This is a genomic window from Streptomyces mayteni, assembly GCF_054783955.1.
Window position 1 is genome coordinate 1 of record NZ_BAAGPR010000064.1, and the last position, 45,631, is coordinate 45,631.

The 45,631-nt window shown below is 74.4% G+C and carries 40 protein-coding genes and 1 riboswitch; of the genes, 29 read left to right on the forward strand and 11 right to left on the reverse strand.

Annotated elements, in window-relative coordinates; translation table 11 throughout:
• Positions 1 to 406 (reverse strand): hypothetical protein (locus ACYVPE_RS25070; RefSeq protein ID WP_461035966.1); only part of this gene is annotated, 406 nt, incomplete at its 3' end.
• A gap of 252 nt (positions 407 to 658) precedes the next feature.
• Between ACYVPE_RS25070 and fmt the strand changes: the two genes are divergently transcribed.
• From fmt to ACYVPE_RS25105, 7 genes are all read left to right on the forward strand, one after another.
• Positions 659 to 1,609, forward strand: a complete 951-nt coding sequence (gene fmt / locus ACYVPE_RS25075; RefSeq protein WP_461035967.1) for a methionyl-tRNA formyltransferase — start codon at positions 659 to 661, stop codon at positions 1,607 to 1,609.
• 68 nt (positions 1,610 to 1,677) lie between these two features.
• Positions 1,678 to 3,102 (forward strand): RsmB/NOP family class I SAM-dependent RNA methyltransferase, encoded by a 1,425-nt coding sequence (locus tag ACYVPE_RS25080; RefSeq protein ID WP_461035968.1) that lies wholly within the window; start codon positions 1,678 to 1,680, stop codon positions 3,100 to 3,102.
• A gap of 56 nt (positions 3,103 to 3,158) precedes the next feature.
• Positions 3,159 to 3,842: a ribulose-phosphate 3-epimerase gene (gene rpe, locus ACYVPE_RS25085; protein WP_461035969.1), complete on the forward strand. Its 684-nt coding sequence runs from the start codon at positions 3,159 to 3,161 to the stop codon at positions 3,840 to 3,842.
• Between the two features lie 163 nt (positions 3,843 to 4,005).
• Positions 4,006 to 4,995 carry a sugar-binding transcriptional regulator gene (locus tag ACYVPE_RS25090; protein ID WP_461035970.1) on the forward strand — a complete coding sequence of 330 codons (990 nt, stop codon included), beginning with the start codon at positions 4,006 to 4,008 and terminating at the stop codon, positions 4,993 to 4,995.
• 202 nt (positions 4,996 to 5,197) lie between these two features.
• Entirely contained in the window at positions 5,198 to 6,637 is a 1,440-nt protein-coding gene (locus ACYVPE_RS25095) for a GuaB1 family IMP dehydrogenase-related protein (RefSeq protein WP_461035971.1), read from the forward strand.
• 72 nt (positions 6,638 to 6,709) lie between these two features.
• A complete protein-coding gene (locus tag ACYVPE_RS25100) occupies positions 6,710 to 7,414 on the forward strand; it encodes a class I SAM-dependent methyltransferase (RefSeq protein ID WP_461035972.1) in 705 nt (234 codons plus the stop codon).
• Between the two features lie 151 nt (positions 7,415 to 7,565).
• Positions 7,566 to 8,021 (forward strand): phospholipase, encoded by a 456-nt coding sequence (locus tag ACYVPE_RS25105; RefSeq protein WP_461035973.1) that lies wholly within the window; start codon positions 7,566 to 7,568, stop codon positions 8,019 to 8,021.
• A 72-nt stretch (positions 8,022 to 8,093) separates the two neighbouring features.
• On the opposite strand, the gene ACYVPE_RS25110 is transcribed toward ACYVPE_RS25105, so the two are convergent.
• On the reverse strand, positions 8,094 to 9,332 hold the full coding sequence (locus ACYVPE_RS25110; protein ID WP_461036001.1) for an MFS transporter: 1,239 nt from the start codon (positions 9,330 to 9,332) through the stop codon (positions 8,094 to 8,096).
• A gap of 156 nt (positions 9,333 to 9,488) precedes the next feature.
• On the opposite strand from ACYVPE_RS25110, the gene ACYVPE_RS25115 reads away from it, so the two are divergent.
• From ACYVPE_RS25115 to ACYVPE_RS25155, 9 genes are all read left to right on the forward strand, one after another.
• Positions 9,489 to 10,679 carry an ROK family transcriptional regulator gene (locus ACYVPE_RS25115; protein WP_461035974.1) on the forward strand — a complete coding sequence of 397 codons (1,191 nt, stop codon included), beginning with the start codon at positions 9,489 to 9,491 and terminating at the stop codon, positions 10,677 to 10,679.
• Positions 10,680 to 10,763: 84 nt separating this feature from the next.
• Positions 10,764 to 10,894, forward strand: a riboswitch (FMN riboswitch).
• A gap of 174 nt (positions 10,895 to 11,068) precedes the next feature.
• A complete protein-coding gene (gene ribD, locus ACYVPE_RS25120; protein WP_461036002.1) occupies positions 11,069 to 12,166 on the forward strand; it encodes a bifunctional diaminohydroxyphosphoribosylaminopyrimidine deaminase/5-amino-6-(5-phosphoribosylamino)uracil reductase RibD in 1,098 nt (365 codons plus the stop codon).
• Entirely contained in the window at positions 12,167 to 12,772 is a 606-nt protein-coding gene (locus ACYVPE_RS25125; protein ID WP_461035975.1) for a riboflavin synthase, read from the forward strand.
• A complete protein-coding gene (locus ACYVPE_RS25130; RefSeq protein WP_461035976.1) occupies positions 12,769 to 13,434 on the forward strand; it encodes a nicotinamide mononucleotide transporter family protein in 666 nt (221 codons plus the stop codon). The genes ACYVPE_RS25125 and ACYVPE_RS25130 overlap by 4 nt, the downstream gene beginning before the upstream one ends.
• 2 nt (positions 13,435 to 13,436) lie before the next feature.
• On the forward strand, positions 13,437 to 14,735 hold the full coding sequence (locus ACYVPE_RS25135) for a bifunctional 3,4-dihydroxy-2-butanone-4-phosphate synthase/GTP cyclohydrolase II (protein WP_461036003.1): 1,299 nt from the start codon (positions 13,437 to 13,439) through the stop codon (positions 14,733 to 14,735).
• Positions 14,736 to 14,763: 28 nt separating this feature from the next.
• The gene (gene ribH, locus ACYVPE_RS25140) at positions 14,764 to 15,252 is read left to right on the forward strand and encodes a 6,7-dimethyl-8-ribityllumazine synthase (RefSeq protein ID WP_461035977.1); all 489 of its coding nucleotides are present in this window, start codon (positions 14,764 to 14,766) and stop codon (positions 15,250 to 15,252) included.
• A 30-nt stretch (positions 15,253 to 15,282) separates the two neighbouring features.
• Entirely contained in the window at positions 15,283 to 15,555 is a 273-nt protein-coding gene (locus tag ACYVPE_RS25145; RefSeq protein ID WP_461035978.1) for a phosphoribosyl-ATP diphosphatase, read from the forward strand.
• An 87-nt stretch (positions 15,556 to 15,642) separates the two neighbouring features.
• Positions 15,643 to 16,494 carry an ATP phosphoribosyltransferase gene (gene hisG / locus ACYVPE_RS25150; RefSeq protein WP_461035979.1) on the forward strand — a complete coding sequence of 284 codons (852 nt, stop codon included), beginning with the start codon at positions 15,643 to 15,645 and terminating at the stop codon, positions 16,492 to 16,494.
• A 13-nt stretch (positions 16,495 to 16,507) separates the two neighbouring features.
• Positions 16,508 to 16,999, forward strand: a complete 492-nt coding sequence (locus tag ACYVPE_RS25155) for a PH domain-containing protein (RefSeq protein ID WP_461035980.1) — start codon at positions 16,508 to 16,510, stop codon at positions 16,997 to 16,999.
• Positions 17,000 to 17,033: 34 nt separating this feature from the next.
• Here the strand turns inward: ACYVPE_RS25155 and ACYVPE_RS25160 are convergent, their stop codons facing one another.
• The gene (locus ACYVPE_RS25160; RefSeq protein ID WP_461035981.1) at positions 17,034 to 18,911 is read right to left on the reverse strand and encodes an AAA family ATPase; all 1,878 of its coding nucleotides are present in this window, start codon (positions 18,909 to 18,911) and stop codon (positions 17,034 to 17,036) included.
• A gap of 51 nt (positions 18,912 to 18,962) precedes the next feature.
• Positions 18,963 to 19,559, reverse strand: coding sequence for a uridine kinase family protein (locus tag ACYVPE_RS25165; RefSeq protein ID WP_461035982.1), 597 nt, complete (start codon positions 19,557 to 19,559; stop codon positions 18,963 to 18,965).
• 192 nt (positions 19,560 to 19,751) lie between these two features.
• On the opposite strand from ACYVPE_RS25165, the gene ACYVPE_RS25170 reads away from it, so the two are divergent.
• The 3 genes from ACYVPE_RS25170 to ACYVPE_RS25180 all read left to right on the forward strand — a co-directional run bounded on the left by ACYVPE_RS25170 (position 19,752) and on the right by ACYVPE_RS25180 (position 22,892).
• Entirely contained in the window at positions 19,752 to 21,128 is a 1,377-nt protein-coding gene (locus tag ACYVPE_RS25170; protein WP_461035983.1) for a peptidase C39 family protein, read from the forward strand.
• Complete coding sequence (locus ACYVPE_RS25175) at positions 21,125 to 21,601, forward strand: cupin domain-containing protein (protein WP_461035984.1); 477 nt, start codon at positions 21,125 to 21,127, stop codon at positions 21,599 to 21,601. The genes ACYVPE_RS25170 and ACYVPE_RS25175 overlap by 4 nt, the downstream gene beginning before the upstream one ends.
• Positions 21,602 to 21,707: 106 nt before the next feature.
• Positions 21,708 to 22,892 (forward strand): acyl-CoA dehydrogenase family protein, encoded by a 1,185-nt coding sequence (locus ACYVPE_RS25180; protein WP_461035985.1) that lies wholly within the window; start codon positions 21,708 to 21,710, stop codon positions 22,890 to 22,892.
• 6 nt (positions 22,893 to 22,898) lie between these two features.
• Here ACYVPE_RS25180 and ACYVPE_RS25185 read toward each other — a convergent pair whose 3' ends face one another.
• Positions 22,899 to 23,261 carry a hypothetical protein gene (locus ACYVPE_RS25185; protein WP_461035986.1) on the reverse strand — a complete coding sequence of 121 codons (363 nt, stop codon included), beginning with the start codon at positions 23,259 to 23,261 and terminating at the stop codon, positions 22,899 to 22,901.
• A 242-nt stretch (positions 23,262 to 23,503) separates the two neighbouring features.
• On the opposite strand from ACYVPE_RS25185, the gene ACYVPE_RS25190 reads away from it, so the two are divergent.
• From ACYVPE_RS25190 to fxsA, 5 genes are all read left to right on the forward strand, one after another.
• Positions 23,504 to 23,944: an Lrp/AsnC family transcriptional regulator gene (locus tag ACYVPE_RS25190; protein WP_461035987.1), complete on the forward strand. Its 441-nt coding sequence runs from the start codon at positions 23,504 to 23,506 to the stop codon at positions 23,942 to 23,944.
• A gap of 56 nt (positions 23,945 to 24,000) precedes the next feature.
• Positions 24,001 to 25,641, forward strand: a complete 1,641-nt coding sequence (locus ACYVPE_RS25195; RefSeq protein WP_461035988.1) for an amidohydrolase — start codon at positions 24,001 to 24,003, stop codon at positions 25,639 to 25,641.
• A 465-nt stretch (positions 25,642 to 26,106) separates the two neighbouring features.
• Positions 26,107 to 27,810 carry an apolipoprotein N-acyltransferase gene (gene lnt / locus ACYVPE_RS25200; RefSeq protein ID WP_461035989.1) on the forward strand — a complete coding sequence of 568 codons (1,704 nt, stop codon included), beginning with the start codon at positions 26,107 to 26,109 and terminating at the stop codon, positions 27,808 to 27,810.
• On the forward strand, positions 27,807 to 28,688 hold the full coding sequence (locus ACYVPE_RS25205) for a polyprenol monophosphomannose synthase (protein WP_461035990.1): 882 nt from the start codon (positions 27,807 to 27,809) through the stop codon (positions 28,686 to 28,688). Before lnt ends, ACYVPE_RS25205 begins: the two co-directional genes overlap by 4 nt.
• A 47-nt stretch (positions 28,689 to 28,735) precedes the next feature.
• Positions 28,736 to 29,323 carry an FxsA family membrane protein gene (gene fxsA, locus ACYVPE_RS25210; RefSeq protein WP_461035991.1) on the forward strand — a complete coding sequence of 196 codons (588 nt, stop codon included), beginning with the start codon at positions 28,736 to 28,738 and terminating at the stop codon, positions 29,321 to 29,323.
• 146 nt (positions 29,324 to 29,469) lie between these two features.
• On the opposite strand, the gene ACYVPE_RS25215 is transcribed toward fxsA, so the two are convergent.
• Positions 29,470 to 29,844, reverse strand: coding sequence for an RNA polymerase-binding protein RbpA (locus tag ACYVPE_RS25215; RefSeq protein ID WP_132818429.1), 375 nt, complete (start codon positions 29,842 to 29,844; stop codon positions 29,470 to 29,472).
• A gap of 169 nt (positions 29,845 to 30,013) precedes the next feature.
• Positions 30,014 to 30,640, reverse strand: a complete 627-nt coding sequence (yczE, locus tag ACYVPE_RS25220; protein WP_461036004.1) for a membrane protein YczE — start codon at positions 30,638 to 30,640, stop codon at positions 30,014 to 30,016.
• A 178-nt stretch (positions 30,641 to 30,818) separates the two neighbouring features.
• Here yczE and yczR point away from each other — a divergent pair, with 178 nt between their 5' ends.
• Positions 30,819 to 32,327, forward strand: a complete 1,509-nt coding sequence (gene yczR, locus ACYVPE_RS25225; RefSeq protein WP_461035992.1) for a MocR-like transcription factor YczR — start codon at positions 30,819 to 30,821, stop codon at positions 32,325 to 32,327.
• 928 nt (positions 32,328 to 33,255) lie between these two features.
• Here yczR and ACYVPE_RS25230 read toward each other — a convergent pair.
• Both ACYVPE_RS25230 and ACYVPE_RS25235 read right to left on the reverse strand, forming a co-directional pair.
• A complete protein-coding gene (locus tag ACYVPE_RS25230; protein ID WP_461035993.1) occupies positions 33,256 to 34,944 on the reverse strand; it encodes a bifunctional 3'-5' exonuclease/DNA polymerase in 1,689 nt (562 codons plus the stop codon).
• 57 nt (positions 34,945 to 35,001) lie between these two features.
• A complete protein-coding gene (locus ACYVPE_RS25235; protein WP_461035994.1) occupies positions 35,002 to 35,832 on the reverse strand; it encodes a DeoR/GlpR family DNA-binding transcription regulator in 831 nt (276 codons plus the stop codon).
• A 123-nt stretch (positions 35,833 to 35,955) separates the two neighbouring features.
• Between ACYVPE_RS25235 and ACYVPE_RS25240 the strand changes: the two genes are divergently transcribed.
• Positions 35,956 to 38,280 (forward strand): hypothetical protein, encoded by a 2,325-nt coding sequence (locus ACYVPE_RS25240; protein WP_461035995.1) that lies wholly within the window; start codon positions 35,956 to 35,958, stop codon positions 38,278 to 38,280.
• A gap of 187 nt (positions 38,281 to 38,467) precedes the next feature.
• Here the strand turns inward: ACYVPE_RS25240 and ACYVPE_RS25245 are convergent, their stop codons facing one another.
• On the reverse strand, positions 38,468 to 40,885 hold the full coding sequence (locus ACYVPE_RS25245) for a right-handed parallel beta-helix repeat-containing protein (RefSeq protein WP_461035996.1): 2,418 nt from the start codon (positions 40,883 to 40,885) through the stop codon (positions 38,468 to 38,470).
• Between the two features lie 385 nt (positions 40,886 to 41,270).
• On the opposite strand from ACYVPE_RS25245, the gene ACYVPE_RS25250 reads away from it, so the two are divergent.
• Entirely contained in the window at positions 41,271 to 42,698 is a 1,428-nt protein-coding gene (locus ACYVPE_RS25250) for a family 2B encapsulin nanocompartment shell protein (protein ID WP_461035997.1), read from the forward strand.
• A gap of 105 nt (positions 42,699 to 42,803) precedes the next feature.
• On the forward strand, positions 42,804 to 44,180 hold the full coding sequence (locus ACYVPE_RS25255; protein ID WP_461035998.1) for a family 2B encapsulin nanocompartment shell protein: 1,377 nt from the start codon (positions 42,804 to 42,806) through the stop codon (positions 44,178 to 44,180).
• Positions 44,181 to 44,192: 12 nt separating this feature from the next.
• Here ACYVPE_RS25255 and ACYVPE_RS25260 read toward each other — a convergent pair whose 3' ends face one another.
• Complete coding sequence (locus ACYVPE_RS25260; protein WP_461035999.1) at positions 44,193 to 44,771, reverse strand: DUF6643 family protein; 579 nt, start codon at positions 44,769 to 44,771, stop codon at positions 44,193 to 44,195.
• 236 nt (positions 44,772 to 45,007) lie between these two features.
• On the opposite strand from ACYVPE_RS25260, the gene ACYVPE_RS25265 reads away from it, so the two are divergent.
• The coding region (locus ACYVPE_RS25265; RefSeq protein ID WP_461036000.1) for a TerD family protein at positions 45,008 to 45,631 on the forward strand (624 nt) is incomplete at its 3' end.

Consider the following 45,631-nt stretch of genomic DNA (forward strand, 5'->3'; position numbering starts at 1 on the left):
GCACCGGCTCGCGGGCCGGCGGCGGCTGCGCGCCGGCGCCCGCGGCGCCGCCCGTGCCGGCCCGCCGGGCGCCGTAACGGCGGTGCACCGCCTGCTTGGTGACGCCGAGGGCCGACCCCACGGCGTCCCAGGAGAAACCGAGCGAACGATCGAAGTCCACCGCGGCCGTCACCAGGGCCTCCACGCTGTCCCGGAGCTCCTGGGCCAGCCGTACCGTGGGGGCGGGCGCGCGACCATAGACCACGAACCCGGCGGAGGGGCCAGATCGTCTCGGTCGGTATACGTTGCCCAGCTGGGCGGTGAGCGTGCGCAGCGCGTCCACCTGGCGGCGGACGCGCTCGATGTCCCGCACCAGTAGATGCAGGCTGGCCCGCGCCTGAGCGTCAGGGGTGGCGTGGTCGGCCATGAACAAGCCTCTCGAACCGGCGTCAAGGGAACGGACCAGAACAGCGGCCCGTTGCGGTCAATCTCCCTTGACAACGCGCCACCCCGCGCCGGAGTCACGCTGCCGGCGCGCATCGTCAACCCCGTGCAGCGCACACCCACTTCCGAGCCCCGGAAAATCCGTGCCGACGGGGAACATAGACTCGTGCGGTCCGGTCGCCGCACGGTGGCCGACCACCGCAGCGGACATCGACGGAGAGGTCGTACACGCACGATGAGGCTCGTCTTCGCCGGCACTCCCGAGGTCGCCGTCCCCGCCCTCGACGCCCTGCTCGCGTCGGACCGCCACCAGGTGGTGGCCGTGGTGACCCGACCCGACGCCCCGGCCGGCCGGGGCCGGCGGCTGGTGCCGAGCCCGGTCGCCGAGCGCGCCGCCGAGGCCGGCGTCGAGATCCTCCGCCCGCGCCGCCCCCGGGACCCCGACTTCCTCGACCGGCTCCGCGAGATCGCCCCCGACTGCTGCCCCGTCGTCGCGTACGGCGCGCTGCTGCCCAGAGCCGCCCTCGACATCCCGCGGCACGGCTGGGTGAACCTGCACTTCTCGCTGCTGCCCGCCTGGCGCGGCGCGGCCCCCGTCCAGCACGCGGTGCTCGCCGGCGACGAGATCACCGGCGCCTGCACCTTCCAGATCGAGGAGGGCCTGGACTCCGGGCCCGTCTACGGGGTGCTCACCGAGGAGATCCGCCCCGAGGACACCAGCGGCGACCTGCTCACCCGGCTGGCCCTCGCCGGTTCAGGGCTGCTCGCCCACACCATGGACGGCATCGAGGACGGCGCCCTGGTGGCCGAACCGCAGCCGGCCGAGGGCGTCAGCCTGGCTCCCAAGCTCACCGTCGAGGACGCGGCGGTCGACTGGGCGGCCCCCGCGCTTCGGGTGCACCGGCAGGTGCGCGCCTGCACCCCGGCGCCCGGCGCCTGGACGGTCTTCCGCGGCGAGCGGCTGAAGCTGCGCCAGGTCACCATGACGCCCGACCGGGGCGACCTGGCACCAGGCGAGCTGGCCGCCGAGAAGCACGCGGTGCACGTCGGCACCGGCTCGCACGCCGTCGAGCTGGCCTGGGTACAGCCACAGGGCAAGAAGCCGATGCGCGCCGCCGACTGGGCCAGGGGCGTCCGCGTCGCCCCCGGCGAGCGGCTCGGCCCGGCCGCGCCGCCGCGGCCGTAGCCTGGAGACACGGCCACTCTCCCGTCCCCATCCCTTTCCCGCCCCCTACACCCGGAGCACCCCTTCCCGTGAGCACCCGGCAGCGCCGACCGTCAAGGACCTACCGCCGACCCCAGCGGGATCCGGTGCGGATCCTCGCCTTCGACGCGCTGCGCGCCGTCGGCGAGCGCGGCGCCTACGCCAACCTGGTGCTCCCGCCGCTGATCGCCAGGGCCAAGGAGGCCGGCGAGTTCGACGCCAGGGACGCCGCCCTGGCCACCGAACTCGTCTACGGCACGCTGCGCCGCCAGGGCACCTACGACGCGGTGCTCGCCGCCTGCGTGGACCGGCCGCTCGGCGAGGTGGACCCGCCGGTGATCGACGTGCTCTCGCTCGGCGTCCACCAGCTGCTCGGCACCCGGATCCCCAGCCACGCCGCCGTCAGCTCCAGCGTCGAGCTGGCCCGCTGCGTGCTCGGCGACGGCCGCGCCAAGTTCGTCAACGCCGTGCTGCGCAGGGTCGCCGCCCACGACCTCGACGGCTGGCTGGAGCGGGTCGCGCCGCCCTACGACGAGGACCCCGAGCGGCACCTGGCCCTCACGCACGCCCACCCCCGCTGGGTGGTCTCCGCCCTCTGGGACTCGCTCGGCGGCGACCGGGCGGGGATCGAACAGCTGCTGGCCGCCGACAACGAGCGCCCGCTGGTCACGCTGGCCGCCCGCCCCGGCCGCTCCACGGTGGAGGAACTGGGGGCCGAGCCAGGCGCCGAGCCTGGCCGCTGGTCTCCCTACGCGGTGACGCTGACCGAGGGCGGCGAGCCGGGGGCGCTGGCCGCCGTCCAGGAGGGGCGGGCCGGAGTCCAGGACGAGGGCAGCCAGCTGGTCGCCCTGGCACTGGCCAACGCCCCGCTGACCGGCCCCGACCGGCGCTGGCTCGACGGCTGCGCCGGGCCTGGCGGCAAGGCGGCGCTGCTCGGCGCGCTGGCCGCCGAGGTGGCCGCGGCCCTGGGCGCCGCCGAGCGGCAGCCGCACCGGGCCCGCCTGGTGGCGGACGTGCTCGACGGCAGTCCCGGTACCTACCAGGTGGTCGTCGCGGACGGCACGAGACCCGCCTGGCGGCCCGGCTCCTTCGACCGGGTCCTGGTCGACGTGCCCTGCACCGGGCTCGGCGCCCTGCGCCGCCGCCCCGAGGCCCGCTGGCGCCGCCGCCCCGAGGACCTGGACGGCCTCGTCGCGCTCCAACGCGAGCTGCTGCGCGGCGCGTTGGCCGCCGTCCGGCCGGGCGGCGTGGTCGGCTACGCCACCTGCTCGCCACATCTGGCCGAAACCCGCCTGGTCGTCGCCGACGCCCTCGAGGGCCTGGCGGGGGAGGGCGGGATCGCGGTGGAGCGGATCGACGCCCGCCCGCTGCTGCCCGGCGTCCCCGAACTCGGCCCGGGCCCCGACATCCAGCTCTGGCCGCACCGGCACGGCACCGACGCGATGTACCTGGCGCTGCTGCGCCGCACGGCGTAGCGGCCCTCGGCCGACCGGGCCACGGGGGCCGGATGGCGATGCTGAATACTGGGCCCATGGCACAGATCAATCCGAGCATCCTGTCCGCCGACTTCGCCCGGTTGGCCGAGGAGGCCAAGGCCGTCGAGGGCGCCGACTGGCTCCATGTCGACGTGATGGACAACCACTTCGTGCCGAACCTGACGCTCGGTGTGCCGGTCGTCGAGTCGCTGCGCAAGGCGACCGACATCCCGCTCGACTGCCACCTGATGATCGAGGACCCGGACCGCTGGGCCCCGGCCTACGTGGAGGCGGGGGCCGGCTCCGTCACCTTCCACGCCGAGGCGGCGGCCGCGCCCGTCAGGCTCGCCAGGGAGATCAGGGCCCTGGGCGCCCGCGCCTCGATGGCGCTGAAGCCGGCCACCCCGATCGAGCCCTACGAGGACCTGCTGCCCGAGCTCGACATGCTGCTGGTCATGACGGTGGAGCCGGGCTTCGGCGGCCAGGCGTTCCTCGACATCATGCTGCCCAAGATCCGCCGCACCAGGAAGCTGATCGAGTGCCACGGCCTCTCGCTCTGGCTCCAGGTCGACGGCGGCGTCTCGGCCGCCACCATCGAGCGCTGCGCCGAGGCCGGCGCCGACGTCTTCGTCGCCGGTTCGGCCGTGTACAGCGCGGACGACCCGGCCGCGGCGGTCGCGGCGCTGCGGGAGCAGGCGGAGCGGTCCTGGCGGGCGGCGGCGCACACCACGTCCGGGTGAACACCCGTCGTCGATCCGGTTCCACGGGCCACCACCTGAGCGCGAGCGGCGATTCGCGGCCCCGCGAGTCTGCGAGGATGAACCTCCAGAGGTGACCGGGGACGGGGACGGACCGGAGGACAGTGAGGTGAGTGCGGTGTCGACCGGGAGGGCAGCCACAAGGATGGGGCCCGCCGAACTGATGCAGGCGGCGGCCATGGCACGCCGCTTCTATCTGGAGGGCAAGTCCAAGATCCAGATCGCTGACGAGTTCGGGGTCAGCCGCTTCAAGGTCGCTCGCGTGCTGGAGTCGGCCGTGGAGCACGACCTGGTGCGCATCGAGATCCGGGTTCCCGCCGAGTTGGACGCCGAGCGCTCGGACGCCCTGCGGGCCCGTTTCGGTCTGCGGCACGTGGTGGTCGCCGAGTCGCCGTCCGACGACGCGGACGACTCGCCCGACCCGGAGCATCTGGGCGAGGTCGCCGCCGAGTTGCTCGGTGAGCTGGTGGCCGAGGGGGACGTGCTCGGGCTCGCCTGGGGGCGCTCGACGATCCACATGGCGCAGGCGCTGCGCGAGTTGCCGCCCTGCACGGTGGTGCAGCTGACCGGCGTCTACCACGCGGGCACGTCGGAGCGCGGCTCGGTGGAGGCGGTGCGGCGAGCCGCCGCGGTCTCCGGCGGCGACGCGCACCCGATCTACGCGCCGATGCTGCTGCCCGACCCGGCCACGGCCGCGGCGCTGCGCGCCCAGCCGGGCATCGCGGCGGCCTTCGAGTACTTCGACAAGGTCACGATCGCGGCGGTCTCCATCGGCTCCTGGGAGCCGGGGATCTCGACCGTCCACGACATGCTCGACAAGGAGGACCGGGAGCACTACTCGTCGCTCGGCGTGGCCGCCGAGATGTCGGCCCACCTCTTCGACTCGGACGGCCGCCGGGTCGGCCGTGACCTGGGGGAGCGGTGCATCACCGTGGAGGCCGAGCGGCTGCGCCGGATCCCCGAGGTGGTCGCCATCGCGGGCGGCCGCGGCAAGGCGGAGGCGATCGGCGCGGTGCTGCGCTCCGGGCTCGTCACCAGCCTGGTCACCGACACCACGGCCGCCGACCGGCTGTTGGCCCAACCGCCAGGACTCCGCCCGGCCATGGAACGCGCCGACCCCGACGAGCTGGTCTAGGGCCTGATCCACGAGGACCCAAAGGACAGGCCCTGGCCCGTCCTCCGGGTCCTCGCCCGGGCGGCGCGCCGCCGCCCGGGTCGCACGGCGCGGCCGTGCCACCCGCTTCGCGCGTCAGTGCGGATCTCGGCCATAATGACGTAGGAGCCGCAGCTCCCCACCCGCCGGAACCGCGCAACAGCAGGTGAGAGAGCGAGCGAGCATGAAGTTCCTCAACGACTCCCGACCGTCGTACGACCTGACCTACGACGACGTCTTCATGGTCCCGAACCGCTCGGCGGTCGGGTCCCGGCAGGCCGTCGACCTGGCCACCCCGGACGGCACCGGCACCACCATCCCGCTGGTGGTCGCCAACATGACCGCCGTCGCCGGGCGCCGGATGGCCGAGACGGTGTCCAGGCGGGGTGGCCTGGTGGTCATCCCGCAGGACATCCCGCTCGACGTGGTCACCGACGTCATCGCCTGGGTCAAGCAGCGCCACCTGGTGCTCGACACCCCCATCGTGCTGGCCCCCACCCAGACCGTGGGCGACGCGCTCGCGCTGCTGCCCAAGCGGGCGCACGGCGCCGGCGTGGTGGTCACCGGCGGTCGCCCGGTGGGCGTGGTGACGGAGGCCGACCTCAGCGGCGTCGACCGGTTCACCCAGCTGGGCGAGGTGATGTCCCGCGACCTGCTGCTGCTCGACGCCGGGATGGACCCGCAGCAGGCGTTCGACGTGCTGGACGGCGCGCACCGCAAGATCGCGCCGGCGGTCGGCGAGGACGGGCGGCTCGTCGGGATCCTCTCCCGCAAGGGCGCGCTGCGCGCCACGCTCTACACCCCGGCCACCGACGCCGCCGGCCGGCTGCGTGTCGCGGCCGCCGTCGGCATCAACGGCGACGTGGCCGGGCGGGCCGCGGCGCTGCTCGAGGCGGGCGTCGACACGCTGGTGGTCGACACGGCGCACGGCCACCAGGAGTCGATGATCAGCACCCTGCGGGCGGTCAGGGCGCTGCGTCCCGAGGTGCCGGTGGTGGCCGGCAACGTGGTCTCCGCCGAGGGCACCAGGGACCTGATCGAGGCCGGCGCCGACATCGTCAAGGTGGGTGTGGGCCCGGGCGCCATGTGCACCACCCGGATGATGACCGGCGTGGGCCGGCCGCAGTTCTCCGCGGTGCTCGAGTGCGCGGCCGAGGCCGCCAGGCACGGCAAGCACGTCTGGGCGGACGGCGGGGTGCGCCACCCGCGGGACGTGGCGATGGCGCTGGCCGCCGGCGCCTCCAACGTGATGATCGGCTCCTGGTTCGCCGGCACCTACGAGTCGCCTGGCGACCTCCAGCAGGCCGCCGACGGCCGGCTGTACAAGGAGAGCTTCGGCATGGCCTCGGCCCGCGCGGTGCGCGGCCGCACCGTGGAGGACTCGGCCTACGACCGGGCCCGCAAGGGGCTGTTCGAGGAGGGGATCTCGACCTCCCGGATGTATCTGGATCCGGCCAGGCCGGGCGTCGAGGACCTGATCGACTCGATCGTCGCCGGCGTCCGCTCGGCCTGCACCTACGCCGGTGCCGCCACCCTGTCCGAGTTCACCGAGCGGGCCGTGGTGGGCCTGCAGAGCGCCGCCGGATACGCGGAGGGCAAGCCGCTGCACGCCAGTTGGCAGTGACCCGGGCGCCCGGGCCGCGGCCGGCCTGACTCGGTCTGGTCTTTCCCCCGGCCCGGGTGTTCGGATGGGTCCATGAGCGAATCGACCCGCACGGGATACAGCGGCACGGGCCCCGGGGCCATCACCCCTGACGGCTGTGCCGTCGAGCACTGGCTGCGGCTGCGCCCGGGACAGGAGCCCGGGATCATCGCCTCCGCGGTGCCGGCCGGCGCCGGCATCCTCGGCACCACTCTCCTCGAACTTGGCTGCGGCGTGGGCCGGTTGACCCGGCCGCTGGTCGAGCGGGGGTTCACCGTGACCGCCGTGGACGAGTCACCGGAGATGCTGGCGCACGTGACCGGGGTCCGCACGATCCGCTCCACGATCGAGGGGCTCGACCTGGGCGGCGAGCGGTTCGACGTCGTGCTGCTGGCTTCGTTCCTGGTGCACGCCGGCGATCCGGCGGTGCGCGCCGGGATCCTGCGGGCCTGCCGGCGCCATGTCGCCGACGACGGCCGGGTGCTGATCCAGCGCGAGGGCGCGGACTGGCACGTCAGGGTGCCGCGCGAGTCGCGCACCGAACACGGCGTCACCCGGGTGGCCTCGGCCGAACCGGTGGACGAGGACACCTCGTCGATCCTGGTGGAGTACGAGTACGACGACGCCAGGTGGACCCAGCGGTTCCTCTCCCACCGCTACACCGAGAAGTCGTTCGCGGCCGCGCTGGCCAGGGCCGACCTCGCGGTGGAGGACGTGCTGACCGAGGACGGCACCTGGGTGCGCGCCCGGCCCGTCTGAGCGCGCCCCGCCCGCCCGGAATTCCCCCGTTGGTCAACTACAGTGCACGCACGAGGGCTTGAGCGAGACGCTACCGGCCCGTAACTTGATCCTCCGGAACCCCCCCACCGGCACGCCCTCGTGGCGTGTCGTCAGATTCCGGAGGACGTAAATGCTTCGTCGTCGGTTCGCCAAGGCCCTGTCCGCGGTGGTGCTCACCCTGGGCGCCGTGGCCGTCTCCGCGGCCCCAGCCACCGCGGCTCCGGCCGACAAGCCCCAGGTGCTCTCCAGCTGGACGCAGACCAGTGCGAGCAGCTACAACACCTGGCTGTCGGCGCGTAACAACCAGGGGGCCTGGTCCTCCTACGGCTTCGACTGGAGCACGGACTACTGCTCGAGCTCCCCCGACAACCCCTTCGGCTTCCCGTTCCAGACGGCGTGCGCGCGGCACGACTTCGGGTACCGGAACTACAAGGCCCAGGGCACCTTCGACGCCAACAAGGCGCGGCTCGACAGCGCCTTCTACAGCGACCTGCAGCGGGTCTGCGACAACTACTCGGGCGCCAGCGGCGCCTCCTGCGACGCGCTGGCCTGGACGTACTACCAGGCCGTCCGCGCCTTCGGCTGAGCCGAAGGGACCCCCGGCCGCGTGCCGGGGGTCCCCTTTTACGCGGATTTCCCGGCGGTCGGACGGCGAGTTCTAGCCGGCGTCGTTCCGGTCGGGGGCGGTCCGTCGGCCGAGGCGCGCCGTGGCCGGGTCCGAGGCCACCGGCTCCCGGGGCGAGCGCCCGCCGAGGACCCCGGCGCCGAGCACCAGCACCGTGAGCGAGAGCGTGACCAGGCCGAACGAGGCGCGCAGCGAGCCGATCTCGCCGATCATGCCGATCAGGGTCGGCGCGATGAGCCCGGTCGTGTAGGTGACCGTGGCCACGCCCGCGATGGCCTGGCTCGGGTTGGGGCCGCTGCGCCCGGCGGCCGCGAAGGCCAGCGGGATCACCACCGCGATGCCGACCCCGAGCAGCGCGAACCCGGCGATCCCCTGGGCCGGGACGCGGGCCGTCACCACCAGCGCCCCGCCGATCAGCGCGAGCACCCCGCTGATCCGGACCGTGCGCACCGGGCCCATCCGCCGCACCGCCGCGTCCCCGGCCAGCCGGGCGGCGGCCATGGTGCAGGCGAACGCCGTGTAGCTGGCCGCGGCGACCGCGTCCGAGGCGCCGGCGAGGTCGCGCAGGTAGACGCCCGACCAGTCCATGCTGCCGCCCTCGGCGAGGATCGCGCACATCCCCACCGCGCCGATCAGCAGCGCGGAGCGCGGCGGCAGCGCGAACCGGGGCGGCGGGTCCTCGTCCGGCCTGGCCCGCACGTCGAGCAGGCCCCGGCAGACCGGTAGCGCGACCACCGTCAACGCCAGTGCCACCAGCGGCAGATGGATTCGGGCGTCGATCTCCAGGGAGACCGCGCCGACCCCGACCGCGGAGCCGAGCAGCGCGCCCACCGACCACATGCCGTGCAGTCCGGACATGATCGACCGGCCGTGCTCGCGCTCCACGTCCACGCCCTGCGCGTTCATCACCACGTCGGCCATGCCGGACGACGCGCCGTAGACGAAGAGCAGCCCGCACAGCGCCACGGTGCCGGGCGCCAGCATGGGCAGCGCCAGCGCCGCGGTCCACAGCATCAGCAGGCCGCGGACCGCGGTGCGGGCCCCGAACCGGTGCATCACGCCGCTGGCCAGCGGCATGGTCAGCGCGGCGCCGAGCGCGGGGAAGGCCAGCGCCAGCCCCAACTGGAGGGTGGTGAGGTCGAGATGGTCCTTGAGCCAGGGGATGCGGGTGGCGAAGCTCCCGGCCACCGCGCCGTGCAGCGCGAAGACGACGCTGACGGACCGCCGGGCCCGGCGGATCCGGTCCTGATCGGCTATCGGGGGGTGCGACATCGACATGGGGCGCCCGCGTCTCTCGTGGTCTCTCTCGGGTGTGCCGGGGACGGCTCGGCCCGGGACGCGGGCCTTCCGTAAACTATCAGGAAGCCTTCCTGATAGAAAAGCCCACCGGAGAACCCCGCCGCCCGCCCACTCTGCGAGGATCACCACATGACCGCCCGCACCGCGACGCCGAGGACGGCCCGCGCCATCAACGACCGCATCGCCCTTGACCTGTTGGCCGCCGAGGGCCCGCTGACCGCGGCCCGGCTGCGCGAGCTCACCGGCCTCTCCAGGCCCAGCGTCGCCGACCTGCTCGGCAGGCTCGGTCGGGACGGCCTGGTCACCGTCGTCGGCGAGGCGGGGGAGGAGCGGCGCGGCCCCAAGGCCCGGCTCTACGGCCTGGTGGCGGAGCGGGCCCACGTCGCCGCGCTCGACGTCCGCACCGGCTCGGTCGCCTTCGCGCTTGCCGACCTCACCGGCCGGACCGTCGCCGAGCAGCGGCTGCCCGTCCCGACCGGGACCGGCGGCACGGTCGCCGCCATCCTCGACGCCCTCGACCTGGCCCTCGACGCGGCCGGCATCGACGCCCCGCACACCGCGGTCATGGGCGCCCCCGGCCTCGTCGACCCCGCCACCGGCGCGCTGCGGCCCACCGGCTCGCTGCCCGGCTGGCACGCCGAACTCCTCGCGGCGCTGCGCGCCCGGCAGGAGGGCCCCGTGCTGCTGGAGAACGAGGTCAACCTGGCCGGCATCGCTGAGCACCGGCACGGCTCCGTGGCGGACCTGGACAGCTTCGTGCTGGTCTGGCTCGGCCACGGGGTCGGCGCCGCCGTGGTGTTGGACGGCGCGCTGCGCCGCGGCGCCTCGGGCGGCGCGGGCGAGCTCGGCTTCCTGCCGGTGCCGGGCACCGGCGGCCTGCCCTCCGCGGCCGACTGCGAAGGCGGCTTCCACGCCCTCGGGTCGAGCGCGGCGGTCCGCGCCCTCGCCGTCGAGCACGGGCTGCCGGTCGACGCCGCGAGCGACGCCCCCGCCGCCGAGGCCGTGGAGCGCGCCGCCGTCGCCGAACCCGCCGGCGCCGCCGGTGCGTTCCTGACCGCCCTGGCCGAGCGCGTCGCCATCGCCATCGCCGGCGTGGCCGCCGTCATCGACCCCGGCTGCGTGGTGCTCGGCGGCGAGATCGGGCGCGCCGGCGGCCGGCCGCTCGCCGACCGCGTCGCCGCCCGGCTGCGCGCCGTCTCCCCGCTGGACACCGAGGTCAGGCCGGCCACCGTGACCGGCAGCCCGGTCCTCGCCGGCGCCCTGGTCACCGCGCTCGACGCCGCCCGCCGCGACCTGTTCGGGCCCGACCTCATCCGGTGAGCGCGCTCCGGGAGCTGTGAGCCGGCCCACAGCCCGGCATGATCCACCGCCGACCGTGGCAGACTGGTGGGCGTACCAGCGACACAACGCACTCCGGGGTCGGTGAAACTCCGAACCGGCGGTTATAGTCCGCGACCCGTCCGCTGCCAGCGGCCGGTTGACCAGGTGGAATTCCTGGACCGACGGTTAAAGTCCGGATGGGAGGCAGTGCGTGGCGGAGCGGTGCGCGGCGCACGCCGTGGCCGTCGGTCCATGAGACCGGCCGTGGCATGTCCCCGCCCCCGTGTCCGTTATGACGTCCCGCAGCCCCGGAACCGTGCCCGAAGAGGCAGGAGGATCCGGTGGCCGCCCCCGCAGCCGCAGCACGCGAGGCCCGTGAGGCCGACGCGATGCGCCGCGCCATCGAACTCGCCGCCCGCGGCCTCGGCAACACCAGCCCCAACCCCGTCGTCGGCTGCGTCGTCCTCGACGCCACGGGACGCCCCGTGGGCGAGGGCTGGCACCAGCGAGCCGGCGGCCCGCACGCCGAGGTCGACGCGCTGGCCGCCGCCGGGCCGGGCGCGCGCGGCGGCACCGCCGTCGTCACCCTGGAGCCCTGCGCCCACACCGGCCGCACCGGGCCCTGCGCCGAGGCCCTGATCGCCGCCGGCGTCGCCCGCGTCGTCTACGCCGTCGCCGACCCCAACCCCCAGGCCGCCGGCGGGGCCGCCGGCTTCGCCGCCGCCGGCGTCGACGTCGACGCCGCCACCGGGCCGCTCGGCGCCGAGGCGGCCGAGGGCAACGCCGCCTGGCTCACCGCCGTCCGGCACGGCCGCCCCCACGTGCACTGGAAGTACGCCGCCACCCTCGACGGCCGGACGGCCGCCGCCGACGGCACCAGCCGCTGGATCACCTCGGCCGAGGCCCGCGCCGACGTGCACCGGCTGCGCGCCGCCTCCGACGCCGTGCTCGTCGGCGCCGGCACCGCCCGCGCGGACGACCCCCACCTCGCCGTCCGCGGCATCCCCGGCGCCCGCCAGCCGCTGCGGGTCGTCCTCGACACCACCGGCACCGCCGTGCCGCCTGGCGCCCGCGTCCTCGACGGCACGGCCGCGACCCTGGTCGCCGTCGCCGACGACACCCCGCCCACGGCCACCGCCCACCTCGACGGCCACGCCGAGGTGGTCAGGCTGCCGCGCGCCGCCCACGGCCCGGGGCTCGACCTCACCGCGCTGCTCACCGCCCTCCACCGGCGCGACGTCCGGTCCCTGCTGCTGGAGGGCGGCGCCACCCTGGCCGGCGCCTTCGCCGCCGCGGGACTCGTCGACCGCGTCACCGGCTACCTCGCCCCGGCCCTGCTCGGCGCCGGGCCCCAGGCACTGAACGGCGCGGGAATCACCACCATCGCGGACGCGTTGCGCCTTCGCGTCACGGACGTGGACCGGATCGGCCAGGACCTGCGGATCAGCGCCGTTCCCGTCAACGCCCCCGTCCCCAAGGAGAGCTGAGTGTTCACCGGAATCGTCGAAGAACAGGGTGAGGTCATCGCGCTCGACCGCGCGGGCGACTCGGCGCGGCTGCGCCTGAGCTGCTCCGTCGTCACCGAGGGCACGGGACACGGCGGCTCCATCGCGGTCAACGGCGTCTGCCTGACCGTGATCGAGCTGGGCGAAGGCGAGTTCACCGCCGACGTGATGGCCGAGACCCTCTCCCGCTCCACCATCGGCGGCCTCGCCCCCGGTGACCGGGTCAACCTGGAACGCCCGATGGCGCTCGGCGACCGGCTCGGCGGCCACCTGGTCCAGGGCCACGTCGACGGCACCGCCACCCTCCTGGACCGCACCCCGGGCGACCACTGGGACCTCGTCACCTTCTCGCTGCCCGCCGAACTCGCCCGCTACGTGGTCGACAAGGGCTCCATCACCGTCGACGGCGTCAGCCTCACCGTGGTCGAGGCCGGCGAAGAACGCTTCTCGCTCGGGCTGATCCCCACCACCCTCGACCTCACCACCCTCGGCGCCAAGCGCCCGGGCGACCGGGTCAACCTCGAGGTCGACGTCGTCGGCAAGTACGTCGAGCGGCTGCTCGGCCACCGGGAGGTGAGGACCCGATGAGCGGTCTCGTCGACCAGCTCAACAGCACCGCCTTCACCGCCTTCGGCCAGCACGTCATCTGGTCCGACATGGTCGGCAACCTGGCCGGGCTCGCCGCCCTCGCCCTCGGCTGGCGCCGCTCCATCCTCACCTGGCCCGTCCAGTTCCTCTCCGGCCTCATCCTGATCGCCGCCTACGCCTCCGCCCAGCTCAGCGGGGGAGTGGGCAAGCAACTCCTGGTCATCACCGTCGCCCTGTGGGGCTGGCGGCAGTGGCAGCTCGGCCGGCACGGCACCGAAGAGGGGCGGATCACGGTCCGCTTCGCCTCCTGGCGGGAGCGCGGCGCGCTGGCGGCCGGCGCCGCCATCGGCACCCTCGCCGTCGGCGGCGTCTTCACCGCCTTCCCCGAGCTGTCCTGGAACCCCTGGCCGGACGCCTACATCTTCGTCGGCACCCTCGTCGCCATGGTCGCCCAGGCCCGTGGCCTGGTGGAGTTCTGGTTCGCCTGGCTGCTGGTCGACCTGGTCGGCGTCCCGCTGGCCTTCGACAGCGGCCTGCCCTTCTCCGGCCTGGTCTACGTCGTCTATCTCGTCCTCGTCCTGTGGGGCATGCGGGCCTGGTGGCTCAGCTCCCGCTCCCGCGACGTGCGGGGCGGAACCGTCCTGGAAGGAGCACCCGCGTGACCGTGCCACAGACCCGCGCCCACGAGGCCGGCGCCGATCCCGAACTCGTCCTGGACCCGATCGAGCGCGCCGTCGCCGACATCGCGCTCGGCCGCCCCGTGGTGGTCGTCGACCGCGCCGACCGCGAGAACGAGGGCGACCTGGTCGTCGCGGCCGAGCTGATCACCCCCGAGATCGTCGCCTTCATGATGAGCGAGTGCCGCGGCCTGGTCTGCGTGCCCATGGAGCCCGAGGACCTGGACCGGCTCGAACTCGGGCAGATGGTCGAGAAGAACACCGAGTCGATGGCCACCGCCTTCACCGTCTCGGTCGACGCCACCGCGGCGCACGGCGTCGGCACTGGCATCTCGGCCGCCGACCGTGCCACCACCATCCGGCTGCTCGCCGACCCGGCCGCCGTCCCCGCCGACCTCGCCCGCCCCGGACACGTCTTCCCGCTGCGCGCCCGCACCGGCGGCGTGCTGGTGCGCAACGGCCACACCGAGGCCGCCGTCGACCTCGCCAGGCTCGCCGGGCTGCGCCCGGCCGCCGCGATCTGCGAGATCGCCGCCGAGGACGGCACCATGCTCAGGCTGCCCGCGCTGCGGCGCTTCGCCCGCCGGCACGGCCTGCCGATCATCTCCATCGAGGACCTGATCGCCTACCGGCGCGCCGCCGGCGAGGAGGCCGGCCCCACCGTGCGCCGCGAGGCCGAGGTCACCCTGCCCACCGCGCACGGCGAGTTCCGCCTCCACGGCTACCGCTCCGCGGCGGACGGCGCCGAGCACGTCGCCCTGGTCGTCGGCGAGTTGGGCGACGGCGAGGACGTGCTCGTCCGGGTCCACTCCGAGTGCCTCACCGGCGACGTCCTCGGCTCCCAGCGCTGCGACTGCGGCCCCCAGAAGGACGCCGCGATGAACCGGATCCAGGCCGAGGGCCGCGGCGTGCTGCTCTACCTGCGCGGTCACGAGGGCCGCGGCATCGGGCTGCTGTCCAAGCTGCGCGCCTACCAGCTCCAGGAGGCCGGCCGGGACACCCTGGACGCCAACCTGGAGCTCGGGCTGCCCGCGGACGCCCGCGACTACGCGGTCGGCGCCCGCATCCTGGCCGACCTCGGCGTCCGCTCGCTGCGGCTGCTGACCAACAACCCGGAGAAGGTCACCGCGCTGGAACGGCACGGCCTGCGGGTCGCCGGGCGCGAGTCGATGCCGGTGCCCCCGAACGAGCACAACCTGCGCTACCTGCGGACCAAGCGGGACCGGATGGGCCACGACCTGCCGTGGCTCGACCAGGGCCCCGGCTCGTCCTGCGTCAACCAGTAACCCGTAACCAGCACCAGGAGGAAAGAACGTGAGCGGCAAGGGAGCCCCCGAGCTGACCGTGACCGGCGACACCGACCTGCGGGTCGCGGTGGTCGCCGCCCAGTGGCACCAGACAGTGATGGACGGGCTGCTGTCCGGCGCGCTGCGCGCCCTGAAGGAGCTCGGCGTGCCGGAACCGGCCGTGGTCCGGGTGCCCGGCAGCTTCGAACTGCCCTTCGCTGCCGAGTCCCTGGCCAAGAGCGGCTACGACGCGGTGGTCGCGCTCGGCGTCGTCATCCGCGGCGGCACTCCGCACTTCGACTACGTCTGCCAGGGCGTCACCCAGGGCCTCACCCAGGTCAGCGTCGGCCACGCCATCCCGGTCGGCTTCGGCGTGCTCACCTGCGACACCGAGGAGCAGGCCGTGGCCCGCGCCGGGCTGCCAGGCTCCTCGGAGGACAAGGGACACGAGGCCGCCACCGCCGCCGTGGCCGCCGCCACCACCCTCCGTGCGGTTCCCCGACCCCGGCGCGGCTGACCCTCCGCCACGCCGTAGGGTAAGAACACCATGGCCAACAAGACATTCGACGAGCTCTTCGCCGAGCTCCAGCAGAAGGCCGCCGAAGGCGACCCAGCCACCTCCCGCACCGCGGAACTGCTCGGCTCGGGGGTGCACGCCATCGGCAAGAAGGTCGTCGAGGAGGCCGCGGAGGTGTGGATGGCCGCCGAGCACGAGAGCGCCGACCGCACCGCCGAGGAGATCTCGCAGCTGCTCTACCACCTCCAGGTGATGATGGTCGCCTGCGGGATCTCGCTCTCCGACGTATACGCTCACCTCTGACACCTCCGTCGGCGCGCGCCCCAGGCGCCCGCCGACCCCCGTCCTCTCACACCGCTCGTCACTCCTCGCACGAAGGAAGCCCGTCCCATGCTGCGCATCGCCGTTCCCAACAAGGGGTCGCTCTCCGAGCCCGCGGCGGCCATGCTCCATGAGGCCGGCTACCGGCAGCGCAAGGACCGCCGCGAGCTGGTGTTGATCGACGCCGAGAACCAGGTCGAGTTCTTCTACCTGCGGCCGCGCGACATCGCCATCTACGTCGGCTCAGGGAAGCTGGACATCGGCGTCACAGGCCGCGACCTGCTGCTCGACTCGGGCGCCGAGGCCGAGGAGATCATGCGGCTCGGCTTCGCCGCCTCCACCCTGCGCTACGCCACCAGGCCGGGAACCGTGGGCGACGTCCGGGAGTTCGGCGGCCTGTCCATCGCCACCTCCTTCGCCGGCGTGGTCAGCGCGCACCTCGCCGAGCACGGCGTGGACGCCTCGGTGGTCCACCTCGACGGCGCCGTCGAGACCGCCATCCAGCTGGGCGTCGCCGAGGTCATCGCGGACGTCGTGGAGACCGGCACCACCCTCCGCAACGCGGGCCTGGAGATCATCGGGGAGCCGATCCTGGAGTCCGAGGCGGTCGTCATCAGGCGCACCGGCGAGGACGGCGACGAGGACCCCAAGGTCCGCCAGTTCCTGCGCCGCCTCCAGGGGGTGCTGGTCGCCCGCCGCTACGTGATGATGGACTACGACATCAAGGCCGAGCTGGTGGACAAGGCGGTGTCGCTCACCCCCGGGCTCGAGTCGCCCACTGTCTCCCCGCTGCACGACGAGGGCTGGGTCGCGGTCCGCTCCATGGTCCCCGTCCAGGACGCGCAGCGGATCATGGACGAGCTGTACGACCTGGGCGCCCGCGCCATCCTGACCACCGGCATCCACGCCGCCCGCCTCTGACCCGGGAGCCGGCATGACGAGCGAGACCGGCGAGAGCGCCGCCTCCCAGGCCGGGGCGGTGCCGGCGCTGCCGGTCACCTTCCGGCCGGTGTTGACCAGGATCGTGCTGTTGACCATCGGCGCCGTCGTGTTCGGCGTGCTGCTGCTGATCGCCCTGCTGCTGCCGGAGGGCCTGACGGCCACCGGCACCCTCAGCGACCGGGCCTCGCTCGTCGCCAGCGGCGCCGCGGTGTTCGGCGTGACGGCCCTGCTCAGCCGGCCGCGGGCCACCGCGGACGCCGAGGGCCTCACCGTCGTCAACCTCACCACCAAGCGGCGGCTCGCCTGGGCCCAGATCGTGCGGGTCACCCTGCGGCCGGGCGACCCCTGGGTCTCGCTCGACCTGGCGGACGGCACCGTGCTGGCCGTGATGGCCATCCAGCCCGGCGTCTCCCGGCAGCGGGCGCTGGCCGACGCGAAGGCGCTCCGCGCGTTGGCCGAGGCCCACGGCACCGCCGACCACTGAGCCGCCGCCGACGAGGCGGCGGCCCTTCAGGCCGTCAGTCCCGGGGGATACCGCGGGACGACAGCACCTCGCCGTACGCCTGCATCAGGTCGGAGAGCCGCAGCGTGGCCAGCTCCTGCCTGGTCGGCGACGCCCCCGACTCCGAGAGCCGCACGTCGCGGAAGGCGCAGGCCGACTCGTAGAGCGTGCGCAGGAAACGGCCGTTGCCCAACTCGTCGATCCAGCCCTCGTCCACCACGTGCAGGGAGATGCTGCGCAGTTCGTCCAACGCCTCGGCGTCCCAGACGTCCCCGTGCTCCTCGGCCAGCAACCCGCCGATGGCCGTGAGCTCCCTGGGGGAGTAGCTGGGGAACTCCACCCGGGCGGCGAACCGCGAGCCGAGCCCCGGGTTGGCGGCCAACAGCCGGTCCATCCCGGCCGGATAGCCGGCGAGGATCACCACCAGGTGCTCCCGGCTGTCCTCGGCCCGCTTCAGCAGCACCTGCAAGGCCTCGTCGCCGTACGCGTCGCCCTTGCTGTAGCCGGAGTGCACCAGGCTGTACGCCTCGTCGATGAACAGCACCCCACCAAGCGCCGAGTCGATCAGCCGGTTCGCCTTGACCGCCGTCTGACCCAGGAACTCCCCGACCAGATCGGCCCGTTGGGCCTCCACCAGCCGGTCGTGGCTGAGCAGGCCGAGCGCGTGGAACACCCGGCCGAGGATCCGCGCCACCGTGGTCTTGCCGGTGCCCGAGGGGCCGGAGAACACGAAGTGCCGCTTCGGCGGCTGCACCGGCAGCCCCTGTCCTGAGCGCAGCCGCGCCATCCGCAGCTGCGCCGACATCGCCCGCACCTGCTCCTTCACCGGCTCGAGGCCGACCATCCGGTCGAGCTCGGCCAGCGTGCTGGCCAGCAGCGTGGGATCCGGCGCCGGCGGCGCCCCGCCGGTCACCGCCACCCCGGGGCTCGCGTGGGCGTGCACCGGTCCTGACCAGGGGGCCGCCCCGGCCGGGCGGTCGCCGCCGGGCGGCGGGGTGGGCGACGGCACCCGCCGGCCAGGGCCGCCGTCCTCCTGGAGCGCCTCGAGACCGCCGCGCAGCCCCGCAGGCAGCGGCCCGGTCAGCAACTCGCCCGAGGCACCGGTGAAGTGGGCGATCTCCGGGTCCTCGACGCCGAGCGCGGTCAGCCGCACCGCCGTGTCCATGAACTCCGGATCCGCCTCGTGCACCGCGCGGTAGAGCGGTATCGCCGCCGCGCTGCGCCCGCTGCCCTCCCGGGCCCTGGCCAGCCAGTACCGCAGCTCCTTGCGCTGCGGCTGCTCGCTGCGGCAGCGCATCAGCGCGGCCGTGAGCAGCGGCTCCGCCTGGTCGAACATCTCCAGCCTGACCCGCGCCATCCCGGCGAACAGGCCGGCCTCCACGCCCAGTTGGGGATCGTCGGTGAGGTTCGCCGTGTACCGGTAGAGCCCCTCCCAGTCCTTGGAGAGGTAGCACCGGCAGGCGTGCAGGAAGCGCGCGAACGGGTCGCTCTCCGGCGCCGGGCACTGGGCCAGCGCCTGGTCCAACTCGGCCATCCGGCGGCCGTCGAGCAGCTGTGAGGCGTGCGCGAGTAACAGGTCGCGCTCGGTCTCGAGCACCGGCTGCACCCACCAGCCGAGCCAGTACCAGGAACTTAACGGGCGCCGGTGGCGGGCGCGTTGCTCGCCGAAGCGGCCCCGGTTGCGGAACATCTGGCGGAGCGCGGCCGGCACCTCGCTGCGCAGCGCGTGCAGCCCGAGCCAGGCGTCCGCCATCCCCGGGTCCTCGCGGACCGCCACCCGGAACTCCTCCTCGGCCTCCGGATAGGCCGCGGCCGTGTAGGCGTCCACCCCTCGCAGCCAGGCCAGGTCCGCCCCGCTCGGCGGCCCGTGCGCACCACGCGTGCCAGCGTTCATGACGACCCCCACAACGGGTTACCGCTGCCTGCGCCCAGTGCCCGGAGGGCCTCACTCGCAGGCATCGTAGCTGTCACCCCTCGGTCTCATCAGGATATCCGCATGGGGCTCCGACGGATCTTCGGCGAAGTGCCGACGCTCCGCGACGACCCAATCCCGCCAGAATCCGGCCAGTTCGGGACCGTCCCGCTCGCGCCCGCGGGCCCAGGCGGTCTCCGCCGGCACCCGGAGCCAGACCAGGAACGCCAGGTGGGGCCGCACCGCCCGCCGGCCCGCGCCCACTCCTTCGAGCAGCACCACGGGTGCCGGCGGGAACGACACGGCGCGGGTGAACGCCCGCCGCTCCCAGTCGTACGCCTGGTAGCCGGCCGGCTCGTCGCGGGACAGCGGGTCGAGCACCCCGGCGGTGAGCCGGTCGGTCCAGTCGAAGAACGCCTCGTGGCTGGCGAGGTCGTCGAGTCGCACCACGGGGGCGCCGCCGAGTGCCGTGGCGAGCCGGCCGGCCAGGGTGCTCTTGCCGGAGCCCGCGTGGCCGTCGATCGCCACCAGCCGCGTCCGGCCGCAGCTCGGCGGCAGGGCGGACAGCCTGGCGGCGAGCCGGTCGAGCCCGGCGCGCGCGTCCGACTCGTGGGGGGCGGGGGAGATCATCACGGAAAGCCTAACGAAGGCCGCCCCGGAGGTGTGGGCGGCTCCGGCGTCACAGGTCGACACCAATATCGCTCCGCGCGTTCGTGTGCGGATTACTGGCCGTGGCGGCGCGCACGCACGATAGTGGTGACCTGTAGCGCCTGACTCACCGCGTTCCGCAGCCGTTCGGAGACGACCCCGGGAGACAAGCACGTGACCACGACGCCACGCCGAACCGTCCTCGCCGCCGCCGTCGCGGCGGCGGTCGGCACCACCGCCAGCCTCACCACCGGTTCCGCCACCGCCGCCGCCCCCTCGGGACCCGAGCGCCGCGGCCGGCGCGCGGAGCCGGAGTCCAGCATCGAGTACCGGGGCTGGGTCACCGCGGCCGACTGGTCGTCGGGCACCGCCCAGGGCGTCTCCGTGGTCTCCACGGGCCGCGCCGGCGTGGTGCTCTCCCGGGCTGTCGGCACCGTCGACTACACCGACCCGCACACCGGCACCACCAGGGCCTACGAGTACGCCACCTGGCTCTCCCCGACGCACCGCGCGGCCACGCAGGCGACCGAGCTGATCGCCTCCTGGAACGCCGACACACCCGCCGGCACCTTCGTCCGGATCGAGATGGCCGGCCGCTACTCGGACGGCTCCGACACCCCCTGGTACACCCTGGGCGTCTGGGCCGCCGGCGACGCCGACATCCGCCGCACCTCGGTCGACGACCAGGAGGACGGCAAGTCCACCGTGTGGACCGACACCTTCGCCATCGACGACGCGGCCAGCGGGCTGCGCCTGGCCACCTACCGGCTTCGGCTGACGCTCTACCGGCGGCCGGGCGGCGGGGCGACCCCGAAGGTCTGGCGGGTGGGCGCGATGACCTCAGCCGTGCCCGACCGCTTCGAGGTGCCGGCCAGCACGCCCGGCGTCGCGGCCGGCGTCGAGCTGACCGTGCCGAGCTACTCGCAGAACGTCCACATCGGCCGGTACCCGGAGTACGACAACGGCGGTCAGGCGTGGTGCAGCCCCACCTCGTCCCAGATGATCATCGAGTCCTGGGGCCGCCGCCCCACCGCCGAGCAACTGGCCTGGGTCGACCCGGAGTTCAGCGACCCCCAGGTCTGCCACGCCGCCCGCCAGACCTACGACTACCAGTACGGCGGCTGCGGCAACTGGCCCTTCAACGCGGCCTATGCGGCCACCTACCGCGACATGCAGGGCGTGGTCACCAGGATCGCCACCCTCGACGACGCCGAGCGGCTGATCGCGGCCGGCATCCCGGTGATAACGTCCCAGTCCTTCATCGCCAGCGACCTCGACGGCGTCGGCTACGGCACCTCGGGCCACCTGATGACGGTGATCGGCTTCACCGCCGGGGGCGACGTCGTCGCCAACGACCCCAACGCCGACGACAACGCCGGCGTGCGCCGGGTCTACCAGCGCCGGCAGTTCGAGAACGTCTGGCTGCGGACCAAGCGCTACGACGCCAACGGCGTGGTGCGCGGCGGCAGCGGCGGCGTCTGCTACCTCTACTTCCCGGCCGCGCCGACGGCCGCGCAGCGGCGCGCGCTGGCCTGCGTGGGCGTCAGGTGACGACCGGCCGGCGGCGGGCGCCGCTCCGGCACGGACTGCTCGCCGCCGCCGTCGTGGCCGCCCTGGCCCTGGTGCCGGGCGCGGCCGCGGCCACGCCGGGTGAGGGGGTGACCGCCGAGACCCTGGCCACCGGCACCTCGGCCGGTGCCCTCGACCTCACCACCTCGGGCCCCACCGACGTCACGACGCGGGTGATCACCGTGGCGCCCGGCGGCTCGACCGGCTGGCACTACCACCCGGGCCGGCTGCTGGCGATCGTGGCCTCCGGCACCCTCACCCGCACCCTCGACGACTGCACGGTCGAGGTCTCGTCGGCCGGCGAGACCGTCCTCGAGCCAGCCGGCGCCGAGCACGTGCACGTCGGGCGCAACCTGGGGACGGAGCCCGTCGTTCTCTACGCGACCTACTTCGTGCCCGAGGGAAGCCCGCTGGCAGTCGACGCCGAGGATCCCGGCTGCGACGCGGGCGGCTGACGGTCGGCTACCATCCCGGTCCGACCACCCACACGCAACCCGACGTGGGCCGCCGAAACCCGGCGGCCCGGCACGTCACCTGCCGACACCCGCAGGAGGAAGCGCGATGACCCTCGCCGAACACCCGCCGGCCCCGACGCCCGTGCGGCGCCGGATGCCCGCCCCAGAGTCCCGTGAACTGCTCGGCCTGGTCCGGGAGTTGATCCGACGGGAGATCCGGCCGACGGCCGCCGACGAGGAGGCCGCCGGGATCTTCCCCCGCGAGCTGTTCTCCCGGCTCTCCGCCACCGGGCTGCTGGCCCTGCCCTACCCCGAGGAGTACGGGGGCGGCGACCAGCCGTACGAGGTGTACCTCCAGGTGCTCGAGGAGCTCGGCGCGGCCCGGCTCACGGTGGCGCTCGGCATCAGCGTCCACACCCTCGCCTGCCACGCCCTGGCCGGCTACGGCACGGCGGAGCAGCGTTCCTGGCACCTGCCGCAGATGCTCGGCGGCGGGCAGCTCGGCGCCTACTGCCTCTCCGAGCCCCAGTCGGGCTCCGACGCCGCCAGCCTGCGCACCAGGGCCAGGCGGGAGGGCGACGACTGGGTGCTGACGGGCACCAAGGCCTGGATCACCCACGGCGGGATCGCCGACTTCTACACCGTGCTGGCCCGCACCGGCGGCGAGGGCCCCCACGGCGTCACGGCGTTCCTGGTACCCGGTGGCGCCCAGGGGCTCTCCGCGGCCCCGCCCGAGCGGAAGATGGGGATGGGCGGATCGCCCACCGCCCAACTGCACTTCGACGAGGTGCGGATCGCCGACGCACGCCGCATCGGCGAGGAGGGGCAGGGCTTCGCCATAGCGATGGCCGCCCTGGACTCCGGCCGGCTCGGCATCGCCGCCTGCGCGGTGGGCGTGGCCCAGGCCGCGCTCGACGAGGCCGTGGCGTTCACCACGGCCAGGCGGCAGTTCGGCCGGCCCGTCGCCGACTTCCAGGGGCTGCGGTTCACGCTGGCCGACATGGCCACCGGGATCGAGGCCGGGCGCGCGCTCTACCTGACCGCCGCCCGGCTGCGGGACGCCGGCGAGCCGTTCGGTCAACAGGCGGCGATGGCCAAGCTGTTCTGCACCGACCTGGCCATGCGCGTCACCACGGACGCCGTGCAACTGCTCGGCGGCTACGGCTACACGGCCGACTTCCCCGTCGAGCGCTATCTGCGGGAGGCGAAGGTGCTCCAGATCGTGGAGGGCACCAACCAGATCCAGCGCGCGGTCATCGCCCGGCACCTCGTCGGCCCCGAGGAACGCTGAGGTCGGTCAGGCGGCGCGCTCCATCGTCCGCACCCCGGTGGCCGGTCGGCTGCCGGGGCCGGCGGCGTGGGAGAACGGCTGGAGCCGCCAGTCGAGGCCCTCGGGCAGCGCCACGACGGCGCTCTCCGGGTGAATGCTCGCCAGCGGCACGGGAGTCAGCCCGTCCTCGGCGGCGAGCCGCCCCGAGCCGGGGCAGATGGTCAGCCCGAACGGATTCCACGGCTTCGGGCAGAGCGCGTGCTGCGGCAGCGGCTCGCCCAGGCCCTCCAGGGCGATCGGCCGCGAGCAGTCGGGGCAGACGACGCGGAACAGATCGGCGTCGGCCCGATCGTCCTCGAAGTCCTGGTCGTCGTCCTCGAACTCCGGCATTCCGCCGGATGGTTCGGAACGGAGTGGCTTCACTGAGCGCATGTACATCCCCCTAGGACGGCGCAGCGGCGTTGGCCACAGCAAGCACTTCCCGCCCCTTTCGACGAATAATCGTGAAGACGAACCGCAGGTGGACGCGTGTTTGTGTCGTTCGTCACACAACTGTTGTGGAACTGTCCCCGGTTCTTTCCCCGGGCGTCGCGCGGAGGCCCCCGCGCCCGGATCCAGGTAGGTTACGGACCGTGGAGGAACTGGACCGGCGCATCGTGGAACTGCTCGTCAAGGACGGGCGGATGAGCTACACCGACCTGGGCAAGGCCACCGGCCTTTCCACCTCGGCCGTCCACCAGCGGGTGCGGCGCCTCGAACAGCGCGGCGTGATCCGCGGCTACGCCGCCATCGTCTCGCCCGAGGCGGTCGGCCTGCCGCTCACCGCGTTCATCTCAGTGAAGCCGTTCGACCCCAGCGCCCCCGACGACATCGCGGAGCGGCTCGCCGGGGTGGCCGAGATCGAGGCGTGCCACAGCGTCGCGGGCGACGAGAACTACATCCTCAAGGTCAGGGTGGCCGCCCCCGCCGACCTGGAGCACCTGCTGGCCAGGATCCGCACGCTGGCCGGCGTCTCCACCCGGACCACCGTCGTCCTCTCCACCCCCTACGAGGCGCGGCCGCCGCACGTCTGACCCGGTCACCGGCACCCCGCGCCAGGCGGGCCGCGCCGAGCCGGGAGACTTGGGGCATGACCGAGAGCACCGCCCCGCACGACCCGCCGCGCACCGTCCTGCTGCGCCGCGGCGAGGTCCACAGCCCAGCCGACCCCTTCGCCACGGCCATCGCCGTCCAGGGGGACCGCGTCGCCTGGATCGGCTCGGAGAGCGCCGCGGACTCGGTGGCCGCCACCGCCGACGAGATCGTGGACCTCGACGGGGCGCTGGTCACCCCCGCCTTCACCGACGCCCATCAGCACGCCACCAGCACCGGGCTCGCCCTCACCGGGCTCGACCTGGCCGCCGCCGCCGACCTGCCGGCCGCCCTCGCGCTGATCCGCGCCCACGCCGCGACCGCGCCCCCGGACGGCGTGCTGCTCGGCCACGGCTGGGACGCCGCCCGCTGGCCGGAGCGGCGCACCCCGACCCGCGCCGAGCTGGACGAGGCCGCCGGCGGCCGTCCCCTCTATCTGAGCCGCGTCGACGTGCACTCGGCGCTCGTCACCACCGCGCTGCTGCGGCGGATCCCCGGCATCACCGGGCTCCGCGGCTACGCCCCGGAGGGCCCGCTCACCACCGACGCCCACCACGCCGCGCGCCGCGCCGCGCACGCCACCGTCTCCACCGCCCAGCGCACCGCGGCGCAGCGGGCCGCGCTGCGGCACGCCGCGTCCCTGGGCATCGGCTCGCTGCACGAGTGCGGCGGCCCCGACATCTCCAGCGAGGACGACCTCACCGGGCTGCTCGCGCTGGCGGCCGCCGAACCGGGACCGCGGGTCTTCGGCTACTGGGGCGCCCTGGTCACCGACCTCAAGGAGGCCGAGGCCATCCGCGAACTCGGCGTCGTCGGCGCCGGCGGCGACCTGTTCGTCGACGGCTCCCTCGGCTCGCACACCGCCCACCTGCGGCAGCCGTACGCCGACGCCGACCACACGGGCGCCGAGCACCTGACCGTCGACGAGGTGGCGCTCCACGTCGCCACCTGCACAGAGGCCGGGCTCCAGGCCGGCTTCCACGCCATCGGCGACGCCGCGATCGACGGCGTCGTGGCGGGCATGCGCGCCGCGGCCGAGCGGGTCGGCCTCGACCGGGTCCGCGCGCTGCGGCACCGCGTGGAGCACGCCGAACTGCTCACCGAGCGGTCCGTCGAGGCGCTGGCCGACCTGGCCATGACGGCCTCCGTGCAGCCCGCGTTCGACGCCGCCTGGGGCGGCCCCGACGGCATGTACGCGCGCCGGCTCGGCGCCGAGCGCGCCGCCGCGCTCAACCCGTTCGCCGCCCTGCTGCGGGCCGGCGTCCCCCTCGCCTTCGGCTCGGACGCGCCGGTCACCCCGCTCGACCCGTGGGGCGCCCTGCGGGCCGCCGCCTTCCACCGGACCGAGCGGCACCGGATCTCGGTGCGCGCCGCCTTCGCCGCCCACACCAGGGGAGGCTGGCGGGCCGTCGGCCGCGACGACGCCGGCGTGCTGGTGCCCGGCGCGCCAGCCGACTACGCGATCTGGCGCACCGACGAGCTGATCGTCCAGGCCCCCGACACCCGGATCGTCCGCTGGTCCACCGACCCCCGCTCCGGCACGCCTGGACTGCCGGACCTCAGCCCCGGGGCGCCGCTGCCCGAGTGCCTGCGCACCGTGGTCGCCGGCCGCACGGTATACGACCGGCTGAACGAGTGATCCGGCGCCCCTCGATACCGCCGAACGATGTGCGCTCCGCCTGTCGAACTTCCGCACCCACTCCGCACTGACCTGGCCCTTTGAGGAAGACGCGCAGGTGGGAGTGCTGTTGACAGGCGGCGGTCGTCGAGGGGTAGGTTCGGCCGGGTCCACCACAGGACGTCCGGTCGGCGCTCCTCCGCGCAGTCGACGAACGCCGCTGGGCCAGAGGGCGGGGTGCCGGACCGGCGCTTCGCCAGCGGGAGCCAGGTCCAGCGGGTCCGCGGCACGGGGGCGGAAGGCTTCGTCCGTCCGGCTGGTGCGACCCGGGCGGGGCCCGGACGCTCAGTAGACAACGGCTTTCGGTCGACCCGCAGCCAGCGGGTCCCGGGTCGGACCGAAGGGCGCCGGGTCCCGATCCGCCGCTGATCGCTCTTTCGGGGTACGGTCATTCATCATCGCCCGCTCAGCAGAGAGGCCACGACCGTGCCATCGGGCCCAGACACGACGACGAGCCGTGAGACCGACGGCCCAGGTCAGGACGGTGCTCCACCCCGCGCCGCGACCGCCGTCGCGGAGACCGGCACCACCCCCGCCGCGCCCCGCCGCCCCGGTCGGCTGCGGCGGCTCGCCGGCGGCGGCCGGCGGCACTGGCGGGCCGGGGTGGAGGCCCTGGTGGCCGGCCTCGCCCTCGCGCTGTCCTTCCCGCCGTTCGACCTGTGGCCGCTCTCGGTGCTCGCGGTGGCCGCGTTCTCGCTGCTGACGCACAACAGGACCGGCCGGCAGGGCGCCTGGCTCGGCCTGGCCTTCGGCTGGCCGTTCTTCCTGCTGCTGCTGAGCTGGCTGCGGGTCATCGGCTGGGACGTCACCATCGGCCTGGCGCTCGTGGAGTCGCTGTTCCTGGTCGCGATGGGCGCCGGGCTCGCCCGCACCTCGCGGCTGCCGCTCTGGCCGCTGTGGACGGCCTGCCTCTGGGTGGCCCAGGAGTGGGCGCGGGACCGGATCCCGTTCGGCGGCTTCCCCTGGGGCCGGCTGGCCTTCGCCAACACCGCCACCCCGTTCACGCCGCTGGCCGCGCTCGGCGGCGCCCCGCTGGTCACCTTCGCCGTCGCGCTGAGCGGTGCCCTGCTGGCCTGGGCCGCGGTGCGGCTGCTCCGGGCCAGGCGGCGCGACGCCGAGGAGCCGCCGCCCGGCCCCCGGGCCCAGCTGCCGGTCGTCGGGGCGGTCGGCCTGGCCGCGGCGGTCGCCGCCGTCGGCTACGCCGTGCCGGTGCCCACCGGCGCCGACGACACCGTCTCGGTCGCCGTGGTCCAGGGCAACGTGCAGCAGCCCGGCATGGACTTCCTCGGCCGCCCGATGCTGATCCTCAACAACCACGTCGACGCGACGCTCGAACTGGCCGCCGACATCGACGCCGGGCGCGTCGAACGACCCGATCTCGTGATCTGGCCGGAAAACGCCTCCGATCTCGACCCCTACCAGAGCAGCGAGGCGCGCGTCGCCATCGAGCGCGCCGTCCAGGCGGTGGGCGTGCCCATCCTGGTGGGCGCCCTGGTCGACCACCCCACCCGGGACGGCTACGTCGAGAACCAGGGCATCGTCTGGGACCCGGAGACCGGCCCGGGCGACTCCTACACCAAGCAGCACCCGGTGCCGTTCGGCGAGTACGTGCCCTTCCGCGAGCAGCTGAGCACCTTCATCAGCCGCCTGGAGCGGGTGCCCCGCGACTTCTACCCCGGCGACCACACCGGCGTCCTCGACGTCGGCCCGGCCCGCCTCGGGGACGTCATCTGCTTCGAGGTGGCCTACGACGGCATCGTCAGGGACACCGTCAACGACGGCGCCCGGGCCCTGGTCGTGCAGACCAACAACGCCACCTACGGCAACACCGGCCAGCCGGAGCAGCAGCTGGCCATGTCCCGGCTGCGGGCCGTGGAGCACGGCCGGGCCATCATCACCGCGGCCACCAGCGGCATCAGCGCCGTCGTCGCCCCGGACGGCCGGATCGAGCAGCGGACCGAGGAGTTCACCCAGGACGTGCTGACCACCGAGCTGCCGCTGCGGGACGGCAGGACCGTCGCCGACCGGATCGGCGCGGCTCCCGAGTGGATCCTGGCCGGCGCCGGGCTCGCCGCCTGCGCCCTGGTCGTGGTGCGGGCCCGTCTGGAGCGCAAGGGCCGCCGCGGGTGACGCCGCCCGGCCGGGTGCTGGTGATCATCCCGACCTACAACGAGGCCGCCACCCTCGCCCCGCTGATCGCCCGGCTGCGCGCCGCCCGACCCGACTGCGACGTGCTGGTGGCCGACGACGACAGCCCGGACGGCACCGGCAAGATCGCGGACGAGATCGCCGCGGCCGACCCCGCCGTGCACGTGCTGCACCGGCCGGGCAAGGAGGGTCTCGGCGCCGCCTATCTGGCCGGCTTCCGCTGGGGACTGGCCCGCGACTACGACGTGCTGGTGGAGATGGACGGCGACGGCTCCCACCAACCCGAGGAGCTGTCCCGGCTGCTGACCGCGCTGCGCGGCGCCGACCTGGCGATCGGCTCCCGCTGGGTGCCAGGCGGCCGGGTGGTGCACTGGCCCAAGCACCGCGAGCTGCTGTCCCGCGGCGGCAGCCGCTACTCCCGGCTGCTGCTCGGGCTGCCGCTCAGGGACGTGACCGGCGGCTTCCGGGCGTTCCACCGACGGGTGCTCGAGGGCCGGCTGCTCACCGAGGTGGCGTCGCAGGGTTACTGCTTCCAGGTCGACCTGGCCCACCGCGCGGTGCGGGCCGGCTACCGGGTGGTCGAGGTGCCGATCACCTTCGTGGAGCGGAGCGAGGGCGACTCCAAGATGAGCCGGGAGATCGTGTTCGAGGCGCTGTGGCGCGTCACGGCCTGGGGGGTCGCCGCGCGGCTAGGTCCTGTCCCGGCGGTCTTCGAGGATCAGCCCGCGTCGTCAGATGCGGTGGATCGCAAGGCGCCGGATCGCAGCTCATACTTGGCCGTATTCGCGCGATTCGGTAACGCAGCGAGGTGCCGTAGCTGGCGGCGCGGGCCCGAAGAAGGTCGCCGGGACAGGGCCTAAGGCCCGGAGCGTTTCGGGAAGGCGCCCCGGCCAGGCACACTTGACCCATGACGACCGGCAGGCCGAACCCGTATGGCAACCAGGGCGCCACCAGCGTCCGTCCCGTCCGCAGGCGTCGCCGCGCGCTGCCGCTGCTGCCGCTCGCCGTGGCGGCCTGGGCGTTGCTGGAGATCTATCTGCTGATCCTGCTCGGCGACATCACCGGTGGGCTCGTCATCTTCCTGGTGCTGGTCGCCGGATTCCTGCTCGGCGGCGTGGTGATCAAGCGCGCCGGCAGCCGGGCCTGGCAGCGGCTCGCGGCCAGCCTGCGCCCGGAGGGCGCACCCGCGGACGACCGCGGCGGCAACGGCCTCGCCATGCTGGGCGGCCTGCTGCTGATGGTGCCCGGGCTGCTGTCCGACCTGGTCGGACTGCTCTGCGTCTTCCCGCCCACCGCGGCGCTGCTGCGCAAGGGCGGCGCCCGCTACCTGCGCCGGCGGGGTGGCCCGCTGGGCGAGGCCTACCGGGAGGCCAGGGTCGCCAGGGACCGGATGCGGGTGCGGCGGCCCGACGGCAGGGTGGTGCCGGGCGAGGTGGTCTCCGACGAGGACGAGGACCAGGCCCCGAAGGGCAACCGCGACCGCGGGGACGACTGAGACCGAGCCGAGGGGCGAACCCCTCGGCTCCGGATCAGCCGCTCGTCGAGAGCCACGCGGACGAACACGCAGACAAAAGGGCCGGGTCACAGCTGTGTGACCCGTGCCCCTGGTCTGCTCGTGGGCTCAGCGGTGGTGCCGCACGGCTAGGCCGTCTTGCGGCTGTCGCGCGGGTGCACCGCGATGTTCATCGCGCCGGAGCGCAGGACCGCCAACCGCTCGGCCAGCACCTCCTCAAGCTCCTCTCGGGTGCGGCGCTCCATCAGCATGTCCCAGTGCGTGCGCGCGGGCTTGGCCTTTTTCTCCTCCGGTCCCTCGCCGTCCACCAAAAGGGCCTGGGAGCCGCATACCTTGCATTCCCACTCCGGCGGGATCTCGGCCTCCACCGAGAACGGCATCTCGAACCGATGCCCATTTCGGCATGCGTACTCCACCGCCTGCCGCGGCGCCAGGTCGATGCCGCGGTCCGTCTCGTAGCTGGTCACCACGAGCCGCGTGCCGCGAAGAGCTCGCTCACTCATGAATCGTGCCTCCCGGGCTTGTCGCCCACAGGACAAGTGTCGCTGTCGTCATCATCAGGTCAACGTCCGGTCGGCGGTGAAGATTCCCGTTGCGGGTCATGCGTCGCCCGTCGTACCGCCCCTTCTTGTACCCACCGGCGTCCGGTTTGTCACATCTGAACAGGATATGTCACCCGGCGTCCGCACATGACGGCCCGGGGTAACGGCTCATCCGGCGGGACCGAGAGCGAAGGATACCCGTCCGGGGCCGCTCCTCGAAATCCATTCCGGATTCCGTCTCCCGGATCGCGAAGACCCGCAGGAAGAACTGCGCCAGCGGCCCGATGGCCAGGGCGTAGACCACGGTGCCGACGCCCGCCGTGCCGCCCAGCAGCACGCCCGCGGCCAGCACCGACACCTCGAGGCCCGTGCGCATGAGCCGGATGGACCGACCGGTGACCCGGTGCAGGGCGGTCATCAGCCCGTCCCGCGGCCCCGGGCCGAACCTGGCCGATATGTAGAGGCCCGTGGCCGCGCCATTGAGCACGACCGCGCCCAGCATCAGCGGAACGCGCGCCCCGAGCCCCGTGATCTCGGGGAGCAGCGACAGCGCCGCGTCCATCGTCGACCCGATCAGCAGCACGTTCGACACGGTGCCGAGACCGGGGCGCTCCCGTAGCGGGATCCAGAGCAACAGCACCAGCGCGCCCGTGATGTTCACCACCATGCCGATGGAGAGCCCGATGCGCTCGGACATGCCCTGGTGGAACACGTCCCAGGGATCGAGCCCGAGCCCGGCCCGGACCATCAACGCCATGCTCAGCCCGTAGAGGGTGAGCCCGCCGTACAGCTGGAGGAGGCGGCGCGGCAGTCGCTTCTTCACTTCTGGTCTCCCGTCGACAGGGCCCGCTGGCACGAGTGGCCCGATACGTGTCACTCTGAGGGGCGACTGGACCCGGAAACCATGGCCAATATCGGAGAGGTGGCCTGCTCTCGTGCCTCAGTGGACCTCGACCATCGGCGCCGCGCAACTCGCCAGGCTGCTCACCTCAGGGGAGGGCCACCACGGGGCCTCGACCGGGGCGCGCCGCCAGCCCGCCTACCGCGTGCTTGCGGACGGGATCCGGCTGCTCGTCCTCGAAGGGCGGGTGCCGGTCGCGGCCCGGCTGCCCGCCGAACGCGAGCTGGCCGGCGCCCTCACCGTCAGCCGGACCACCGTCGCCACCGCCTTCGAGGCGCTGCGCGCCGACGGCTTCCTGGAGTCACGGCGCGGCTCCGGCAGCTGGACGGCGGTGCCGCCCGGCAGGCCGCTGCCCGGCCGGGCGCTCGAGCCGCTGCCGCCGGACGCCGCCGGCCGGATCATCGACCTGGGCAGCGCCGCGCTCCCGGCCCCCGAACCCTGGCTCACCCGCGCCTTCCAGGCCGCGCTGACCGCGGTCGGCCCCGCCGCCAGGACCCACGGCGACTTCCCGGCCGGCCTCGCCGAACTGCGGCAGGCCATCGCCGACCGCTACGCGGTGCGCGGCGTCCCCACCATGCCAGAGCAGATCATGGTCACCACCGGCGCCATGGGCGGGGTCGCCGCCGTCTGCCGGCTCTTCGCGGCGCACGGGGAGCGGGTGGCGGTGGAGCACCCCTCCTACGCGAACGTCCTCCACCTGATGCGGGAGGCCGGCGCCCGGCTGGTCCCGGTGCCGATGGCCGACCACCTCGCCGGCTGGGAACTGCCGCAGTGGCGGCGGGTGCTGAAGGACGCCGCGCCGCGCCTGGCCTACGTGGTCGCCGACTTCCACAACCCCACGGGCGCGCTCGCCACCGACGAGCAGCGCCGCGAGCTGGTGGCCGCGGCCCGCGCCGCCGGCACGCTGCTCGTGGTGGACGAGACCATGGCCGACCTCGCCCTCGACGTGGCGCCCGGCACGTCGCTCCCGCGCCCGGTCTGCGCCTTCGACCACGGCGGCGCGGCGGTGATCACGGTCGGCTCGGCCAGCAAGAGCTTCTGGGCCGGCCTGCGCATCGGCTGGGTCAGGGCCGCCCCCGAGGTGATCCGCAGCCTGGTCGCCGCCCGCGCCTACGCGGACCTCGGCAGCCCCGTGATGGAGCAGCTCGCGCTGCACTGGCTGTTGACCGAGGGCGGCTGGGAGGAGGCGCTGACCCTGCGCCGGGCCGAGATCCGCGCCAGCCGCGACGCGATCGTGGCGGCGCTCCGCGCCCACCTGCCGGAGTGGGAGTTCGACGTCCCGACCGGCGGCCTCGCCCTCTGGGTCCGCACCGGCGGCCTCTCCGGATCCCGCATCGCCGACGTCGCGGAACGCCTCGGCGTGCGCGTGCCGTCGGGACCGCGCTTCGGGGTGGACGGCGCGTTCGAGGGCTACGTCCGGGTGCCGTTCACCGTGACCGACCCGCTGGCGGCCGAGGCCGCCACCCGCCTCGCCGCCGCGGCGCGGCTGGTCACCGAGGACGCCACCCCCGCCCTCCCGACCCCCGTCGGCTACACGACCTGAGTCCGCCCCCCGCATCGCGTGGTCCGTCCCTCGGCGGTCCCCACCGGTGCCGGTGCCGGTGCCTGTGCCGGCGGCTTGGCCGAGGGCGCGCGCCGACGGGGCCCGTCCAGCCGTGGCGCGCGGACCGCCAGCCAGTGGTGAAGTGCGTTGCGCTGCGCGCGGAGTCCGTTAGGCAGTGGCCCCGCCCCTCGCGGTGCCGTTGGTTTGGTCGAGCGCGTGCGGCGCCGGCCTGGGCCGTGCCGGTGGCCAGCGCGGATGCCCGCAATGTTCGCGCAGGCGAAGCCCGTCCGGCCGTGCCCGGCGTAACCGGACCTCGGTCGCCCGGCGGAGCCCCGGCTGCGCCCGCCGCCGGCAGGGCGGGCGGCCAGCGCGGCGCGCGCAACGCTCTGCGGGCAAGCCTGTCCGCGTCCGGCGTAACCGGACTCCGGTGGCCCGGTAGGGCCCCGGCTGTGTCGGGCGCGAGGTGTGCGCGACGCTTGCCCGGATGGAGGTCCACGTCGGCATGGACCTGGGCCGTGCCGGCGGCCAGCGCGGATGCCCGCAACGCTCACGCGGGCGAAGCCCGTCGGGTCGTGGCCCCGGTACTGCGGCCCGCGGAACCGGACTCTCGACAGCCCGGTACCCAAACCGGGTGCCGCGGGTGCCGGTGGCCCGGCAGGGCCCCGGCAGCACCGCGCGGTGTGGCATGCTCGCCGTCGGCGTGGCGGCTCCCGGCCGAAGGCCGCGGAGCCGTCGCCGTGCTTGCCCGGCAGGGCCGTGCTTGCCCGGCAGGGCCGTGCTTGCCCGGCAGGGCCGTGCTTGCCCGGCAGGGCCGTGCTTGCCCGGCAGGGCCGTGCGTGGCGTGGCGTGCTCGCCGCCGGTGGGGCGGCTCCAGGCCGGAGCTCGTGCCTGCCCGGCAGGGCCGGGGTCGTCGGTCAGGCCCGGCCGGCTAGGCCTTGGCTTCGGCGTAGCACTGCACCACCGCCGTGGTCAGCGGGAAGCGGACGGGCGTCGGGCCGAACGTGAGGTGGCCGGCCGCGGCGCCGGCGGCGTGGATGGCCTCGGTGACGGCCGGCGCCTCCTCGGCCGGGCAGTGCACGATCACCTCGTCGTGCTGGAAGAAGACCAGCTCCGCCGCCATGTCCCACAGGGACCCCCGCAAGGCGGCCAGCATCAACAGCGCCCACTCGGCCGCGCTGCCCTGCACCACGAAGTTGCGGGTGAACCGGCCCCGCGCCCTCGCCGAGGACGAGGAGCCGCCGTCGCCCACCGGCTCCGCGCGGTCCTCGGGCGGGATTCCGGCGGCCGCCGGGGGACAGGTGCGGCCGAGCCAGGTCCGCACCAGGCCGCCCTGTTCGCCGACCCTGGCCGCCTCGTCCACGTAGTCGACGGCGGCCGGGAAGCGGCGTCGCAGGGCCGCCAGCTGCCGGAGCCCGTCGCCCGAGGTCTGGCCGTACATCGCGCCGAGCAGCGCCAGCTTGGCCGCCGCCCGGTCGCCGGAGAAGCCGCCGTGGGCCAGCGCCGTGTAGAGGTCGTCGGCGCCGTTGGCCGCCGCCATCAGACCGCGGTCCCGGGAGACGGCCGCCAGCACCCTGGGCTCCAGCTGGGCGGCGTCCGCCACCACCAGGCGCCAGCCTGGGTCGGCCACGACGGCCCGCCTGACCACCCGGGGGATCTGGAGCGCGCCGCCGCCGTTGGTGGTCCAGCGGCCCGACGGCGCGCCGCCCGGCACGTACTCGGTGCGGAACCGGCCGTCCCGCACCCAGGAGCGCAGCCAGGACCAGCCGTGCGCCGTGTGGATCCGGTAGAGCCGCTTGTACTCCAGCAGCGGGGCCACGGCCGGATGGTCGACGTCGCGCAGCTCCCAGGCCCGGGTGGAGGAGAGCCTGATGCCCGCCCCGGCGAACGCGCGGATCACCTCCGCCGGCAGGTCGGGCCGCACCCGCACGCCGGGGCCGAACGCCGCGGACACCTCCTCGGCCAGCTCGGCGAGCCGCCCCGGCTGGGCACCGCCCGGATAGCGCCGGCCGAGCAGCTCGTCGAGCAGCCGCAGATGGATGTCCGCGCGCCAGGGCAGCCCGGCCCGCCCCATCTCGCCGGCCACCAGCATGCCCGCCGACTCCGCCGTGACCAGCAGCCGCATCCGCTCGGGACGCGGCACCGCGGCCGCGCGGGCCAACTGGCCCGCGTACACCTCGAGAAGTGCCGTCAGCGGATCCGCGTCGGCCGGCAACGGGACGGGCCCCGCCTCGAAGAGCGACGGCTGCGCCGAGTCCGCCGCGGTCGGCGCCGGGTCGTCGGGCACCGGCAGCCCGCGCAGCCGGGCGAACGCCGCGCTCAGCGAGCGCGGCAGGCCGTAGCCGCCCTCGTGGGCCAGGAGGAGCGCCTCCGCGGCCTCCACGTCGTAGCAGCGTGGCACCCGCAGCCCGGCCGCCAGCAGCCGCGGATAGACGGTGGCCGTGGACCGCCACACCCAACGCGTGACGCCGGGCCGGCCGCGGACCGCCTCGGCCGGACTCGGCGCCGCGACCACCGGCCCGACCGCCCGCCCGGCCTCGTCCAGCGCGCACACCCGGACCGAACCGTCGGCGTACTCCGCCAGCGCGTGTCTGCCACCCCCCGACCGATCCTCGCTCATGTGTGCGATTGTGGCAGCGGGCACTGACAACGCGGCCCGGGACGCGCCGGCCGGCCGTCAGCCCTCGTTCTCGCCCGCGATCACCAGCTCCGCCAGGTGCTCGGCGATCTCCTCCCGGTCCCCGTGAGGCAGCCCCGCGTCCGTCACCAGGGTGTCGACCTCGTCCAGCGTGGCGAACGAACTCAGGCCGGTCGTCCCCCACTTGGTGTGGTCGGCCACGACCACCACCCGGCGGGCCGAGCGGATGAAGTGCCGATTGGTCTCCGCCTCCGCCAGGTTGGGCGTGGAAAGACCGGCCTCCACCGAGATGCCGTGCACCCCGAGGAACAGCATGTCGAAGTGGAGCGAGGCGATCGCCGCGTCGGCCACCGGACCCACCAGCGCGTCCGACGGCGTCCGCACCCCGCCCGTCAGCACCACCGTCGCCGCGCCCCCGCCGCCCGCCCGGTGGCCGTCGCCCGACTGCCTGGCGTGGTGGAAGACGTCCGCCACCCGCACCGAGTTGGTCACCACCGTCAGATCGGCCACCTCGAGCAACTCGTGCGCCAGCGCGAAGGTCGTGGTGCCGCCGGACATCGCCACCGCGCTGCCCGGCGTCGCCAACGTGGCCGCCGCCCGCGCGATGGCGCTCTTCGCCGACAGTTCGAGCGACGACTTGGCCTCGAAGCCCGGCTCGTGGGTGCGGCGCTCCGTCACCGGGACCGCGCCCCCGTGCACCTTCTCCAGCGCGCCCTGCCTGGCCAACACGTCCAGGTCGCGCCGCACCGTCATGTCCGACACCTGAAGCATCCGGGTCAACTCGCTGACCCGGATGCCGCCCCGCCGCCTGACCTCGTCCAGAATCAGCGCACGACGCTGCCCGGCCAGCAAGTTCTGGTTGTCGCTCACGGTGGCTCCTCACAAGTGAATGAGTCATCCTCGCACGTCCCAACATCCCCCGATCGGGGAAGGTTCGGCGTGGCCCTGACAGGAGAGAGGACAGGTGAGGGCAGGACGGTAGGGGGAGACCGGATGAGCACCCAAGAGAACACACCAGCACCCGTGCCGGACGAGCCGGCTCTGGAATTACTCGTGCACGGCGTCGGCGGCACCACCCCGCAGGCGATGCTGGAGGACACCCGCACCACCCGGGTCACCGGCGACGCCACCGCCTGCATCCACCGCCGCACCGACGACCTCGTCGACCGGCCGTGGGACGACGAACGGCCGCTGCGCGAGGCGTACTCCTGGTCCAACCTCACCTCGGGGAACGGCGCCCGCGCCCTCTGGCTGCTGCTGCTCCCGTTCATGATCGTCAACCTCGCGCACTGGATGCGGCCGGCCGCCCGCGGCACCCGTCGCACCCAGCACGGCTTCGACGTCCTGGTGCGGCTCCTCGCGCTCACGCTCACGGTGCTCTTCACCGCCGGCGCCTGCGCCGTCGCGCTCGACCTGATCGCCTGGCAGTGCGCCGGCTCCGCCGCCTGCGCCGCCGAGAGCGGCTGGATCGACTCGCTGACCGGCGGCTGGTGGGCCCAGCCTGGCCGGCGGCTCGCGCTGGGCAGCGCGCTGCCGCTGGCGCTGATCCTGCTGTTGTGGTGGCTCTCGCACCGCACCTGGAGCGCCTACGAGTCCGCCTCCCCGCCGGTGCGCCCGCGGCCCGACGACGACGAGCCGGCCCTGCTCAGCCGCGCGGGGTTCTGGTACGGCCGCGGCATCGTCGCCCGGCTGCGCTCGGGCCACACGGCCGTCGGGCTGCTGACGATCGCCGCCGCGCTGCTCACCGCCACCGGACCGTACGACCGCGGCGCGCAGGGGAGCGGGGCGTTGGCCGCCGTCGGCTGGGTGCTGGCCGGGCTGACCGCGGCCGGCTGTCTCGTCGTCCTGGTCCAGCTGGTCAGGCACGGCCGCTCCGAGGAGGAGCGGGACGAGGCCGCCGAGCCGCGGCTGGCCAGGGCGCTGCCCTGGGGCGCCCTGGCGCTGCTGCTCGCCGTGCTGGCGCACACCGCTTGGAGCCGGCCCGAGTGGCTGACCAGCGGGCGGCACCCGGCGGGCGCGGGCATCTTCCCCGGGCTGATGATCGCGCAGGGCGTCCTCGTCGTCGCCCTGGCGCTCGCCGCCCACCGGCTGCACCGGCAGGCGCCGAGCGCCGACCGGGGCGCGCTGTTCGGCCTCGGCGCCGCTGCCGTCGGACTGCTCGCCTGCGGGCTCGGCGGGGTGCTGACCGGCGGCATGACCGAGTGGGTGGCGGACGCGCTCGACGGCTCGAACGGCGACCCGCCGGCGGCCACCATCGCCGGCCCGCCGGTGATCCTCAGCTGGCAGGCCGCCGCGATCCCGGCCTGGCTCCTCGTCGTGCTCGGCCTCGCGATCGCCGCCCTGCTCCGGGTGGTCGCCAGGCGCCGCGAGCTGGCGCCCGGGATCCGGGACCGCTACCCGGACGAGCCCTGCGAGCCGCAGGAGGACCGCAGCCGCCGGATCGCCTCCGCCGTCGCCCGCGCCGAACTCACCGACGTCGCGCCCGGGGCGGTCGGCTGGATCACCGGCTCCTGCCTGGCGCTCGGACTCGTCTGCGTCGCCGGCGCGTTCACCGGCGACCCGCCGTCGCGGGCCGCCGAGTCGGCGCCCGCCGCCGTCTCCGCCGTCGCCGACGCCTTCCAGACCGCCGGCTCCTGGCTGATGGGCGCCGGCGTGGTGCTGCTCGTCGCCCTCGGCCGCCGCGCCTACCGCGACGCCGGCGCCCGCCGCACCATCGGCATCCTGTGGGACGTCGGCACCTTCTGGCCGCGCGCCGCCCACCCGTTCGCGCCGCCCTGCTACGCGGAGCGCGCCGTCCCCGACCTGTCCTGGCGGATGGGCACCTGGATCGACAGCACCGGAGGACGCCTGGTCATCTCCGGGCACTCCCAGGGCAGCGTGCTGGCCGCGGCCGCCGTCTGGCAGCTGGACACGGCCACCCGCAGCCGGATCGCGCTGCTCACCCACGGCTCCCCGATCGAGCGGCTCTACGGCCGCTGGTTCCCCGTCTACTTCGGCCCGGCCGCGCTGCGCGCGCTCCACGACGACGTGTCCTGCTGGCGGAACCTGTGGCGCGCCACCGACCCGATCGGCGGCCCGGTCGGGGTGGCGGACGCGGGCGCGCCGCCCGTCGACCGCGGCCCGCTGGCCGACCCGCTGCACTACGGCCGGAACCTGGCGAGGCCGCTCCCCGAGCCGATCCTCGGGCACGGCGACTACGCGGCCGACCCGGCGTTCGCCGCGGAGCGGGCCGGTCTCTTCGACCGGCTGCTCCGCGGCCGGCCGGCGGCCCTGCCGGGGCAGCAGGCGGCCGAGACGCTGGCCGGCCGCGAGCCGTGACGCGGAGGGACCGGGACCCGGCAGGCCGGGCAACACCCGTTCCGGCTCGGCGGCGCCCCGAAGGAGGCGCGGGGAACGGCCTTGCCAGGTTCCGGACGGAGTCCGAGGGAGGCGCCGCCGCGTTGGTGCCACCGGCGACGGCGCCGCAGACGAAGGACGGCCCGTCGCGGCATTGCCAGCGGAGCGCTCAGGTGAGCGGCGGCAGGTCGTCGGGGAAGAGCACGGTCAGCTCCTCGGTGCTCGGGTCCTCGACCCTGGCCACCCGGCCGGCGTGCCGCTCCACCATCGCCTCGAAGGTCTGCCTGGCCGTCCGGCCGTTGCCGAACGAGGGGCCCCGGTCCATCGCCGTGAAGTACTTCAGCAGCGCGTCCTGGGTGCCCGTGCCCAGGTCGTACTGCTGCTCCTGGGCCTGCTGCCCGACGATGCTCAGCAGCTCCTCGGGCGAGTAGTCGCCGAAGGTGATGGTGCGCGAGAACCGGGAGGCCACGCCGGGGTTGACCGCGAGGAACCGCTCCATCTCGGCGGTGTAGCCGGCGACGATCACGACCACCGCGTCCCGGTGGTCCTCCATCAGCTTGACCAGCGTGTCGATCGCCTCGCGCCCGAAGTCCCGCCCCGCGTCCTCCGGGGCCAGCGCGTACGCCTCGTCGATGAACAGCACGCCGCCGCGGGCCCGGTCGAACGCCTCCTGGGTGCGGATGGCCGTGGAGCCGATGTGCTCGCCCACCAGGTCGACCCGCGAGACCTCCACCAGGTGCCCGCGCTCCAGCACGCCGAGGGCCACCAGGATCTCCCCGTAGAGCCGGGCCACCGTGGTCTTGCCGGTGCCAGGGGAGCCGGTGAACACCAGGTGCCGGCGCACCGAGGCGGCCTTGAGCCCGGCCTGCTGGCGGCGCCGACCGACCTCGATCATGTCGATCAGCGCCCGCACCTCGCGCTTCACGGTGTGCAGCCCGACCAGCGTGTCGAGCTCGGCGAGCACCTCGTCGGTCGGCCGGCCGTCCGCCGCCGGCTCCGCGGCGGGCGGGGCCGGCGGCGCCGCCCGCTTCGGCTGCGTGTCGGTGAGGCGCTCGGGTTTGGCGGCCGGCGGGGGAGCGGCGTCGGTGGCCTTCAGCCGGACGTCGGCGCCCGGCGCGGTCGACTCGTCGCTGTGGCAGTCGGTCAGCACCGGGCTGTCCTCGGCGAAGACGTAACCGCCCCTGGTGCAGCGCTCGGTGCGGCAGCGGGTGAGCTCGGTGCGGCAGCCGTCGATGATGTGGAAGCCGTAGCCGCCCGAGTCGCTGATCCGGCAGCGGGTGAACCGGCCGCGGCCGCCGGCCGAGATGTAGGCCCCGGCCTCGGCGGCGCCGCTCACCGTGCAGTCCTCGACAGTGGGGTCGGCGTCCTTGGTGACGATGATTCCGGTGCGCGCCTCGTGGATGGTGCAGCCGGTGACCGACCCGCCGCTGCCCCGGTCGCGGAACCAGGCGCCGGTGCCCACCCGTTGGACTCGGCAGGCGTCAAGACGGGCGGTGGCGCCGTCGCTCACCGAGACGGCCGAGCCGCGCACGTCCTCGATGCCGCTGTCCACCACGTCCACCCGGGACCCGCCGTCCAGCACGAACAGCGCGTCCGGCACGTGGTGCACCCGGCAGGACTCCAGCACCGCGGTGGCCCCGTCGCTCACCCAGACCGCCGGATAGTCGCCCGTGCTGTCCCGGATCTCGCAGTCGTGCGCGTCGGCGTGGCTGCCCGGGTCCCAGACCGAGAGGCCGTTGCGGCCGAACTTGCGGACGGTGGTGCGCACCAGCGTCAGCACCGAGCGGGACCGCAGGTCCAGGGCATTCTCCGGGATGTCGGAGACCACGCTGTCCGCCAGGGTCAGCACCGCGTCGGTGTCCATGGTGATGCCGTCGCCCGTGGTGGCGCCGATCCGGCAGTCGGTCAGGTGCGCGGTGGCCCGGTCGGCCAGCCGCACGCCCGTGCCCTTGAGGTCGGTGAACTCGCAGTCCACCGCGTCCACCGCGGAGCCGTCCCCGGTGACCGAGAGCCCGGCCCCGCCGGACTGCCGCACCTGGCACCGCTCCAGGCGGAGGTGGGCCGGGCCGCGGACGGTGATGCCCGGCTGGCCCGACTCCGTCACCTGGCACTCCTCGAACAGCCCGCCGCCGCCGTCCGCCACGCTGATGCCGGTGCCCGTCGGGTTGCTCACGGCGCAGTTCCGCACGGTCGGCCTGGCGCCGCCGCGCACCTCTATGCCGGCCGCCGAAGCGGTGCGCACCCGCATCCCGGTGAACTCGGGGGTGCTGTTCTCGATGAGGACGGCGGGCGCCGTGGTGTCCTGCCCCTCGATCAGCAGGTGCTGGATCGTGGCGGAGCCGCGCACGGTGAGCGGCACGCCGTCGGCCGGCGCGATCCTGGCCGGCCCGTCCTTGTCCTCGCCGGGGCCGCGCACCGTCACGGACTGCTCGATCACCAGGTTCTCGCGGTAGGTGCCGGGGCCCAGGACCAGGACGTCGCCGTCCGCGGCGGCGGCCAGGGCTTCGGTGACCGTGCTGTAGACGGCGGTCCGGCGCCGCCAGCGTGCTGTTCCGGTGTGCGTCACCTGGACCGAGCCCTTAGTCATGGACTGATGTGCCCCAAACGTGTCAACGTCAACTGAGCCGTCACCCGAGCGCGCTGCCAGCGTGCCTGGTCGCTCCACGTTAGCGCGCCGTGGACCGATGGGATGACCGGATCGGACACGGCGCGCTCGCGCCCTCTCCACGCCTCCCGCACCACGATTGTGCGCCCGCACGCCCCCTCACCCTATGTGGTAACGCACCGTGTCCCGTTGGGTGCCATGGGTGCGTCGCCGCAGGAACGTCACGCCTCGATACCCAGTAACAGGCCCTGGAAATCCCGACGTTGGCCCCCCTTTCGGGTGATTGCCCCCGTGCCCGCGAGCCTTTAGCTTCGTCGCGGGATCCCTCAATTGCCCTCTGTACGACCCACATTGGCGGTGCGACAGCATGACGACCTCGATCGAGCCGACCCCCGAAAGCGGCGCCCTGGAAAGCGGTGCCGCGCATTCGAGGCTCAGCCTCGACACGGCGGCGGCCCGGAATCTGGCGACCACGACCAAGACGCCGCCCCAGATGCAGGGGATCACCTCGCGGTGGCTGTTGAAGGTGCTGCCGTGGGTGCAGGTTTCCGGTGGTACCTTCCGGGTCAACCGGCGGCTGACGCACACCCTGGGAAACGGGCGCGTCGAATTCGTGTCCACCGGCGCCGAGGTCCGCGTCATCCCCGCCGAACTCGGCGAACTCCCGGCGCTCTCCGGGTATGCGGACGCCGCGGTGCTCGGGCTGCTCGCCGACGCCTGCGTCCAACGTGACTTCGGCCCCGGCGAGGTGCTCGTCCAGGCCGGCGACCCGGCCGACCAGGTCGTGCTCATCGCGCACGGCAAGATCGACCTGCGGGCCCCTGGCCGCTACGACACCGACGCCGACCTCGGCGTGCTGGCCGACGGCGACTTCTACGGCGACCGGGCCCTCACCGACGAGGAGCAGGGCACCTGGGAGCACACCCTGCGGGCCCGCACCAGCGGCACCGTGCTCACCCTCACCAGGGCCGCCCTCCAGGAGATCGCGGACCGCGCGCCCGGCCTCGCCGAGCACCTCGCCGGCGCCCGGGCTGTCATCCCGGCCCAGCGCAACGCCGCCGGTGAGGCGGATATCGCGTTGGCGTCGGGGCATGTGGGGGAGCCGGTGTTGCCTGGCACGTTCGTGGACTACGAGTTGGCGCCTCGGGAGTACGAGCTGAGCGTGGCGCAGACGGTGTTGCGCGTCCATTCGCGGGTGGCGGATCTGTACAACGAGCCGATGAACCAGGTCGAGGAGCAGTTGCGGCTGACGGTCGAGGCGTTGCGGGAGCGGCAGGAGCACGAGCTGGTCAACAACCGGGAGTTCGGCCTCCTCCACAACGCCGGCCTCGGCCAGCGGGTGCACACCAGGAGCGGCCCGCCCACCCCCGACGACCTCGACGAACTGCTCTCCACCGTCTGGAAGAACCCCAGCGTCATCCTCGCCCACCCCAAGGCCATCGCCGCCTTCGGCCGGGAGTGCAGCGCCCGCGGCATCTACCCGGACAGCACCGACCTGGGCGGCCACGCCGTCCCCGCCTGGCGCGGCGTCCCCGTGCTGCCGTGCAACAAGATCCCGGTCAGCCGGAGCGGCAGCACCTCGATGCTGGCGCTGCGCACCGGCGAGCAGGCCCAGGGCGTCGTCGGGCTGCACCGCACCGGAATTCCCGACGAATACCAGCCCAGCCTCTCCGTCCGCTTCATGGGAATCAACGAGCAGGCGGTGATCTCCTACCTGGTGAGCGCCTACTTCTCGGCCGCGGTGCTGGTTCCCGACGCACTGGGGGTCCTCGAGGACGTCGAAATCGGGCACTGAGCCCCCGGTCAGGCGGCGCGGGTCGGAGACGGCCCCGCCGGCCCTCCCGGAATCCGGCTTTCCACCCTCTGAGAACACCCTCTGAGAAGACAAGGAAGAACCCGCGTGAACTCCCCGCTCGACCTCGCGCCCACCAGCCTCGAAACGGCCGCCGCCCGGAATCTGGCGACCACCACCAAGACGCCGCCGCAGATGCAGGCCATCTCCTCGCGGTGGCTGTTGAAGGTGCTGCCGTGGGTGCAGGTTTCCGGTGGCACCTTCCGGGTCAACCGGCGGCTGACACACACCCTGGGAAACGGGCGCGTCGAATTCGTGTCCACCGGCGCCGAGGTCCGCGTCATCCCCGCCGAGTTGACCGAACTCCCTCCCCTGCACGGCTTCGCGGACGACCGCGCGCTCACCGCGCTGGCCGACGCCTGCGTGCAGCGCGAGTACGCCCCTGGCGACGTCATCGCCGACCACGGCGGGCCGGTGACCGAGGTCCTGTTGATCGCCCACGGCAAGGTCCGCAGGCTGGCCCCCGGCGCCTACGACGCCGAGGCGGGCCTCGGCGTGCTGGCCGACGGCGACCACGCCGGCGCCGAGGCGCTGAGCGGGGAGCCGGGCGACTGGCCCGTCACCCTGCGCGCCGTCACCCGCTGCACCGTGCTCGCCCTGCCGCTGGCCGAGGTCCGGGCCCTGGCCGACCGGAACCCCGCGCTCCGCGCCCATCTCGAGGAGGTCGCCACCCGCTCGACGCCCGCGACCAACCGGCGCGGTGAGGCGGATATCGCGTTGGCGTCGGGGCATGTGGGGGAGCCGGTGTTGCCGGGCACGTTCGTGGACTACGAGTTGGCGCCTCGGGAGTACGAGCTGGGTGTGGCGCAGACGGTGTTGCGGGTGCACTCGCGGGTGGCGGATCTGTACAACGAGCCGATGAACCAGGTCGAGGAGCAGTTGCGGCTGACGGTCGAGGCGTTGCGGGAGCGGCAGGAGCACGAGCTGGTCAACAACCGGGAGTTCGGCCTCCTCCACAACGCCGATCTCGGCCAGCGCATCCCCACCAGGAGCGGCCCGCCCACCCCCGACGACCTCGACGAGCTCATCTCCCGCCGCCGCAAGACCCAGTACCTGCTCGCCCATCCGCGCACCATCGCCGCCATCGGCCGCGAGTGCAGCGCCCGCGGCGTCTACCCGGGACACGTCGAGGTCGACGGCACCGCGCACCGCGCCTGGCGCGGCATCCCCATCCTCCCCTGCAACAAGATCCCGGTGACCGCCGCCGGCACCAGCTCCGTCCTCGCCCTGCGCACCGGCCAGGAGAACCAGGGCGTGGTCGGCCTCCACCAGACGGGCATCCCCGAGGAGTACGAGCCCAGCCTCAACGTGCGCTTCATGGGCATCAACGACCAGGCGGTGATCTCCTACCTGGTCAGCGCCTACTTCTCGGCGGCCGTCCTGGTGCCGGACGCCCTCGGCGTCCTGGAGGACGTCGAGATCTAGCCGATCCGCCGCCTAGTGACCCGCCCCCGGCTCCGACCAGTAGCCGGGGGACGGGTACTGGTGCTGCTGCTGGGTCGGATAGGGCGCCTGCGCCTGCGCCTGCTGCTGGTACTGACCTGGCATCTGGCGCGGCGCCGCCGGCCGCGGGGCCGCCGGCCGCATCTGCTGCGGGGCGGGCGCCTGCGGAGCGCCGGGCGACTGGTAGACCCCGGCGGAGGGGTAGGGGCGCGGCGCCTGCGCCTGCTGCGGGAGGTACGGCGCGGCGGGCGGGAGGTACGTGGCGGGCGCCTGCGGGGCCGGGGCCGACAGCTGCGGCCTGGCCGGCGCGGCCTGGTAGCCCTGGTATCCCTGGTAGCCGCCGGTCGACTGCGGGTGCGGCTGCGCGTGCGTGGGCGCGGTCGGCAGCGCCGGCAGGGCCGGGGGCAGCGCGGGCTGGCCGGCGGCCGGATAGCCCATCGGTTCGTACGCGGCCGGCACCCGGATCGGCGCGATCTGCGGGGTTCCCCGCTCGGCCACCAGCCTGTCGTAGATGGGGGTGTCGGGGAACGACGGTGAGGAGTAGCCACCGCCGTAGGGGCGCGGGGAGGTCATACCCCATAAGTTAAGCCCACCATGTGGTCGTTGGGGAGACCGATTAGAGGGTCTTTTCGCGGGGTTGGGAGGCCTACGGCGCTCAATCCGAAGGATTCCCGGAAAAAACGTCGATGGGCGTTCAGATGATGTTGTTTCGGGGGTCGCCCAGCGGGAGATCTCGGCCGAGATGGCATAGTGGGCGGTGTCCGCAGAACAGGTGGCGTGACGACGGCCACCCGACGGAGGAATCCACGATGCTCAAAGGTGCGAACGTCCCCGTGCCCGCCCGGTCGGTCCGCGTCGAGATCGGCTGGAACTCCTCCGCCGGCGTCCCCGACGTGGACGCGTCGGCGCTGCTCCTGGCGGGGGGCAGGGTGCGTTCGGACGACGACTTCGTCTTCTACAACCAGCCCCGGCACACCTCAGGCGCGGTGCGGTACGAGGGCAAGCAGCCGCAGGGTACCGCGGTGACCGACCGGCTCGCCGTGGACCTCTCCGCCGTGGAGCAGGACATCGAGAAGGTGACCGTGGCCGCCTCCGCCGACGGCGGCACCTTCGGCCAGGTCCCCGGCCTGCACGTGCGGGTGCTCGACGCGGACAGCGGCGCCGAGATCGCCCGCTTCGACAGCCAGGACGCCAGCACCGAGACCGCGTTCGTGCTCGGCGAGCTCTACCGCCGCCAGGGCGCCTGGAAGTTCCGGGCCGTGGGCCAGGGCTACGACAGCGGGCTCGCCGGCCTCGCCACCGACTTCGGGATCTCCGTCGACGACGAGCCGGCCCCCGCCCCGGTCCCGGCGCCCACGCCCGCCGCGCCGCAGCCGCCGGCCCAGGCCCCGGCGCCCGCCCAGGCCCCGCCGCCCTCCCCGTACGGCGCGCAG

What these genes read in the sequence shown, in the direction of transcription:
- fmt (WP_461035967.1), top strand. Translation starts at nt 659, where the DNA reads ATGAGGCTCGTCTTCGCCGGCACTCCCGAGGTCGCCGTCCCCGCCCTC.
- rpe (WP_461035969.1), top strand. Translation starts at nt 3,159, where the DNA reads ATGGCACAGATCAATCCGAGCATCCTGTCCGCCGACTTCGCCCGGTTG.
- ACYVPE_RS25090 (WP_461035970.1), top strand. Translation starts at nt 4,006, where the DNA reads ATGGGGCCCGCCGAACTGATGCAGGCGGCGGCCATGGCACGCCGCTTC.
- ACYVPE_RS25095 (WP_461035971.1), top strand. Translation starts at nt 5,198, where the DNA reads ATGAAGTTCCTCAACGACTCCCGACCGTCGTACGACCTGACCTACGAC.
- ACYVPE_RS25100 (WP_461035972.1), top strand. Translation starts at nt 6,710, where the DNA reads ATGAGCGAATCGACCCGCACGGGATACAGCGGCACGGGCCCCGGGGCC.
- ACYVPE_RS25105 (WP_461035973.1), top strand. Translation starts at nt 7,566, where the DNA reads ATGCTTCGTCGTCGGTTCGCCAAGGCCCTGTCCGCGGTGGTGCTCACC.
- ACYVPE_RS25110 (WP_461036001.1), bottom strand. Translation starts at nt 9,332, where the DNA reads ATGTCGCACCCCCCGATAGCCGATCAGGACCGGATCCGCCGGGCCCGG.
- ACYVPE_RS25115 (WP_461035974.1), top strand. Translation starts at nt 9,489, where the DNA reads ATGACCGCCCGCACCGCGACGCCGAGGACGGCCCGCGCCATCAACGAC.
- ribD (WP_461036002.1), top strand. Translation starts at nt 11,069, where the DNA reads ATGCGCCGCGCCATCGAACTCGCCGCCCGCGGCCTCGGCAACACCAGC.
- ACYVPE_RS25130 (WP_461035976.1), top strand. Translation starts at nt 12,769, where the DNA reads ATGAGCGGTCTCGTCGACCAGCTCAACAGCACCGCCTTCACCGCCTTC.
- ACYVPE_RS25145 (WP_461035978.1), top strand. Translation starts at nt 15,283, where the DNA reads ATGGCCAACAAGACATTCGACGAGCTCTTCGCCGAGCTCCAGCAGAAG.
- hisG (WP_461035979.1), top strand. Translation starts at nt 15,643, where the DNA reads ATGCTGCGCATCGCCGTTCCCAACAAGGGGTCGCTCTCCGAGCCCGCG.
- ACYVPE_RS25155 (WP_461035980.1), top strand. Translation starts at nt 16,508, where the DNA reads ATGACGAGCGAGACCGGCGAGAGCGCCGCCTCCCAGGCCGGGGCGGTG.
- ACYVPE_RS25160 (WP_461035981.1), bottom strand. Translation starts at nt 18,911, where the DNA reads ATGAACGCTGGCACGCGTGGTGCGCACGGGCCGCCGAGCGGGGCGGAC.
- ACYVPE_RS25165 (WP_461035982.1), bottom strand. Translation starts at nt 19,559, where the DNA reads ATGATCTCCCCCGCCCCCCACGAGTCGGACGCGCGCGCCGGGCTCGAC.
- ACYVPE_RS25180 (WP_461035985.1), top strand. Translation starts at nt 21,708, where the DNA reads ATGACCCTCGCCGAACACCCGCCGGCCCCGACGCCCGTGCGGCGCCGG.
- ACYVPE_RS25185 (WP_461035986.1), bottom strand. Translation starts at nt 23,261, where the DNA reads ATGCCGGAGTTCGAGGACGACGACCAGGACTTCGAGGACGATCGGGCC.
- ACYVPE_RS25195 (WP_461035988.1), top strand. Translation starts at nt 24,001, where the DNA reads ATGACCGAGAGCACCGCCCCGCACGACCCGCCGCGCACCGTCCTGCTG.
- fxsA (WP_461035991.1), top strand. Translation starts at nt 28,736, where the DNA reads ATGACGACCGGCAGGCCGAACCCGTATGGCAACCAGGGCGCCACCAGC.
- ACYVPE_RS25215 (WP_132818429.1), bottom strand. Translation starts at nt 29,844, where the DNA reads ATGAGTGAGCGAGCTCTTCGCGGCACGCGGCTCGTGGTGACCAGCTAC.
- yczE (WP_461036004.1), bottom strand. Translation starts at nt 30,640, where the DNA reads ATGGCGTTGATGGTCCGGGCCGGGCTCGGGCTCGATCCCTGGGACGTG.
- ACYVPE_RS25230 (WP_461035993.1), bottom strand. Translation starts at nt 34,944, where the DNA reads ATGAGCGAGGATCGGTCGGGGGGTGGCAGACACGCGCTGGCGGAGTAC.
- ACYVPE_RS25240 (WP_461035995.1), top strand. Translation starts at nt 35,956, where the DNA reads ATGAGCACCCAAGAGAACACACCAGCACCCGTGCCGGACGAGCCGGCT.
- ACYVPE_RS25245 (WP_461035996.1), bottom strand. Translation starts at nt 40,885, where the DNA reads ATGACTAAGGGCTCGGTCCAGGTGACGCACACCGGAACAGCACGCTGG.
- ACYVPE_RS25250 (WP_461035997.1), top strand. Translation starts at nt 41,271, where the DNA reads ATGACGACCTCGATCGAGCCGACCCCCGAAAGCGGCGCCCTGGAAAGC.
- ACYVPE_RS25260 (WP_461035999.1), bottom strand. Translation starts at nt 44,771, where the DNA reads ATGACCTCCCCGCGCCCCTACGGCGGTGGCTACTCCTCACCGTCGTTC.